A 57671-nucleotide genomic window follows, 5' to 3' on the forward strand; every position below is an offset into this window, starting at 1 on the left:
GAAAGTATAGAAACATGGCTTCAAGGTTTTAGTTTTTATTTGACAACAAAATTAAAAAGTGAATTGACCTTTGAACACAAAGCTGTACTAGCATATTTTTACAAATCCGAGTTGGTAAATCGACAAAGGTTATTCTCAATTTTATTAACAGAAAGCAACAATCACTTTACTGTTATTGAAGCTCTGAAAAAAGGGCAATTAATCATTGAACACGCAGTCAGCACCGAAGAAAATCCTGTTTATGTTCTTGACAGAACACTTTTAAAAACAGACTTTACTGACGAATTCATTCAGCTTTTAGGGAATGAATATATACATTACGATATAGTGGCAAAACATATTTTGAACCTTATTTATCTCTATACAAAATACAATCAAAAAGCACTAAAGGCAGCTGAAATTACTCCTGAAGCATATCGCCGTATGCATGGTAAAGAAATAGTGGGTAAAACATATGAAACTCTCGGTAGAAAAGTGAGAAACATTTGCAACAACCTAGAGAAACAGGGGATTTTGCTCAAGGGAAGTAAAAATGATTATGCTTTTAATTTTGACCTCATTTTAGAAAATAGACTGTTTTAGAATAAACATGACGACAAAATTATAAAATGAAATTTACTTTAATCATATCATTTTAAAAAGTTAGTTTTCAGTTCAAAATAATTTCAAAAAGACTTTACAGCAATGCAAGGTCTTTTTTTTGTTTTAAAACTCTTGAAACCCCAACCAATTCTACAACTTACGTGCGTAAGTACATTTAGTTTAAAAATAATAACACTTTACGGTTTCCCGTAAAATAGTTTCCACAACCCTCCTTATGTTTGTCACCTATTTAAGTAATTGGACTTGCTTGAACTATTTTGAACAACAACTTTTGTGGTGTTTCAACAAAATTGGATTCGAAATAAAGTATTACTTTATGATTTTCCATTGTTATAAATGGGGTTTTGGTTAACTATTTCGTAAAGTAAAAAAGAGACTATCGGGAACGGTAGTCTTTCTTGTTTGTGATGTATTCCTAACTCTAAATATAACAGGGAGCTATTTGTGTATTTCGTTACGCTCTTATTCCTATCATTGTTTTTTCTACTGGCGTAAAGGAGCTCCACTGCTAACTGGGCTAAACTCTAGTACTAAAAACACTTTTACGTACAGCAATACTAGCCTTTTCCTTTTTCAAAATCTTTCTCTAGCCAAAACTATTTGCTTTATAGTGATGATTTAACCAATCGATACAACAGCAACCTTGTGAAAAAAAGGTTCAATATCCTCATTATTTTGGGATTCTAAAAACTACAAATTAATTCTTATATTTGATAGCCAGTTAAGTACCGTTTTTCTAATATACGGTGTTTAAAACTGGAAATGACGAACCCCTTCATAAGCTAAAATTTAATAACCAATAACCAATCTAATAAAAACTATGAACCAAACTTATTTTAAAAAAATTCACTTGAGTATCGTTCTTGCATTTTTCATAACGCTTTCTACCGGATTAAGTTATGGGCAAAAAAAGAATGTAAAGAGTAAAACCACTTCAAATTTTGTCTCAGATAGTCTCTTCAACGCTCTTAAATGGAGAAATATAGGACCCTTTCGCTCGGGAAGATCACTTGCGGTAGCAGGACATGCCAACCATCCTTTGACCTATTATTTTGGTGCAACAGGAGGTGGCGTTTGGAAAACAATTGATGGAGGAAATGAATGGTTTCCTATTTCTGATAGTATTTTTAAATCATCGGCTGTAGGTGCAATTACAGTAGCTCCCTCTGATGCGAATGTGGTATATGTAGGAATGGGTGAAGCGGATATGCGTTCCAATATCTCTTTTGGTGACGGAATGTATAAATCTGTAAACGGCGGAAAAACGTGGTCTAAATCTGGCCTCGATAAAGCGGATGCAATCGCTAATATTGAAGTACATCCCGCTGATGCTAACATCGTTTTTGTTGCTGCTATGGGAAATCCTTTTAAATCTAATCCGGAACGCGGTGTTTACCGATCCAAAGACGGTGGCAATACATGGCAATTAGTTCTTTCTAAAGATGAAAAAACGGGCGCCATGTGTGTTCGTATCGATCCTAACAATCCTAGAATTGTTTATGCAACACTTTGGGAAGGATATCGTAACGGTCATTCTATGTCATCAGGAGGAAAAGGATCTGGAATGTATAAATCGATCGATGGCGGTGATACTTGGAAATCGCTTAACGAGAAACCAGGAATGCCAGTTGGAATCCTTGGAAAAATGGGAATCGCTGTGTCTCCAGTAAATTCGAATCGCTTGTATGCTTTGATCGAAAATACAAAAGGCGGACTGTATCGATCTGATGATGCCGGTGAGCACTGGGAATTGATTAATGAAGACAAAAATCTTTGGCAAAGACCATGGTATTACATGAATTTACAAACCGATCCTAAAAACGAAAATGGTTTAATCGTATTAAATGTAGATGCTTGGAAAACGAGTGATGGCGGAAAAAGCTTTAAAAAAATAAATGTAGGACATGGAGATACACATGATGTATGGATTAATCCTTTAAACCCAGAAAATTTTATCATAGGCGATGATGGCGGTGGCGAAGTGACCTTTAATGGTGGGGAAACCTTCACAGAACTAGACACGCCTACGAGTCAGTTTTATCATGTATCAGTAGACAATGAATTTCCGTATAATATTTATGGTGCTCAGCAGGACAATTCTTCCATTCGTATCGCTTCTCGATCTAGTGGCAATAGCATAGGTCCTGAATCTTGGTATGCCGTTGCAGGTGGCGAAGCTGGATATATCGAAGCCGACCCAACGAATGCTGACATTACATACGGTGGCGAGTACGATGGCCAATTGAGTTCTTACAACAAAAAAACAGGTCAAGGAAAAGATATCTCTACGTATCCAGAATCGAATATTGGGGCTCCTTCCAATGCCAAAAAATACCGTTTTCAATGGACGTATCCAATTGTTTTTTCGCCTCACAACCCAAAGAGAATGTATGTTACTTCTCAGGTAGTACACGTGACGGAAGATCAAGGTCATTCATTTGAAATTATGAGTCCTGATTTATCCCGAAATGATCCAAAAACTACAGGAGAAACGGGCGGACCAATTACTAAGGATCAAACAGGAGCAGAAGTATACGCTACGATATTCACCCTCTCAGAATCACCACTAGAAAAGGGAGTAATCTGGACAGGATCGGATGACGGTTTAGTACATATCACTAAAAACGATGGAGCAAAATGGGAGAATATCTCGTTACCAACAACAATACTGCCTGACTTTTCTTTGATTAGTATGATTCACACTTCAGAACATGAAAAAGGCAAAGCATATTTAACAGCCAATAAATACATGTACGGCGATCGTACACCGTATATGTTCAAAACGGTTGATTATGGAAAAAGTTGGACTAAAATAACCAATGGGATTCCAGCTGATGAATATTGCAGAATATTGCGCGAAGATCCAAACAAACCTGGATTATTGTTTGCTGGAACTGAGCGAGGCGTTTATGTCTCCTTCAACGATGGAGATTCTTGGCAAAAACTAAACTTGAATCTACCGTTAACTCCCATTAGAGATTTAAGAATTCAAAAAAGAGAAAAGGATTTAATTGTTGCTACGCATGGACGTGCTTTTTGGGTATTAGATGATATTACCCCACTTTATGAAATAAAAGACAAAATAGCAAAAGGTGACAAACACCTTTTTACACCGCGTCCTGCTTATAGAATGCAAGGCGGACAAAGCGATGATAAGAGTTCAGGAACTAATGCACCAAATGGAGTAATTGTTCGTTACTTTTTCAAGAAAAAACCTTCATCTGAGATAAAATTACAGTTTTTAACACCAAAAGGAGATACGATTATCACCTATTCCTCGTCAAAAAATCTAAAGGGCGAACCTATGAAAATTTCGAAAGAATTTTATCAAGATCCAAAAAAAGAGCAAGCCGGTTTCATCACCGCAAAAGCAGGTATGAATTCATTTGTATGGAATATGCGCTATCCTAATGCAACTGCAGTTGAGGGAACTAATGTAATGTGGGCAGGATCTGGTATTGGCGCAAAAGCAGTACCAGGGTCTTATATTGTTCGGTTAATTGAAGACAAAACTATTATTGCAGAAGCAGCTGTTGAAATCAAACTTGATCCGCGAGTGACTGCGAGTGATACTGATTTAAAAGAACAATTTGACTTGCACCAAAAAGTAAATAAAAAGGTCAATGAGGCTCATATTGCGATTAACCAACTGAGAAAAATCCGCACACAAATTAATGGATATATGGCTACTGTAAAAGACACTGTGGCGGTCAATCAAATGAAAAAAATGACGAAATCAACTCTAGAAAACTTGGATAAAATTGAGTCATCATTAATGCAGCCAAAAGCTAAAGCACCGCAAGATGTGTTAGCGTACCCAATTCAATTGAACGATAAAATGGCTGGATTAGGATCTAATGTTTCTTCATCGGAATCAAAACCAACCCGAAATGCTTATGTAGTTTATGAAGATTTAGCTATAAAAATAGATGCCGAAATCAAGAAAATAAAAGATATCGTGGATAACGATGTTAAGGAATTTAATGCTTTTGTAATGAAACAGCAAATTCCTGCCATTATTTTAGACAAGGAAATAAAATAATTAGATCGTATTAATCTTGTCAGATGGAGCGCAGTCGAGATTTAATTGTCAATCTGGATTGCATTCAAAAAGACAAGAATTACTTTATACAGCAATGCTGTAAAGTGGATTTGCAGAATAAAAAAAGGGTAGAAAATTTAGATTTTCTACCCTTTTTCTTAACCTATTTATTATGTTTTCTGCCTTTTGGAATATTAAATCAAACGACAATTTTGTTGGTAATTTTTAATACAGATGTGAATCATTCGCATTGAGAAGTGTCCATTTTTTTTCGCTATTGAGTTTAAAAGTTCCAATATGTTCCTTGTTCCATTCATTCGGCCCAATCAAAGAAAGAAAATTGATTCCTTCGGCGTCTCTGTACAAATGATAAATTTCGCCAATTACTGGTTCAAATGAAAATTTAGCACTATACACTAATTCGTTCCATTCAAACTCCTCCATCAACTTTTGGTACTGCAGTTTCAGCTCGTTAAACTTAATTCCTAATTCTTTGTTTACATTATCTATCCCTCTACTTTTCCACGATACCACATCATCAACCCGAATTACAGGCGCTCCTGCACTTGTAGCATAAGGCAAAACATTAGCATTATATCCCGCTTCAACTGAATAAACAACATTATCTGGTTTTTTATTTTCCATTTTATTCTATTTTAATTTCAGGCAAAAATTTACTTGTTTTAAAATTGCACCTTACCATTCGATTTTTAATAGTAGTCCTGAATGTAACTATTTTGGCTTGAGCCAAAACAAATACAAACATCCAATATTCGCACTAAATGTATTTTGTTTATAATTTTAACTGCAAAGTTAAACAAAAATATAAAATTATCTACAACTGTTCAATAGAAAAAGTGGTGTTGCACAGAAAACAAAACGAGTTGAATAATAAACGGTATAAATTAAGTTTTTGCATTTCACGAAAGTAATAATGACAGAAGAAACAACAAGTTGCGATAGCGATTTAAAATAGTTACTTTCTCTAAACAATTTTTAAATAAGTAATTAAAAAAGCATTTCATTGAAAGTAAAAAAGTACTCCTTCAAAAATGGACAATTGTAATCTTATAATATTTTAAGTTCCGTATTTAATGACTTACAATGAACTACTTACATTACAAATCAAGTCTCATCTTTCTCTTGAATAGTAATAAAAGCGTTGCTAAAATGTAAAATTTTGCTAACGACTTGTTTTTGTTTACTATTTACGTATATTTGTTAAACAAATCAAAAAAATATAACCATGAAAAAATTAATTAGTTTATTTACAGCATTATTTCTTTTGGTAAGTTTATCATCTTGTAACAAAGATGATGAATCAACTCCAGGACAGAGCATTACTACCTTTTCGGCTGAAATGTTAATGGGATCAAACGAGGTTCCAGCAAACAACTCTACTGCTATGGGCACCGCAATACTTAAATTTAACAATACTACAAAAGTATTTACAATCACAGTAACACACAACGTTGCATCTATCACATCAGGACACATCCATAAAGGAGCTGCCGGAACAAATGGAAGCGCAGTTTTTCCATTTACTGCTCTTGCATCGCCAATTAGTTATACGAGTACTGCTCTAACTCCAGAACAAGAGGCAGACTTAATGGCTAATCTTTATTATGTAAATCTGCACTCTTCTACATTTACTGCAGGTGAAATAAGAGGTCAATTAGTTAAGGGAACTACAACCACTCCCAATACTGGGGGAGGTTACTAAGTACATACTAGCTAAATGAAATTTATAAGTCTTACCTCTTTCCAAAGAACGTAAGACTTATTTTTGTTTGTGGCATAATGCTGAAACGTACGATCTAAGCGCACAACTTCTTAACTATCTGACAAACAACTGTAATTTCATATCGTTTACTTCTCGGCTATTAAATCAAATGTTCTAATTTAATAATTTAAGCCTAATGAAGGCTTTTAATTGGTATTTATCTCACCTTCTGGTGTCAGCGTTTCGGCAACTGTAGGAATAGAAAATCCCTTACTAACCGAAGCATAAAGATTCTTACCGTTATCTAATTTATAAGACAAGCCTAGTCTCGGAGACCACACTGATCCAAAAGTATAGGGCTCTTTATTGGCATGAGAACCATCAAAAACATTTGCCAAAGTATAAGATGTGGTATTTAACGCCAATCCAGTTTCGATATGTAATTTTTGATTAAGCCAAAACTCCATTTGAATAAAAAAGCTACTGTAGTTTCTGTTTTGTTGAAAGGCACTGAACGCATCGCCTTGAATACTGCCTTGACCGGGTTGCGATTGATATAAATTCCGATACAGCGTGTACTCGTATTTTTCGGTTAATACCTCCGTCCCCATACTCAATTCAAAGGGCAAAGCATAAATTGTATCCTTGTAATTCACATTCGAACGAAATCCCAGCGACCTTGTATTATCATCTAAAATATCAAAAGGCCTAGGTTCGTATGCATCTTTAAAATTTGAAAAAATGTTGGTTTGCACCGACCACTTTTTTGAAAATTGATGCTCGTAACCCAATCCCAAAAGAAATTTATCATAGGATTCAAAACCCTGAGCTGCAGCCCAAGTACCAGCTGCTTTTTCTGGATTGTTTTTTAAATCAGTTTCATTGATAGAACTTGGAATAAAAGCCTTTAATCGCGTAAAAGTTCCTAAAAAAGATAAATCCCCTTTGGTGCTTAATTTTTGTCTACCATGCAAATTGATTGTTTTCCTTTTGTACGAACTATTGGCTCTAAATCCCTCTGTTTCTAAATCCGTGTAACTAATGAACAAATTGGTTTTAGCATCACTATAACCTGATGAAAGTCGTTGTTGTATTAATCCAAAACTACCCGAAGTGAGTGTCGATTTACCAAAAGATTCTTTCACAAGTGTTTCCTTAGAAAATAACTGAATCACACCGCCTAATCCCGATCCGAAACTAGTAGAATTTGGACCTTTTATTATTTCGATTTTTTCAATAGAAGCCAAATCAAGATCATCAAGTGTGGTTTCTCCATCACCAGTAGTAAGCGGAATCCCATCAAAATAAGCTTTTATTTTGGTGGTGCCAAATTGTGCTCTAGAACCAATACCTCGAATCGTTATCCTGTTCGTGTTCAGCGCGCCTTGTTGCATAGTCACTCCAGGAATCCTATTCAGAACTGGCGTGAGTATAATGCCATCACTATTGTTGCTATCTGCAATACTAATTACGGAAACAGCTGCTGCAGTGTTCTGAACTGTATTTTTAATCGTCAAGCTGTTTAATGTAATCGCTGAAAGTGCAATAGTATCCTTTTTGGTTTGTCCAAAAACAATCGCTATACTAAAAAATAAATAGGATATGAAAAATGATTTTTTAAGCAATTGCCTTGTATTTAATGCATTAAATTGGATTATAAAGTTACTGTTTTGTTGGTATAAAGCCCAATACAAAATCAAAATAAGATAGAGCAGAAGCCATACCTCAAACATAAAACTACACAATTATCTGCACCAAAATTCGTTTTAATATTAGTTTTCAACTTAAAATCGATCTTTAGACACACAAAACCAGATTAGGTTAACTGTAAATTATATAAAAAATTAGGATGTCAAATCACAATAAAAATAGATACCTTACTTGCAAATAGGTTCCCATTTTAAAGAAAAAAAAACGCATAAATATGAAAAAATCATTCCTTTCGCTAGTAGCACTTTCGCTTTTACTTTTAATAATATCTTGCAATAAAGGAAAAGCTGGAGACAGTAAAACGGGCGCTGAAAAATCAGATACCGCTACAACTACTACGACCGAAAAATTAAAACCCCTAACAATTGATACTGTTGATTTTAATAAAAGAATGGTGGCGCTTAGCAATAATGACACCACGGGTAGATGGCCTGTAAAAGCACCTTATCCTTTGGCTGGAGCGTTGCTGCCTTACAACAGAATCATTGCTTATTACGGGAATTTATATTCTACAAGAATGGGTATTTTAGGAGAACTTCCTCGAAAAGAAATGCTAGCAAAATTACAAGGCGAAGTAGCTAGTTGGCAAGCAGCTGACTCAACAACTAAAGCAATTCCTGCGCTGCATTACATTGCAGTTACTGCACAAGGAGCTCCAGGAAAAAACAACATGCACCGCATGCGTATGCCACACAAACAAATTGACACCATTATCAGTTGGGCAAAACCGATCAATGCATTGGTTTTTTTAGACATCCAAGTGGGACACAGCAGTGTTAAAACAGAAGTAGCTGAACTGGAAAAATACCTTGCCATGCCAAACGTACATTTAGGAATTGACCCTGAATTTTCGATGAAAAATGGAGAGCGACCAGGATCTAAAATTGGACATTTTACAGCAGCTGATATCAATGATGCTATTACTATTTTGGCTGAAATAGTGCGTAAAAATAAATTAACTCCAAAAGTTTTAGTCGTACATCGTTTTACACAAGGAATGGTAAAAAACTATAAAGAAATTAAAACTGTTCCAGAAGTGCAAATTGTAATGGATATGGATGGTTTTGGAAGTAAAGTATTAAAAAAAGATTCTTATATGAGCTATATTTATAGAGAGCCCGTGCAATTTGCAGGTTTTAAATTGTTCTATAAAAATGACAACAAAAAAGACTGGAAAATGTATAGCCCAGAAGAACTGGTAAAATTTACTCCAAAACCAATTTACATTCAGTACCAATAATTTAGTTATGAGAAATATTTTTTACTGTTTTTTTACTGCTTTACTTTTAATGGTTAGCTGCCAAAAAGAAACCCGTAAAAAAACACCTGATGTTCCGGTTGCAGTTGCACCTGAAAAAAAAGTGACTTTAAAAAAAGTAGCTAATAATGCCGCAACTATTCTTTCTAAAAAAGAAGTGCCTATTTTATGCTATCATAACATCCGGGACTTCAAACCAAGTGCAAGTGGAGATGTAAAAGTTTATACCGTAAAACCACCTGCTTTTGCTGAACAAATGAAAGCCTTAGCCGATGCTGGTTATCAAACCATATTGCCCGAACAATTGTATAATTATTTGGTATTTGATGGTCTATTGCCGGCAAAACCAATCTTAATTACCTTTGATGATACTAGAGAAGAGCAGTTTAGTATTGGCGCCGCCGAAATGAAAAAATATGGTTTTAAAGGCGTATTTTTTGTCATGACCGTCTCCATTAACCGCCCCGGATACATGAGTAAAGAGCAAATAAAGAGCCTATCCGACAGTGGAAATGTTGTTGCCGCACACACTTGGGATCACCATATGGTTACAAAATATACTGGTGATGACTGGAACTTACAATTGGTAAAACCCAAAGCAAAACTAGAAGAAATCATTGGTAAACCGATTTCAGATTTTGCCTATCCATTCGGATTGTGGAATACCGCTGCGATACCTGAAATAAAAAAGAGTACCTATAAAATGGGGTATATCTTAGCTACCAAAAGGGATACAACAGATCCAATTTATACCATCAGACGCATTATCGTTTCTGGAACTTGGTCTACTGAGGGCATGATGAAATCTATCAATTCCTCATTCAATAAATCGGAGTAATACTTAAATTAAGTTCTCCTATTATACACTATCGACTAAACGTTTGCGCTGTTAAATTTAAAAAAAGACACAGATTAAATTGATTTTCATAGCTTTAACTCTAAGAATCATTTTTAATCTGTAGCTAAATAGAGGTGTTGTTAAGAGTTTTTATGTACAGATTATAGCATTTTTAATGGCTTACTTCTACTTCTTTTTTTGAAACTTTTCGAAAATAAATACTGGTTTATCATAATTAATTGGCACCTCAGTAGTAAAAAAAACTAGTCCCAATACACTACTCTGCACTCCTGAACCTAATAGTAATTTGTCTTCTTTCATTAACAGAGCAATTGGCTTACTTAAACCTAGACCTCCGTACGATTTGTAATAATAAGCACCCAACAAAGTATCGCCAACTATTTTACCTCGTACATATCCTGAGTCTTTCATGGTTTTATGTCCATAAAATATTTCATATTTTCCCATAAAATAATTATCTCCTGTTGTGAGTGATAAGTAGGCTGTATCTCGTCCATTAATTGCTCTAAATGCATGTTGTTTTTCTTCCACTTTTCTCTTGTTACAACCAATCATAAAGGTAATTAGCAGAAACATAATTAAGAGATTCCTTAACTTCACAATATTTTTTTTGGGGATTTTTATATTGAGAATATCCATTTAATTTTTCATGTTAAGATTTCTTATTTGATCGAGTCTATTTACCAATAACTTTTGGTTTTTGAAAACATATCTGTTTAAGTATTCGTCAAACGATTGTCCTAAACGCACAAACTATTTTAAAATATCTAACTCCTAGAAATAAATATCATTTTATACAGATCGTGTTTACTATTATAATCAATTTAAAAAAAAGCACTATTACATTCCTAAGAATACGATAGTGCTTTTTTTTACGGAAATAAAACTATTACCTAGGTGACAACCAACCTTCTGGATTGATTAAAGTTGAATTTTGAGAAATCATAAATTTCAAAATCGTTTTTCCGGAGTCTCCATTGGTTCTTACTTTACCAATACTTTGTTTGATACTGACCTTATCCCCTTTACTTACGGATACTGAACTTAAATTTTGATATACCGTAAAATAATCTCCGTGCAGTATGGTAACCGCCTTATTTACAGGTGATACAATAATAACGCTAGTTACTTCTCCACCAAAAACAGCTCTTGCAATCGCTCCTTTGTCTGTGGTAATTTCGACACCACTATTATGAATTGTAATGGTGTTAAAGAGTGGATGGGTTTGATTTCCATACCCTAAGGAAATAAATCCTTTTTCAACAGGATAAGGTAATCTACCTCTATTGGCTTTAAAATTATCTGCAATGATTTTAGCCTCTGGTGTTAATTCAATTTTAGTAGACGAAACTGCCGCTTTTGAAACGGGTGCATTTGGATTAGCTTTCGCTTTTTCTAACGCCGCTTTTCTATTGGCCGCTGCAATCGCTTCCCGAATCAACTTGTTAATTTGCCTATCAATTGTTCGGTATTCTTGTTGTCTTTTTCTAATTTCTTGGGCAATCTTATTTTTATCTTTTTTAATAGTATTAACCAATTTCAACTGCTCTCTTTTTTCCTTTTCTAATGACAAACGTTCCTTTTCGTTTTCAGCAATTAGTTTTTGTTTGGCTGTTTTTTGTACGTTTAACTTTTGATTAAAATCCGCAAGCTTATCTGATTTGACTTTTATTTCCTCGCCTTGCATCTTTCGATATCCTGTATATTGCTTCATGTATTGTGCCCTTTTGTAGGCCTGCAAAAAATTTTCAGAGGACAATAAAAACATAGCTCTACTTTCTGCAGAGCGACTTTTATAGGATTTAACAATCATTTCTGAGTAATCTTCCTTCAGTTCAGCCAACTCTTTCTTGAGCTTGTTAATCTGAACCTGGTTGATATACATATCATTTTTAAGCAATTTAGTTTGCTTCTCTGTGGTGGTGATTAATTTCTCTTTCAGCTTAATTTTAGTGCTTTGAATAACAACTACATTGACAGCCGATTTTTCTTTTTTCTTTACCGATTGTAGTAACTTTTCATTTTCTCGAATTTCTTTTTGAATCTGAGCTTTGCGTTCTTCTAATTTTTCTTGTTGTGATTCTTGGCTCCATACTAATGAAGTCATACAAATAAAAATTAGGCTAAGGAGAAATTTTGGCATGTTAAAAAAATATTTTTGCTAATTTACTTAATTAAAATTCTTTTGTACCCATTTGGGACACTATAAGGAAAAGAAAGTTCTTCATTGAACGAAACCGAGTTGTATTCCAAATTAATTTCGGTATTTCCTTTTTTCTGGAACGTATTGATTAAAACATTTGTTGGTAATATCGCCTCTTTATAAACCTTATTATCCGGATAAGCCACTTTGATCATTCGCTCTTCTGTAGTTTGTGTAATTTCTTGTTTTTCGACTAAAAAAGTATCGGAATCCAAAAAAAATGATTTTTTTGTACTACCATTTGAAAAATCATCCAATCGATAGGTTTTCTCCAATACTGATTCAGAATATTTTCCTTTTGTCAAATCATCAATAGCTTTGCCTAAAAGCATATTTTGGATTTTATTATAATCCAAATCCGTTCCCAGCCACTGGCTCAAACTACTGAAATCCCCTTCAAAATAACTACCATTTATTTTTTCATAATAATTAACAGACTGGGGTGTAATCAATGCTTTTGCCATCGTGATTCCGAGAAAGCGAATGCTTATCAAAATTTGTTCGTCTTTCTTGATCCTAATTTCTGCTGTTACATTCTGAGTTTGCTTGTTATCAGAATAGCGAGCACTAGACTTAATATATAATGTAGAAAACTGATTTTTATTGTTGTAATAATTTTCTATTATTTTTTTTGCTGACATTCCATTTGATGCTGCAACAGGCTCGTTACTTGCTGCTACCGCCAATGCTTTTGACTTACACGACAGTACAAAAACAGAAAGTACAAGTACTAATGCTATTTTTTTCATTACTTTTTTTCTTTTAATAATTGATTGGCCTTGGTAAAAAACAAGTCTTTTTTCTTGAAATCTCCCAATCCGTTGTAGGTTTCTCCTAATTGAATATTGAAATTAATTTCTAATTCCTTATTCTCTACTACATAATCTATGCCCATTTCTAAGAGGTCTTTGGCTTTTTTAAATTGCTTTAACTGATTGTTTGCTAATCCTGCATAGTAATAAAACTGAGCTTGGGTTGGGAAACTTTCTACTAAAAGCGTTGCGTTTGTAGCAACACTATCAAATTGTTTCAATTCTGTTTGCGCTTGCAGCAAAAGTAAATTGGTTTCAATATCTTCCGAAGATCCCGTTTTCAGAGCTAGATTATAATATTTAATTGCTTTTTCCCATTGTTTTTTGACCTGAAAAAACTTTCCTATTTCTTTTGCAACTGCTACCGATTTATCAGTATCAAAATAGCTAACCGCTTTCTCTAAATCAGCAGCGTATTGTGGATTTTTCTCCGCAAAAAGTAGAAACTCGTTTAAAATTCGGTGCTTAATTTTCGAATCAATTTTGGCACTAGCCAAAACAATATTCATCGCGTTTATTGTTTTTGGACCATCATTAGCATCCAAATATTTTTTGAATAAAGTTACCTGCGCCCATTCTGAATTTGGGATAGCCTTTTCTAATTTTTGAACAATTTCAAATGCTTTTTTCTCTTCATCATTTTTAGAATACAAAAATATCAAGCTGATATAATTAGACTCTTCTTGCGGATATTTTTCAATCAACTGTTCTAGATTGGTAATTTCAGCATTTTGAAATTTTCCTTCAGACAGAATCTGGCTTCTGTATAATTCTCTGCGATCTGTTTTTCCAGCAGTTTCATTGAGTTCTTGAATTAAAGCCAACGCTTTATCGAACTGGTTGGTTGCCATGTAAAGCGAGGTCAAATCCTCTTTATAATTGGGGTCGAATTCAATCAATTTGTTAATGACTGTAATTCCTTGAGTAAAATTTTTAGTTTCGTAGCTCACATCATACATTCCAACCCAAAACCATTTGTTTTTTGGATCTATTTGAGTCGCTTTTTCAAAAGAAGAGTAGGCGCTTTTATATTCTTTTAACGCCAAGTAATTTTTTCCTAATTCGTAATATACAGAAGCGTCATCAGGCTTGAATTTATTGGCTTTTTCTAGCGCCTCTATTGCTTTGTCATAATTTTCAATTCCCTTTTGCATTAAGGATTCGAAAAAAAGTTCTTGAAACTGATCTGCATCCAGCTTAATGTCTTCTGGTTCTGTTTGTGACCATAGCAAAGCCGAATTGCATTGCAAAGCGAGCAGTAGTCCTATAAAAAGTCTTTTTTTCATTATTCCTTTTGTTCTCCTTTCGGATGAGGATTATTCTAAAACAGAGTAATCTCCAATACTGATACTGGTAAAATTGCCATCAAAATTAGCGTGATTTCCGATCATGGCATTATCGAGATTTGCATTTTTTATGTGCGTATGCGTTTGTATCAAACTGTTTTGTATGGTACTATTTACAACGTGACAACTGTTTCCTAAAGAAACATTTGGACCAACAATGGCATTGATTAAAATAACATCTTTACCAATATAACAAGGCGGAATAATGGTTGAATTTTCTAATTTTACGGTATCATCTACCAAATGTATGCCGTCCTTGTGCAAGAAACCTAGCATTCGTGAATTGGTCTCTACGGTTACATTTTTATTTCCACAATCCATCCATTCGTCTACTTTTCCTGGGACAAATTTCATGCCTTTAGCCATCATTTGCTTAATACCATCATTGATTTGGTATTCGCCTCCATGGATAATATTGTTGTCTAGTACTAACTGCAATTCGTTTTTTAGTACTGCCACATCTTTAAAATAATAAATCCCAATGACAGCCAAATCTGAAACAAATGTTTCTGGTTTCTCAACCAATTCTACTATTTCATTTGCTTCATTTAGTTTCACGACACCAAAAGCTTCTGGTTGATCTACTTGTTTGACCCAAATCACACTGTCGGCATTTTTATCTAAATCGAAATCAGCACGAATCAACGTATCTGCATACGCAATTACTGCAGGTCCGCTCAATGAATCTTTGGCACACATAATGGCGTGGCCGGTTCCTAGCGCTTCGTTTTGGTAGTATATCGTGCCTCTTGCGCCTAATTTGTGAGCGATAGCTATTAATTCCTCCTCTACTTTACTACCAAAAGTTTCATGAATTATGAATGCTACTTCCTCAATTTCTTGATTCAATACACCAGCAATATCCTCAACTAGGCGGTGTACAATTGGTTTTCCAGCAATAGGAATTAACGGTTTAGGAATGGTTAATGTATGCGGGCGAAGGCGAGATCCGCGTCCAGCCATAGGAACAATTATTTTCATGTTTTTTTATTGAAAGATTAAACGATTGAAAAATTTAAAGAGTATCGCAAATCTTTACATTTTTCAATCTTTAAATTATTAAATCTATTTTACTCCTGTACTTCCAAAACCACCTTCACCTCTGGAAGTTTCAGTTAATTCCTGAACTTCTATCCATTGTGCGCGTTCGTGTTTAGCGATGATGAGTTGTGCTATGCGTTCTCCGTTTTCGATTACAAACGGCTGGTTCGATAAATTTACTAAAATTACTCCTATTTCACCACGATAATCGGCATCAATAGTTCCCGGAGAATTGAGCACTGTAATTCCATTTTTTGCAGCTAGTCCGCTTCGGGGTCTTACTTGCGCTTCATAACCAATAGGCAACTCTAAGAATAAGCCTGTTTTTACAATAGTTCTTTCTAACGATTTTAATGTTATTGGTTCAGTAATATTGGCACGTAAATCCATTCCTGCTGATGCTATGGTTTCATAGTTTGGCAAGGGATGTTGTGATTTGTTGATAATGTTTATTGTCATTTTTATTTTTTATTTTGGAACAAGTATCAGCTTGTCTATTTACACTAGTTATGTATTTGATTCTGGGTTCTAGCCGTGATGGAAGTGAAAAGCCTTTTTTATGAAATTGTATTTTTTCATGATTTGAAAGAGCGACCGCAGGAAGCTCCTTTTAAATCGTAGAAAAAAGCAATTTCAGGAAAAAGCTTGCAACGTACAGCGCGATTGGCTCCTTAAAATTATTTTACTTTGTTTTTCTTTTGATGATTTTAAGTACCATTTCTTTTTCGTTATAATAGATGAAATATAGAAATATTCCAGATAATAGAATTCGTATTGTATAACTTTCTCTTACATAAGGAATATAAAATGAGATTGCTGAAAACAATATTGTAACTCCTAAATAAGTCATTATTTTATTGATATCGTATGGAATTGGATATTTCTTTTGTCCCATTTTATAGGAAATAATCATCATGCTTCCGTAAGCAGTGATAGTTGCAATGGCTGAACCATAATAACTAATTTTCGGAATTAAAAAGTAATTTAAAATTAATGTAACTGCAGCCCCAATTATAGAAATGTACGCTCCAATTTTAGTCTTATCAATCAATTTATACCACACCGATAAATTAGTATAAATTCCTAAGAAAAAGTTAGCAATAACAATTAACGGCACCACTTTTATAGCATCCCAATAACTTGGATTTGGCACCAATGGTTGTTTTAATAAATCGAGAAAAGCAATAACAAAAAAACAAATGAATGATCCAAAAATTACGAAATACTTAGTAATTGTTGCATACGTTTGTTGCGCATTTTCATTGCTTGCATGGCTAAAGAAAAAAGGTTCAATTCCTAAAGTATATGCTGTTCTAAACAAAACCATGAACATCCCAATTTTATAACATGCCGCATAAGCACCAATATCTTCTTTAGAAACATCAAGCCATTCTAATAAAATTTTATCAAAATGTTCATTGATTGCAAAGGCAATTCCAGCAACAAGAATTGGAAATCCGTAACGCATCATTTTTTTCCAAAGGATGAAATCAAAACTCCATTTTACTCTGAAATAAATTGGCGAAAGCACTAAAAAGGTTACTAAACTCGCTATTAAACTAGAAACAAAAATATATCCAACCTCAAAATTCACCAAATATATTGTACTAAAAAAACTTGATGGATTTGATTTTGCAAGTTTTGGCAATAAATAAAGGAAAAACACATTCAATCCAAGGTTAATCAAGACGTTTCCTATTTTTATTATAGCATAGCTCATAGGTCTTTTTTCCGCACGAAGCTTAGAAAAAGGCACAATTACCAAAGCATCTAATGTTAATATCCAAATTGTGTATGTTACATATTGAACGTCAATATTTGACCAATCTGAAAGTGTTTTTCTATTGATTAATGCAATTCCCAAAAATGCAATAGATGTCCAAAAAAGTGAAATTGTAGTCGTAGAAACAACACTCTTTTTATTATCCTCACTATTGTAAAATCTAAAAAAAGCAGTCTCCATTCCGTAAGATAAAATTACGTTGAAGAATACCAGCCAAGCAAAAACTATGGAAACATCTGCAAATTCCTGTTTAGGTAATTTATTAACATAGAATGGGTTAAGTAAAAAGCTAATCATACGTGGTAAAACCGTCGCTAAACCATAGATTACCGTTTGCTTAAAAAGATTTTTGTATAAACTCAAAATGATTTTTTTATGGTGTAAAAATAAGGCTTCAGATACAGATTTTCACTAATTAACACGAATTTAATACCTAACAAAATTTCATAAATTATATTATTTAATTTCAAAAGCTACTTGGTTTTGAGTTTCATTTGGTTCTGGGATATCTTGTTCTGCGAGTGTTTTTAATGTTTTTTTAGAAAGTTTTTTTATTTTGATAATTCGGTTGGCATGATTTTGAACACATTTTTCAAAAAGATTTCTTACTACACGAGCGTTACCAAAGCTATCGTCTTTCTTTTCGTGAAGCAATTCAAAAGTATCATTTAATTTTTCTTTTGCATCATCAGTAATTACAAAATCCGATTTCTTTGCAATTGATTCGAAAATCTGTAATAGTTCGAAAGGTGAAAAATGATTAAATTCAAAAAAGCGATTAAATCGTGAACGCAAACCTGGGTTAGATTCTACAAAAATCTTCATCGGTTCAGTGTAACCTGCAACGACCAAAGCCAAATCATCACGATGATCCTCCATACGTTTGATTAAAGTATTTACTGCTTCTGCTCCATAATCGTTACCAAGAGAATTTTGAGTTAAGGCATAAGCTTCGTCAATAAACAAAACGCCACCAAGACTTTCTTCTACAATTATATCAACTTTCAGAGCAGTTTGACCTACAAATCCGGCAATCATTCCTTCTCTGTCGGTTTCGATTAATTGTCCCTTAGAAAGAAATCCTAAATGCTTAAAAATTCTACTTAACAATCGTGCAACCGACGTTTTTCCAGTTCCTGGTGGACCAAGGAATACCGTATGTAATGTAATTTCAGTGTTTTTTAATCCTTCGGAAGTTCGTTTCTTTTGGATTTCTAACAAGTTTATTAATTCAGAGACGTCTTTTTTTACGTTTTCCAAACCTATTAATTCGTTCAATTCTGCAAGAACTTTTTCTAAAGAATCGTCTTTTAGAAGTTGATTTTTATCTGAATAGGATTTTAAAAATTCTTTTGCAACAGCATTCTTTTCAAATGATTTATCAAATGAAAACTGTATAAATTTATAAAAATGCAACAGTACATTTTCTAATTGTGCGTTTTTATTTTCGGATAAAACGCTGATAAAATCACTTGAATTTACATTAGAAATTGTGTTTTCAACTTTCAGTTTTTCTAGAAAGTTTTTAAAATTTGGCGAAGCGACCAATTTATCAAATTCATTTAAATTTTTGACATCAGCAAAATGATTGTTGCGTAAAGCATCATAATAATACGCCAATGTAAATTGCGATATCTTGGTTTCTTTTTCGCCCAATTTTCTATAAACTGAAATACAATCAGAAAGAAAAAAATGTTCTGCTTTGAATAGTAATCTATTTGCAGCATTTGATTTTACGAGCTCATTTATTTTTTGAATAAACGAATCATCGGCATTTAAAACTTTACAGATAGCCAAGATTGACAGCGTTTCTTGCTCTAATTGTTGGAAAAAAGTTGTGGTAAAACCCATGTTTTAAATATGTTAAAGCCTGAAAAGGTCAAAAAAATTCCTTACGAGATTTAGAATTTTATTAAATATTGCAAATTACGAATTCATCATTTGAAGAGTAATTTCTTTAAGTAACTTATCGTGATCATCGCATTTTCCCTTCCAGCAAATTCCCATTTCACGTAAGTCGTATTTGGCAACAATACTTCCATAGGTTTGCTTTTTTCCACCAACTGTTGGATAACCAATTACGTAAATTGATTGTGCTAATTCAATAGCCAATTCAATATCGTGTGTAGAAAAAATAACAGTGTTATGATCGTGGGTTGAACTTAAAAGTTCGAATGATTTTTTTACTTCTTCAATATTTCCAATATCTAAACCTGAAAAAGGCTCGTCTAAAACTATTAATTTGTCTGATGAGAAAAGCTGTTCAATAATGGCTGTACGTTGTCGTTGTCCGCCAGAAAGTTCGTTTGGATATTTGTCTTTACACGTTTCTAATCCCCATTCTTTGATGTATTTATTGATCTTAGTTTCTTGTTCTTGTAAAGATAAAGTAGTTTTTCTTAAAGCGAATTTCAAGGTTTGAAGCACCGTTTTATGCCGAAATAATGTATATTTTTGATCTACAAAGCCAATGTCGCCTTCTCTCACAGGCTTGGCAGCATTTAGTTCACTACTTTCAAAATCTTTAATTAAAATCTTACCCGAGTTTGGATGAACCAATCCAGTTAATGCTTTAAAAAATGTGGATTTTCCGCGTCCAGATCTGCCAACAACAGCAATAACTTGTCCGGTGTTGTCATGTTTTGGTCTAACCACGTTTTTTTCAATTAAACTAACATCTTTTATAATTGTTACGCCATCGTAAGCTACGCTAAGATTTTCAACGTACAAAAGTGTTTCTCTAAATTCGAATTCCATAGCGTTATATTTTTGAATATCTGAATACTGATTTTCTTAAAAAATTGATGAACCAATCTAATCCTAATCCTATCAAAAGAATGATGATCTGCAAGGCAATAATTCGACCGTGATTCATGAATTTATCAGAATTTTTAATTAAAAATCCCAAACCTCCAGAAGCAACTACAATTGATTCTACCGTTACTAGCATCATCCAAGTTATGGCTAAATTTTGACGAATTACATCAATTACATAATCAATTCTTCCTAAAACTATTACTTGCCAAAGTACTTCCCAACGACTGCATTTTAGGGTTTTGGCATGGTCAAATTCTTCTTGGGAAATGTCTTTTATTACAGCGATTAAAGATGTAGTTAAGAATGTTGTTAAGAAAATTACCAATATCCAAACTTGCATATTTCTTGCATCATGCACCATTAATGTAATGTAGAATGATAATCCAGTGAAAGGCAAAAATCTAAATTTAGTTACAAATTCTGCTACAGGTTTCATCAACGGAATTGGCCAAGAATAAGCAAATGACAAAGCAATTATTGTTGCTATAATAATAGACAGAAAACAAAGTTTTAGCGATTGAAAAATATGAACTACCAATCCTTCTTTGTACAATTCTGAAAAACCAATTAGCACTTGGCTTGGCGTTGGAAACAAGTGTTTGGTTCCGGCAGAACCTATAAACCAAATTGCAAATAATAATACAACCCAAGAAACTAAGATGATAGTTCGTTGCATTTTGGTTGTATTTTCAAAAGGTATAAAATATTTTAACATCAAAAAAAGAGTTAAATAAAGCTACTTAAAATTATAAGCAGCTTTTAGTTATTGAATAAAAATTATTTTAAGAACGTAACTACAACTCGTCTGTTTTTAGCTTTTCCGCTAGCAGAATTATTGTCAGAGACTGGTTCGTTTTGACCTTTTCCATCAATTAATTGGAAACGATTGGAAGGAATTCCTTTTTGTGTTAAATAATCCACAACCGCTTGTGCTCTATTTTTTGACAATGACACATTAGAATCTGGATTACCAACATTATCGGTATGACCCACAATTGTCAGTTTAGAATTTTCTGCCTGAATTAGCAAGTTGTAAATTCTCTCTAAATCTCTAGATGAATTACTTAAAACTTCGGCACTTCCTGAACTAAAATTAATTTGCCATTCGCCAGAAGCCATAACTTCAGTAGCTTTTGCAGAATAATCCGATTTATCAGCAGCAGAAGATTCGATGTCGTTTATGTTTTTTAAATAAAATAGATTTACTGCTTCATCATAAGAAGAAACTTTTCCAACATTTTCGTTAAATCCAAAAGGATTTAGTTCTGTTAAATACGTTCCAACTTGATTGTAAACCGCTTTATATCTGTTAACTCCGTCAGACAATCCGAAATATTGCATAGCATCGGCATAATTAAATACTTTTGATCCACCCATATTGTAAGTCAAACCATTTTTAGTTCCTTGTTGTCCTTTGAACATTTTGTACCAATATTCTGGAGTTTCAATTTTGTATGTTTCAGCCACCGCTTCGGAAGCTCTAACTTTCCAATCTTCATAATTTTTCATTTGATTAGAAGCCATCAAAGTAGACTTGAAAACATTAGAAAACACTTCTGGATTTTTAGCCGCCCATTCTTTTACACCAATAATTACGCAAGGCATTTGGTTGTTAAATTCTTTAGTAGAAACGATATCTACAAAACCGTTCAATTTATCAAAAACAGTTTTGTCTCCTGGAGTCCAAGTTGCGCAACCATCGATTTTTCTGTTAACTGATTTTCCAGTTAATTTTCCGTTAGTAACTTCTTTTAAAGAAACGGTGAAACCTGCAGTTTGCGATTTGATTAATTCTTCAGCCGATTTCATGTAATCATCATTTTCTGATGGATAAATATTAACGGCATCAGCATCATAAGTTGTTGGATCTGGGTTTACTTTTAAACCGTTTGCAAAACAATAGTTTACTGTTGTAACCCAGTCACCATCACCAAGAACTGCTGAAATCACAGCTCCTTTCATCGATTTTGGATCTGATTTCCAATTTGGTGGTCCAATTAATTTATCTTCACCATAACTCATACCAATTGCTCCAAAAACTTGTAGGTGGTATTTGTCCTTTCCGTATTTTTCGTCCAATGATTTTTGAACAGAACTAATATAAAATGGTGCACCGTCACCCATAATCATTACAGCAGCAGCACTTTTATCTGAAGTTGGAAAAGCAGTACCACCATCAAACTCTTCAATAAATTTCATTTGCATATTGCGTAATTCCGACAACCAGTCTTGTCGAATAATTTCTAGATTTACACCGTTTTTTTCCATCAACGAACCTTTAGTTGTTTTTGGTCCACCATTGGCAACGATAATTCCAGATTCGGCATTCCAAGCATAACCAGCGATTCTTAATACCGGTTTATCAGAAATTTCAGAAGAAATTTCTTTAGATGGCAATGCTATTTTTGCAGCGTTAGTAACGTTATTTACATCACTTGTGTTTAATTCTATTCCGTTTAATTGTTTAGAAACTGCGGTTTTTAAACCTGGTGAAATAAAATAAACTGCTGTTAATATTGCTCCAACTCCACCAAGAACAATTAAAAGTTCAGAAAAGGTGGTTAACTTAGTTGTTCGTAAAATTTTTCCCATTTGTATTTAAAAATTTGATTTGTTTTTGTTTTCAGTTAAAAAATATCTCCAAAACCACCACTGTTCACTTTGTCTTCTTTAGTGATTTTATAATTTGGACTTGTATATTTAGTAGAATCCGGAATAGTATTGTCACCAGTTTTAATTTGATCTGCCAATGAATCTAATCTAGAATACAGCTCGTCATTATCTACAGAATATTTAGAGGTTAACGCATCAATATCAATTAGGTTTTCTGATGTTCTAGCAATATCCAAAGCAATTGTTGATGTAACAACTTCTAGTGCATATTCTAATTCCCAATCTTTAGTGAACATCATTGCACTTTTGGCACTTTCTGTAGCTTCTTTAGCATTTTTAGCAAATTCGAATTCCTTTTTTAACATCACAACAGTTGCATCAAAATCGGCAATTTTAATATCAATTGCAGTTCCGGCAAGAGTTAATTTTCTGTCCATTTTACCAAGAACATTTGCTCTAACGCCATATTTTTGGATGAAACTTTTACTTTGCTCATATTGGTTTGAAATTCGTTGCGAATCGGATAGTTTTCTAGCTAACTCACTTTGTAAAGCAACGTAATCGTCTGTATCTTTTGCCGAAGCACCATTAATTCGAACCATTTCATCCATTGCAGATTTAAGTTTCTCTGATTGACGTTGCAAACTCAAAACTTCTTCTTGAAATGATTTGGCTTCTTTTTCAGATTTTGTAGCTTCAATTTCCATTTCGTTTTTCAAACCTTTAAGCTTGGCTTTAGTATTTTTAAAAACTTCACGGTTTTTAACCATTTTCTGCTTTTGCTCTTCCAATTCATTAAACGGGTTACTTTGAATTAATGCTTTGTGCATATTTTTGGTCATAAAACGCAAACCTTTCATGATAACTGGAAACATCATCACTAAAAAAATTAGGAAAACTCCGGTTGCCGAAAGCGCGATGGCTTGACCAAGCATTGTGAATAATGGTGGAATAATGTATGTCCAGGTTAGGTAACCACCAACTCCTAAAAGTCCGAGAGCGAGAATCCAAAATATAGATTTTTCGCCTTTTTTTAATGTGTTTGAACTTAATGCAATTTCACCTTTAGATTCGTCGAAGTGTTTAAGGATTGGAAGTTCTAAAAGCGTCGTTTTTTCTTGTGCAAATTTATCCATTGATTTTATAAGTATTGATTGATACCGGTTACAACTGTATTAATTGATTCTAATATTTTATTTTTGGCTAAATCATTAGCTTCAATTTTTAAAGTAATTTCACTGAATTGTTCTTTATTTTTAAAATCTACTTTTTCTAAATCTGATTTTGCATTTTGCAAATCATTTTGAAGTTGTGCAATTCTAGTTTCTATATCAGAAATTGTTTTGGTTAAATTACTTTTTTCAGATGAAATGGCACTTTCTAAATCACGTTTTCTTGACGTTCCTGTTGCATCATATTTAGCATATACCTTTTCGATTTCGTCGGTATAATACTTGCTTTTTTCTAAAAGAAACGATTTTGACAATTGCGGATTAATGGTTTTTCCCATAGTGAAAGCCATTTGATAGCTCTGCGGATTGGTTGCTCCAACAGAAATTACCGACTTGTACATTTCATAAAAGTCAAATCCAGTTTGATTTAATGATTCAAAACCCTTTTCATAAACTCCAAAAATTTCATTTAAGAAAGGGTTGTTGGTTGCGCTTTCGGTTGGTTGAAATGTGTTTGGACTTTCTGGAAATTTATTTACATCGGAAATTGGTGTATTTACTGTTTCTTTTTTTGAAGTATTCTCTGATTCTTCATTTACGAAAAGACTTTTCCAATTAAAATTTTCTTTTGCCATTTGGTAAGGTTTATTTTATATATGTGACGTTAAAGTTATACGAATGTAACATTAAAAAGTTACTAATTTTTGAATAAAAAAATATTTGTAAGGCAAATATTAAAATCAAGATATTCCCTCTTCGTTTAATATTTTTAAGAAATGAAAACCTTTTGGCACGTATCCTTGATTGTAATAAAAACGGTGTGCAGTATAATTTCCTGTAAAAGCGTCTAAAACAATCATGGTACAACCGAGTTCTTTGGCTTTGGCATCAACATAATCCGTTAGCATTTTGCCAATTCCTTTTTTACGATGTTCTGGGTGTACAATAAAATTATCAATTTCTAAATACTTGCCAGACCAGAGTTTTGTTCCAGACCACAATCCGGAGAGTCCAACACATACATCACCTTCAAAAACAGCAATTTGCTTGTAGTTGTTTGGGATCATATCATCAAGGTAGGTATTGTATTTCTCTAAACTGAAATTGGTATACAAATATTGCATTACTGGGTATTGCGCCAGCATTTCTTGTTTAGTCGTAAGTTCTTTGAGTTGTAGTTCCATATTAGATTTTAATGGTGTAAAATTAGAAAAAAAGGAATGAGATTGCCAGTTATGATGGGGTGAATTTTTCAGAAATCTAATCGGAATTTTTGAAGTAAAAAAGTAATATATATGGTGTAACATATAAAATCACAGCTTATAGCTTAAATTCATAGCTAAAATAATATTTGTTAAATATTTACTTCCAAATATTTAAAAATAAATATTCGTGGAATTCACGGAATTCCGACAACAAGTATTTGCATACACCACTATATAAAACTAGATTTACATAAATTAATTTATGAGAAAATTGGCATCTTTTTTGAACGTAAGAAAAACAATCTCACCGTTTATGAAAAAATTATTAATCTAGTGGACTTGCTGTTGTCAACTGTTGGGTTTACACAAAATGAAAGCATAAACAAAATAACTACTTTAAGAGTTAAAATTTAAACGAAAATCGGATTGTGTCCTTGAAACCAACTCAAAGAAAATACTTAAACAAAAATAAAGATACCCTTAACTAACAATAACCTTATGAAATTTTCAATTAAAATTTTAATCCCATTTTTCTTTATACTGTTTTTGTCTTGCGAAAAAGATGAAGAAACTAATAAGGTGGTAGAACAATCTATTGATCTTCAAATTGAGAATGAAAAATTCAAAATCGTAAATGAATCATTTGTCGTCAATGAAAATTGTAACACTATTTTCGTTTCACTCATTTATGATAAGGGAAAAAACGAACCTCATTTTATTTTTGAATTGTCGATAACAAAAAAAGGGATCCTTAGAAAAGTAAGTTATACTAGATTTGGCGAAAGTACTAGTCCATTTGGCACTCCCGATTTTAACCTTAAAGGATTATTTACTGTTGACAACTTTGTTTACGACGAGTCAAGCAAAAATCTCAGTTTTAATTTTTCTGGAGAATTAGTAAAAGTTGAGACAAATACTCCCTTGTTAGACGTTCCTCAAAAAAGAAAAGAAATTAATGGAAAAATCATGTCTAAGAAAGTAAAGGCAACAACATGTACCAGTTTTATTAGTAATTTACATTTTGAAACAAATAATCTAACTTTTGCTACTAACTTCAACGCTGGATCACATAATCCTAATTTACCAGCAAACCAGTATAATTTTTGGTTTTTTTCAGATAACGGATACCGAGTCATTATTAAATCAAAAGTAGATTTATGGAATATGGATAAAGGAACGTATACTTTTGACCAAAATACGTTAGAGAATAGAATTGATTTCGAGCAATACATTGGGATTTTTAGAGCTACTCAGTTATTAGGGATTCGTCCCCAAGATTGGAAAAAATTTCAAACATCGGGGAGTTATACCATTAAAGAACACGTTATTATTAACGGTGTAAAAGTTACTAGAGGTGAATTGGACTTGCAGGTTTATGATAATGGACAACTCTTGCATGCTGTTACTAAAGGAACTTTTGAAGTAACTGGATTCTAGCAACATTCTTCGTCTTAAAAACTTAACAAGGGTTTGACTTTATAGTTTAGCCCTTTTGTTTTTCTATAGTTTCTAAAGTTTCCATCAACTTTCAAAAAGGTATTATGGTTTCTTTTTACTAACTTTTTCAGCCAGTTGCATTGCGTTATAAGCATTTAATACTTTCCCCGATTTAGAGAGTTCAGAAAACTTAGCTTTTTTGCCTTCACCGCCAGGAATTAAAACCTCAATGTCGTAAGCCGTTCCTGATTCTAGAATAATTTGTTTCACTTCCTTAGCCGTAAGTTTAGGAAAATACGACCAAATTAAAGCCGCTGTTCCAGAAACCATAGGTGTTGCTAGTGAAGTTCCTGAATCATACGCATAGCTATTTCCAGCTGTAGTAGTATAAATTTTATCCCCAGGAGCAAATAAATCCACATTTTTTTTGCCGTAATTAGAAAAGGATGCTACTAAAGTACTGTCTAATTTTGAGGTAGTAGCTCCTACATTGATAAAGTTCTCTACAACTTCATCTGCAATTTGATAATCAACATCATTCGGATAATATGGATTTTTGTCCACATTAAAACTATTGTTTCCTGCGCTATGCACCAGTAATACATTATGTTGTTCAGCATATTTAAAAGCTTCCTTCACCCATTCTTTATTCAACGAGAATTCTTTACCAAAGGACATATTAATTACTTTTGCACCGTTGTCAACCGCATAACGAATTGCCATTGCAATATCTTTATCGTGTTCATCTCCCGATGGAGAAATACTCAAAGGCATTATTTTAACATTACTTGTTATTCCTTTAACTCCAATTCCGTTGTATCGGTTGGCTGCTATTATACCTGAAACTTTGGTGCTATGATTATCAATTGTTATACCTGATAAATTAGAACTAACATTGTTAGTACCATATAATGTGTCAAAAACGTGATCATTCAAATCAAAAAAGTACCTTTCATTGTATGATACATTTAAATTTCTATTAACAATAGAATCTATTTCTTCTTCGTTGCGCTTTATATCATCTATATTGAATTGTTTTTGCTCATAAGAAGCCATTACAATTTCAATCAATGCTCCTAAATCTTTGTCATTATCATCCCGTCTCTGCATGTAAGACTTATCATTAATTTTACGCTTTTTGTACATACTATCCAATTGTTGATAGGCGTAATTCTCTTTTGGAAAGTACTTTTTAAGACTATCTTTAGCGATTGGAAACTTTATAACATCTGCCTTTAATGATTTTAACCAGTTCTGGTAATACCTTTTTTCTTGATCTAGTTTTTTATTTGCTCTAATGTATTCTTCATAACTATTTAAATCTTTACTCGATACTTCTAATTTTTTGATTCTTTTGAATTGTTTTTCATACTCTCTTACTATGCGAACAAATTCAAAATTAGACCATACAGTACTACCTCTTTTTGTCCCTATAAAATTCCAACCATTTACATCATCAATAAATCCATTGCCATCATCGTCTATGCCGTTATTTGCAATTTCATTTGTGTTGATCCACATTTGATTTTGTAAATCTTCGTGTTTTAAATCAATTTTAGTATCAATAACTGCAACAATCATTTCATTAGTTTTTGGTATTCTTTTATTTTGTTTATACCATTTGTCTAAGGAAATACCTGGTAGGCCGTCTTGCAAGTAATCTTTCTGAAACCAATTATTTAATGAACTATCCTGCTTTATGGTGAATAAATTACTGCTTGTCGTGTTCTCTTGAGAAAAACAGCTTACAATATTTGCAATAATAACAAAACAAGTAAAATAATAAAGCGGCAATAATTTCATAATTAAGGTAATTTTAATGGTTCAAATGTATTAAAGTTGAACGATTCCTGTAAATAGAAATATAAAGTTGTTACTGGAATTCCGCAAATTACGATACCTAAAATTCTATTTACTTATTTTAAGACTGTTAACTAGCTCTAGTTTTACTCAACTCTTTGATAAAAAAGCTAGGCTTGATTTTATACTTTTTATAAAAAGCAGCCGAAAAGGCTTCTGCCGAATTAAAACCAAACTCACTTGCTAAGGAAGCTATGGTATAATTTTGCAAAACAGGTTGTGCTTGCAATTGCAAAACTGCTTCATTTACACGAAGCTCATTGATGTATTGTACAAACGTTTTTCCTTTTTGTTCATTAATAACTTTAGACAAATATTTAGTATTGGTGTTTAGTTGCAAAGCCAGTTTCTGAATAGAAATTGTGTTTTCTATAAAGCCTTTATCGTTTTCAAACACTGTTAATTTTTCCAGTAATTCAATTACAATTTCATTTGATAAGCTCTGTTGTACTTGGCTTTCTTTAGCATCAACTGTGGTTTGATGTGTTTTTAAAATAGTACTATTTTCTTCAATAGATATGGTTGGTTTCAGAATTGCTTCAAATCGATTTTGGTGTTGTTTTTTTAAGTAAAATTGGTAACCAATCAGACCAGCAACGCCCACAACTAAAACTACAATCCATATATAAGAAGCAGACTGCTTTTTTTCCATTGATTTTATTAAGGCTTCTTTCTCTGCAAATAAGTGCGGGGTATCATACTCATCACGCAAAACTTTACTCAGGTGTTTGTAATTTTTTTGCAGCACACTATCAATTTCCATGTAGGTTGTTAAGTATTTCAACTGCTTTTCTTTGTCTCCGATTTGTTTGTAGTACTCAATTAAATAGGAATAGCCTCCTACAAATTCTGGTGTGATTTTTTTTCTAATACGGTACATAGAATCCACTTTAATAAAATTTTGCACTGCACGTGATTTATAATCTAATCCTGCATACGATCTGCCCAGATAAAAATAAGATGCTAAAACATTTCCTGTATTTTTTACTTTAATTAAATCAGGTAATGCTTTATTGATACTATCTAGAGCAGCTCTAAAATTTCTTTTATCTACTTGATTGGCTCCTTCATTCAAAATAAACATCAGCTGAAATTCTTTATTTTTAGTGATCGTAGCTTCTTTGTAACCTAACTTATTATAAAAAGTAGTAGAATCTGAATGCTTTAAAGCCTTGTGGCAATCTGCTAATCCAAATATGGTATTTTGGTAATAATAAGAGTAGTAATCCCCTCGATAGTCTTTCGTTTTGTAATATTTATAGTTTTCATGGTACAATTGTAAGGCTTCCTCTACCTCTCCCATTTCCTCTGATTTTGTAGTTCCAATATAGTCACGAACCATATAATAATAATCAATATTAGTTTTCAAAGCCACTTTTTCAGCCAAGTTAAAATTAACTAGTGCTTCATCGAACTTTCTTTGCTTGACTAATAAATCTGCTTTTTCACAATAAGCTGCAGCAGGAAAAAATTTATTCGGTTCTATTTTTGAATATTTTATTACACTATCAAAATATTGAATGGCTTTGAGCGGTTGATCTTGATGATAAAGAATGGCGTATAAATAATAGCCTCTAGCTTTTCGAATTGCTTTGTTCTCTTTTGCAGCTTTAGTAATATAGACCTTAGCCCATGCTAATTGTTTTTTAACACTTCCTTCGTCTTTAAAATTATTATTATCAATAGTGTCGTACGACAATGAAGACTTATCATACACCGTTTGCGACCATAAAAAGAAAGGAAACAGCGCCGTAAGGACTATTTTTAAAAACTGCTGGTTCGTCATTGTTATTTGGTTTTATACAAAAGTACATTATGCAAATTAAAGTGCAGTAAAAAACTACATTTATAAGTTATTTGTATTGTATTGATTTTTAATATTTTAAAAATACTTGTTATCGGAATTCCGTGAATTCCGATAACAAGTATTTGCACAACGTCTACCACTATCCTAGTTTTGACATCAGAAAAGAAAAGCAATAAAAATAAAAACGATAGTCAAATAATATAAGCTTTATCAAAAAAAGGGAATAATTCAGCTGGTACGTAACCCTTAAAAAAAATACAGAGCATGGAGTTTATAAAGCTACAATATCCATTAAAAAATGAGCATAAAAGTTCTCGAGAAACTTTTTTAAAAACAGGATTTTAAAAAAATTAAAAATCAATTTACAACCATTTTTAGATCAACTAAATAGTGCAAAAGTAAAAACTATAAAAGAACCGACTTTCACAGCATTTTTAATGCTTATTACTGTGGCGGCTGCGATAATTTCTGCTTGGGCCAATTTTATGGCTGGACTAATGAGAGCAATACCTAACAATCACTAACAAATGAAGCTTCCCACAAACTTTTATTTATTCTTTGGAATTTTCTTTACCTTAAACTTCATTTATTCCTTAATTGAAATCAGAGACACCTACGAATTATTCTCTTTTCCAGTAAGTATTTGGGTATACAGAGGCTATAGATTGTTTATTGCTGTAGTGTTTATAAAGCTATTTTTTAAAATGAGAGCCATCGATGTGACAAAACTAAATCAATAAATATAAGTTCTGACTTCAAGAACCTAAAACCTACAAAATTTGTTTGAAAAGTATATTTTTTCAGTTACTACTAGTATACTGAAGTTTAAAAGCCACATCTAATGAAATACTTCATTACTCAAACGTTACAAAATACAATTCTCATTGTGTACATTTTAATGATACGAAATTTTTTTAAAGATGAAAAAAACAACGACATCTACAAACTATTGGACTTAGAATGCATCTTTCTAATCCTCTTTTTTTCAGTAGCACTAGCAAGCTATGAAACATACAAAAAGAAGCGACCAGCTTCAAAAAAGGAGCTGAATCGCAAAACTTCATTTTAAGTCTATCCTAAATGAACCATACAGACTTTGTAGTTAACTTAAATTATTTGCATTAAAATTCATACAGAAATAATTCATTTTACATATCTCACTAATCATAATAAAATGTCGTATTACTAATAATTAAAATACAGTAATAACAGAAAATAAAATCAAATTAAAATGTTTACACTGATACTTAAAATAATCACACAATACTTGGAAATAATAGTGAATTTTATTGCAGATGCTTTAGGCTGACGATAAATTTAGCTTAGTATTTACAAAACATTTAATAGTGATTTCAGTATAAAAATATGAACAAATACATGTACTTTTCGGTATGCTTTGCATTATTCTCTGCACTATCTTACGCCCAAAAAAAAGGTAAAATAGCATTACCTGAAATAGAAAAAGCAGTAAATACATGTCCCTGGAAAAAAAGCAAAACAAAACAAATATCTTGGTTAGAGGCAATAGATAAAAAACAAATTGACTCTATAATGGGAACGTACCAGATCAAAACAAGCACAAAAAAACCAATTAAAAAAAAATAGGAGTTACGAACATAAAAAAAGAGCCAACAGGTGTTGGCTCTTAGAATATATTTTGAATAAATACTATATTACCCGTTCAAAGCCTCAGCACCACCAACAATCTCTAAGATTTCGTTCGTAATCGAAGCTTGACGTGCTTTATTGTACGTTAATTTCAATTGATTTCTTAATTCTGTTGCGTTATCTGTTGCTTTATGCATAGCAGTCATACGAGCGCCGTGCTCTGATGCAAATGAATCACGAATACCTTTATACAGTTGTGTTTTTAATGATTTTGGAATCAAAGTCAACACGATTTCTTCTTTTGAAGGTTCAAAAATATAATCTCCTGTTGAAGCAGGTAAATCAGATTTTATAGGTGCCAATGGTAAAAATTGCTCCGTTTGAACGATTTGCGTTGCAGCATTTTTAAACTGGTTGTAGATCAACTCAATTTTATCATAGTCACCAGAAACGAATTTCTCCGTTAACAAATCAGCAATTTTCGCTACATTGTCAAAAGTAAGATCATCAAAAACAGTACTATGATTTGCAACTACAGACAGCGTTTTGCTTAAAACATCATTTCCTTTTTTACCTATGGCAAAAACATCTACTTGTTTTCCTGCATAAAACTCGGCACGGTTTTTAGCTTCTTTTATGGCATTTGTATTAAAAGCTCCAGCTAAACCTCTATTAGATGTTACTACAACTAATAATACCTTTTTAATGTCACGTTGTGTGGTATATTCTCCACCTGCATCACCTTCAAGGGTAGCAGAAAGATTTTGCAATAATTCCGTTAATTTTTCGGCATAAGGGCGCATTGCTGTGATCGCATCTTGTGCTTTCTTTAGCTTTGCTGCAGAAACCATTTTCATTGCCGATGTAATTTGCATCGTAGATGAAACGGAAGTAATTCTATTACGGATTTCCTTTAAATTTGCCATTTTATTCCCCTCCCCAACCCTCCCCGGAGGGGAGGGAGACCAAACGAGGGCACTTGTCTTATATTAATATTTATTTTTTACTACCTTATACACCTCCCCTTTGGGGAGGCCGGGTGGGGATTAGTTATATTTTGCTGATAATTCTTTTGCAACAGTTTCAATTACATCTGTAATTTCGTCTGTTAATTTTCCTGCTTTCAACGCATCAAGAGTAGCTCTGTGTTTGTTGTTCAAGAATTCTAAGAAATCTTTCTCAAATTCTCTAACTTTATTCACAGGAACATTTCTCAATAAGTTTTTAGAACCAGCATAGATAATTGCTACTTGATCTTCAACAGTATACGGATCATTCAAACCTTGTTTCAAGATCTCAACGTTTCTTTTTCCTTTTTCAATTACGTTTAAAGTAACGGCATCTAAATCTGAACCAAATTTAGCAAACGCTTCCAATTCACGGAATTGTGCTTGATCCAATTTCAAAGTACCTGCTACTTTTTTCATTGATTTAATTTGTGCATTTCCTCCAACACGAGATACCGAAATACCCACGTTAATCGCTGGACGAACCCCAGAGTTAAACAAATCTCCATCCAAGAAAATTTGACCATCTGTAATCGAAATTACGTTTGTTGGGATGTATGCAGAAACGTCACCAGCTTGAGTTTCAATAATTGGTAAAGCAGTCAATGAACCACCACCTTTTACAATAGATTTCAATGAATCTGGTAAATCGTTCATGTCTTTAGCAATTCCATCATCTGCAATTACTTTACAAGCACGCTCTAATAATCTACTGTGTAGGTAGAAAACGTCTCCAGGATATGCTTCACGTCCCGGTGGTCTTCTTAATAAAAGAGAAACTTCACGGTAAGCAACAGCTTGTTTAGATAAATCATCATAAACAATTAAAGCTGGACGACCTGAATCTCTAAAATATTCACCAATTGCAGCACCTGCGAAAGGAGCGTATACTTGCATTGGAGCTGGATCAGAAGCATTAGCAGCAACAATAATGGTGTATGCCATTGCTCCTTTTTCTTCTAACATTTTAGCAATTCCTGCTACAGTTGACGCTTTTTGTCCAATTGCAACATATATACAGAAAACTGGTTTCCCAGCATCATAAAATTCTTTTTGATTTAAGATAGTATCGATACAAACAGTTGATTTACCTGTTTGACGGTCACCAATAACTAGCTCACGTTGTCCACGACCTACTGGAATCATAGCATCTACTGCTTTAATACCTGTTTGTAATGGCTCAGTAACTGGTTGACGGAAGATAACTCCAGGAGCTTTTCTTTCTAAAGGCATCTCGTATAAATCACCACCAATTGGTCCTTTTCCATCAATTGGAAAACCAAGAGTATTTACTACACGACCTACCATTTGTTCTCCTACTTTAAGAGAAGCAATACGTTGTGTTCTTTTTGCAGTTGAACCTTCTTTGATTCCTGTAGATGGTCCTAAAAGTACCACACCAACATTATCTTCTTCAAGATTCAAAACAATAGCTTCTAAACCATTGTCAAACTCCACTAACTCTCCATATTGAACGTTAGAAAGCCCGTAAATACGAGCAATACCATCTCCAACTTGAAGTACGGTTCCTACTTCCTCTAGTGTAGCACCAGATTCAAAACCTTCTACTTGCTTTCTTAATATTGCTGAAATTTCAGCAGGTTTAATTTCCGCCATCTTATTTTATGATTTAAACACTTAAATGTGCAATAAACTAATTACTTAACTCTCTTTTTAATACTTGTAATCTGTTGGCTACTGAAGCATTGTATTGCTTGTCTCCTATTCTTAGGATAAATCCACCTATGATGGAAGCATCTACTATATTTTCTATTGTGATTTTTTTATCCGAAAGGGTTGCAATTTTAGCCAAAACTTGTGCTTCTAATGCTGCATCCATAGGGATTGCTGTAGTAACTTGAGCTACTTCAACACCATTCATAATGTCAGATAATTTACTGTACTCTACCGCAATTGCTTCTAGAATTTCGAATCTTTTGTTTTCGAATAACAAATGAAACAATCCTTGCGTTACGCCATTGATACCTGCAAAAACTTCTAACAGTGCTTGCTCTTTTACTTCGACTTTAGTAGTTGGATTTTGAATAAAAGTACTCAATTCCAAATTACCATTTATTGTTGAAGCTATAGTTTTCATATCGTTATTTACAACTTCGGCAACACCTTTTGAGTTTGCTAAGTCTAGAATTGCTTTTGCATAACGAATTGCTGCTCTTATACTTGCCATAATTGTTAGTTTAACTTTACGTCACCTAACATTTTCTCAACTAATTTAGTTTGAGCTTCTTTGTTAGATAATTCGTCTTTCAATATTTTTTCTGCGATGCTCAATGATAAAGTTGAAACTTGTAATTTCAATTCTGCCATAGCTGCATTTTTTTCGCTTTCAATCGCTGCTTTTGCTTGCTCAATCATTTTCAATCCTTGAGCTTGCGCTTCATTTTTAGCATCAGCAACCATTTTCTCTTTCATTTCACGAGCATCTTTAAGCATGTTGTCACGCTCTAATCTTGCTTCTTGCAAAATACGTTGGTTGTCAGCTTGAAGATTTTGCATTTCATTTCTAGCATTTTCAGCAGAAAGTAATGCATTTTTGATTCCTTCTTCTCTATCATTTACTGCGTCAAGAATTGGTTTCCAAGCGAATTTTTTCAATAAAAAGATCAATCCAACAAATATTGCTATTTGCCAAATAAACAAACCAAACGAAAAATCATTTATTAACTTATCCATTATATCGAATTATAAATTTTAAAGTATGAATTGCTTTTTATCGCAATTTGTAATGTTTTAATTTTAAAAACACTAGTTACAACCAACCGTTGTTAACTAGTGTTTTTTTAAGTTTTTAATTAAGATGCGAATAACGCAGCAAAACCAATCCCTTCAATAAGTGCAGCTGCAATAAGCATAGCTGTTTGGATTTTTCCAGAAGCTTCTGGCTGACGAGCAATAGCGTCCATTGCTGAACCACCAATTCTACCAATACCTAAACCTGCTCCGATAACAATCAATCCTGCTCCTACAATAGTTGGAATTTCCATAATATATATATTAAAAATTAAACATTTGTTTTTGGCTTTATGCTTTAGGCGGTAGGCTTTATGCTTTGCAGCTTATTGCCTGTAGCTTATTGCTTAAAGCAATTTAATGGTGAGCTTCGTCGTGATGATGCTCTTCGTTTCCTGCTCCAAAATAAAGTGCAGATAACATTGTGAAAATATACGCTTGTAAAAAAGCAACTAATATTTCAAGGATAGAAAGTGCAAATGCCAATCCGAATGACAAAGTACTTCCAATCCAACTTTTGAAGATAAACATTAAACCAATGATACTCATCAATACAACGTGTCCTGCTAAAATGTTAGCGTACAAACGTATCATTAATGAAAACGGTTTGATGATTGTTCCCAGTAATTCAATTGGAGCCAAAATAAATTTCATTGGTGTTGGCACTCCTGGCATCCAGAAAATGTGTCCCCAGTAATTTTTGTTAGCCGTAAAAGTTGTGATTAAATACGTTAACAAAGCTAATGATGCTGTTATAGCAATATTCCCTGTTACGTTAAATCCTAGTGGAGTTAATCCTAATATATTTAAAAAGAAAATAAAGAAAAATATAGTCAATAAATAACTCATGTATTTTTTATACCCTTTTTCTCCAATATTTGGAATTGCAATTTCATCTCTAACATATAAAACTAATGGCTCAAAGAAACGTCCAGCTCCAGAAGCTATACCTCCATTTTTAGCATACGATTTTGCTAAACCTGTAAATAATAGAAACATTAAGATTGCTATTCCTAAAATACCGATTACACTTTTTGTTATTGATAAGTCTAATGGTGTTGGATTTGTTGGGTGACCGTGTTCTTCTGTTAAAGCTCCAGAAGCATCTGTTTTGTATATTTTCTCGTGGTGTAATACGTAGAAGTTACCATTGTGCTCTGCAACTTCTTCACCATGATGAAATTTTGAAGATGAAAATACCTGTATACCATTATCCCAAAGAATAATTGGTAATGAAAAACCATAATGCGCGCCAGTCTCTTCATTCGCCGAAACTGTAAAATCATGCGCATCTAAAAGGTGATGATTAATAAATTCCTTAATTTTAGATTTTACATCTGTTGGTTCAGCATGAGCTCCTTCTGCTGCCTCATGGGCAACTTCTGTTTTTACTTTTACAGTATCCTGTTCTGGATTTGCAAAACTAATTAAAGGAAGACACGCTACTAAAGTCGCTAATATAAATCTAAGTGGTTTGTTTGAAATCACCATAACAGTTAATTATCTTAATTTATTACGTTTCTGAAATTTGGTGCAAATGTACATCTTTTATTAATATTCAAAAGAATATAAAAATTTATTTTTGGCAGATTTACACCTTGAATTCGATATTTATTGCTTTTCGTTTAGTATCCGTATCGTTAAAACGGTTTCAATTGCTAAAAAGAGAATAAACATCATAAAAAAATTCTTTTTCTCTATTGCATTGTTTTCAGTGGCAATCTGCAATATAGGCTTTAAAATCAGATAACAAACAATCATTTTAATGCTTGTACTCAAAAGAAATGACATCCCCACATTATCAAAACTGCGCTCCTTGACTTTTAGTAGCACCACAAATACTATAATCGACAAAACTAGAAATACTAGATAAAGTATCTCTATCGAATAATAAAAAGTAGCATCATTAATACCTAGTAGATAAAAGGAAATGCGGTGCAGCACATAAGCCAATCCTACAAGTGTAAATAATGACAAAAGCGGTTTGTAATTTTTTATATTCATTTTTATATTTTTTGCCGTAACGGCATAACGGCGCAACATCATTTCTACTACTAAAGCATCGCAACGTTTGCAGCTGTTATTTTGATGTTTATTAAAAGAAATTACTGCGTTTTATTCATTTCATTTACCTGACGAATCACATTGTACAAAGCCAAGGCCACGCCTACTAAAACTAAAATTTTATTGTAATATACTATTGGATGGGGATGATTTTCATCTAACCAATTTCCGAGATAGGAAAAGGCAAAGATAATGGCTCCCATCTGAATCGGAATATTAATCAGCGCTAGCCATTTATTCGCTCTTTTTTTCGGGTTGTTGTCCATCGTTTGGGATGCTGTTTTTTATATTATTCATGGTACACGAAGCACTAAAATCGGCTCCTGGCTCCACTGAAAGTTTACCTACCTTAACGGATCCTTGAATGCTGGCTTTTGATTTTATACTGAGTAACTCAGCAACCTCAATTGTTCCTTCAAATTTGCCTTCAATATCAGCGTTCTTGCATACAATATCACCCACAACACTGCCGGCTGGACCAATTACAATTTTTCCGACTGACTGAAAATTACCAATTAATTTTCCGTCTAATCTAAAATCAGCTTGTGAAATAATATCGCCTTTTATAGTAGTTCCTTCGACAATTCTATTGGTTTTTCCCAACAAATCTGTGTAGGGTTTTTGCTTTTTATCAAACATATTTATTGGTTTTTTGAGGCTAAATAAAGATCTAAGTTTTTCTTGATCTGAATGACTTTGTAGTTCTCACCAGATATCACAATTGCAGGATCACTTAGTTTGTATTTTGCATTGTCTTTTAATACAAATACAATATCCTTAGCATAAACCTCTGATTTTATTCCGTGAATAGTAATGAAATTTTCTTTATCGGAATAAATATCATAAGAATAGGATAGTATTTGAAGGTCTTGTGCTGCAATAAACAGTTTGATTTTTTCCTCTATTGCTTTTGTGTTTTTATCGTCTTTTGCTCCTACTTTGTATAAAATTTTCCACTTACTGGAGTCTGTTGTACTCAATTCCATTTTTTCTAAAAATGGAATTTGATTCATTACGATTTCTTGTGCATTTTTCCCTTCTTCACTGTTGGGATACGTATCAGCTACGAGTTGCAATGCGTTTTTATAAGCGGATAATCCTTTCAATTTACCGAGAGTGTTTGCTTTAAGCAATTCGAATTTAGACACAATTTCCTCTCCTGAAAACTGACTAATCAACGCATCTGAATTTTCTAAAACAGTAACAAATTGCTCTTGCTCGTATAATTTATACCATTTGGTGTAGGTACTTTCGGGTGTTTCAGTAAGACTAGCAGCATTTGCGGTAGTATTGTTCATGATTTGTGCATAACGCGATTCAGGATATTCTGCCGATATTCTTTTTTTCATCGCTTCGGCTTTGGTTGCATCTGTAATTTGATATAATTTATACAAATTGTACAACGCTGGCAGCACTAGTTTTTCCTCTGGTTTGTTGTTTAATAATTGTTCTAGTTTGGCAATAGCCAAGTCATTTTCCTTGAACTTTTCTTTATAAATAATCCCTAATTGGTAATATGCAAAATTGCGTTCTTTGGCTATAATGTCAAGTTCAGCTTGTGCAACCGGAAGTTGTTTTAAATAAAAATCGGTGGTGTATTGTTCTACAAATTTTTCAGTTTTTGTAGCGTCTACAAGCGTCTCTCCTCCATCGGCTAGCGAATCTGAAGCTACTGGACTTAGAGCGCTAGTTGGGATTCTCCAGTTACCTTTTGGCGATCTGTCACCCCATATTTTTTTGAATTCTAATTTTCCGAAAGCTACGGTGGTTGGATTATAAAAATAAAAAACACTACCTGCTTGTTGCGAGGAAACATTCGGGATAGCCGGCGGCATCAACGCAGCTATTTTGGCAGGTTTTCCTGGCTGCTGATTAGAAGCTGGATCAATAGAACTGATCGAACTGTTTCTTTCTATGTTTTCTTGTTTTTGTTTTTGCTTTTCCTCAAGAACTCTCTTGATTTCATCTGCGGCCTTTAATTTGACAATGTAGTTTTCAAAAAAGATACTCTTTTCACTATCAGTCATTGCAACTACGCTCAAAATACTGTCATTGCGTTTCGCAAGAGCCTCATACAAAATCACTTCATCGAGATTGTTTCTAATTTTTTGAATTTTATTATGCTCTCTCGATTTGTTGTCTAACCTTACTAATGTGCTGTCATAATATTTTGCAGCAGCAGGATAGGCTGCATTTCTAAAGGACATATTTCCTAAATTTCGATAATTTGAAACGATCAAATAGGAATCTTTTGAATTTGTTTTTAAGGACAAATTATAAAAATCTACTGCTTTTTTTGAATCGTTTTTTTGATCATAAAAAACGGCCATTTGATGAAAAATTAAATCTTTATACGGGCGGTTTTCTCTGTCTTTTATTAATTTATCAAATGTTTTTGTGAAAGAATTGAAATCACCGTTTTGATAATCAAACAATTCTGCTTTTTTAGCATGTGCTTGAATGACAAATTTTCGATCCGCTTTTCGGTTCATATTAATCACGGATTGATAGGCAGTCACAGCGCTATCTTTATAGCCTAATTGTTGATACAATTGTCCCAAAATGAAACGATATCTCGCTCTTTCTTGATTGATCTTTGTGAAATCTATGGCCAATTTTAGTTTAGCAACCGCACTGTCTTTTTCTTCTAAGTTTAAAAAAGACTCAGATAATAGTGCATTCGCATTTGCAAAAACCTGATTTTTTACCTCGTGATCTTCTAATAGTTTACTAATGTTTTTTATCACCAAAGCATCGTTACCCAAACGCATGTTTGTTTTTTCGCGCCAAATTTTGGCTTCGTAAATTTTACTGCTGTTGGGGTATTTGTACAAAATGTAGTTGAAGGCATCGAGTGCAGGGATAAATCGCTGATCGTAATACCGAGATTTACCTAACATGAGATAGGCCTCGTCTATTTGAAAGTTTTTCTCCCTTCCGCTAATATTCATACTATGTTTTTGAATGGCTTTTGTAGCTTTGGCTTCGGCCAATTCAAAATTGGTATTTTTAGACTTTGTTGTAGTGGTGAAGTCCTCTACGATTTCCATTTTTTCTATTGGCAGTCGTTTCCAGAAATTGTCATCAGAATTAGCTTTTATTTCCTTAACGCCTTTGTCTAAACCTACTTGTCCGTTGTATAGTATGTTGTATTTTGTACTCAAAGCATGGGAATTCCGAGCCAAAAAAGTATCTTTCTTAGTAGAACAGGCTACTAAAAAAATGAAAAAAAGGAAGAAAAATAATGATTTAAGTAGGTTGACTTTCAATGGAAAACGTTTTTATCAATTAACTTTTAAATACGGTTTTTAGTATATTGACTGGTAAAAATACGTTTCTTTTTGGTATCGTGAAAATTATCGAGGTTTATTTGAGTCTTTCGAGTGCATGAGGGATGGAAGCGGCATCCTTTATTTTCTTTCTTTAAGAAAATAAAGATACAGGGTACAGCCCGACCCGAAGTTGCGAGGAGGAACGACGAAGCAATGACGCATGGTCATGCCCAAGGTAAACTTTGACAGAGTTATAGATAGCTTTATGTTTTAAATCTTAAAAATAAACCGCTAATTTGCTACTTAAACATTTAAATGAATAAATGAAATTAGCGCATTAGCGGTAAACTTTTTTATAGGATTGCTAGGTTGAATTTAAACTGCAAAAAACAATTCTAGTTCTTTTAAGGTTTCTGGTGAAGTTTGAATATCCTTGACCACTTCGCCTTTGTGCATGGCCACAATCCTGTCGCTTACCTCAACGGTGTGCTGCAAATCGTGGCTAGAAACGAGCACGGTAACCTCTGGATTATCGGCTAGGTCCTTAATGATTTTTTTTAATCTAAACTGTGTGGTTGGGTCTAAATTGGCAAACGGTTCGTCTAGAATAATGACTTCTGGATTCCCAATTAAAGTTGCGATGATGCCCACTTTTTTCTGGTTTCCTTTGGATAAATCACGTAAATATTTTTTGTTTTTCAGGATTTCGCCGTTAAAAAACTCTTCGTGCGTGGCCAATAAGGCATCTACATCGGCTTTGTTTTGTCCGCGTAAATCGCCTATGAAATAAAAATATTCTTCGGGCGTCAAATACCCAATCAGGAAACTTTCGTCTAGGAACGATGCAGTGAAGGGTTTCCATGCTTCGCTGGTATTTACTTGTACGCCGTTGTTGAAAATGTTTCCAGTTGATGGCTGGATTAAATCCAGTAAAAGGCTGAAAAAAGTGGTTTTCCCTGCTCCGTTATTGCCTACTAAACCAAAGCTTTCGCCTTTTTTTATTTCTAAAGTATCTATTTTTAATACGGTTGTTCCGTTGTATGTTTTCGAAAGGTTGTTTACTTGTATCATTTTTTGAAGTTTAATCGTTTAACTGGTTATTTGGTTAACGTGATTGCTAATTATCCTTTTTGTTTGTAAGCCGCAATGGTCGCGTATTTCTCTGATTTATAGATTTTTTCAATCAAGGAAAATGCTTTTTCTTTGAAGGCGAATCCAATTACTCCTATCCCTGCTACTAGCGCTAAGCCTATGTTTGGGCTTCCAAATTTTGAACCCAACCAATACAGTAAAACTGGTAATCCTAATTGCGGTATAGAAATGAGCATTGTTTTTACATTGAATGCTTTTTTGTCCCCAAAAGCTCCTTTTCCGGAACTCAAATCGATGGGTGTTTTTGTGTACGCGCCACCCAATAAAACCAAATGCGAATTGACTCCAATATTATAAATGGCACCCACAATAATGGTCAAATACACCTGTACCCCAAAGTAAAGATAGAAGGAAGCAATGGTTGTAGTAACAATTGTAGCGATAACCATGAGCCACCATTTTGAACTCAAATAACCTTTGTACGGAATATTTTGTGTCATCATGAGTTGGTAATACGAGCTATCCCAACTGGGTACAAATTGTCCGAAAGTGATTAAGAATCCACCGGAAACAAAGATTCCGGCAAAAATATGCATCGTAGGATTGTTGTACACTTCAATTGAATTGGTAAAGAAAAGAAAACCATAGAAGAGGAACATCACGCTCAATCCTACTGTGGTTTTTGATCGTTTGTTTCGTTTGATTAATTTAATGTCGTTTTTCAAGAAGGTTCCTATGGTTCCAAATTGGTTCAACCACGTTAAATCCTCTGTTTTAGCAACGTCATGTTTACTGGACAATCCCGCATCCAGATATAAATTCTTTTTGAAATACTGAAAAGTAACAACATACAAACCAACAAGTGCCATAACTGGTATTGCAAAAGCCCAATACGTATTGAAAATAGCATTGAAAAATGGCGCAGTATAATCGGTAATATTAAAAAATCCGTAATAGTGTAAGCCAGCTAAAACAGCTGCTATTGCTAGGAAAATACCAAATAAATTGTCTTTGTTACTTAAAATAATATTAATGAAGTTGTTGATGTACAACAGTGAATACAAGGCTACAAACCAAAGCACAACAGCTACGGCATCATACCCTTCGATCAGCAGCACAACACAAAATGGAATTAGAAAAAAACCATGAACGAGATTAAAGAAAGATAAAATGGTTTTTCCCAAAGAGAAATGTACAATTGTCGATTTTTTAATTGGGAAAACCAACATGGGACGAATGTTCAGGACCGGAATTTTTTGCATTAGCAATCGGATGATTAAATCGATTAGTACGTAATAAATCATAAATTTATTTACTGTAGCAATTGGGTCGAAATTCTCTTTTTTCAGAATGTAAAAAGTTAAAACTCCTAATGCTAAGAAAATCAGAATAAAATAAATGGCAACAAAACCGATCAGGATTTTTAAAGCTAAATTAGTAGCAAATGATGCCGATCTAATAAATGCTTTCCATTCGAGATAGAGGAATTTTTGAATCATAATATGGTTATTTGGTTTGCTAGTAAGTAACTCAAAGTGGGAAAACGTTACACGTTTTCTAATTTATATTCGGGATAGGTAGCTTCTAGGTATTGTGTGGCTTTGGAAGGGATTATTTTGAAAATGATGAAAAGAAATATGCTAAATGATACTAAAAAGAAGCTCAGCCCCATTATGACGTAATCATTAATAAGATATTCTTCGGGATGATTAAAGATATGTATCATCGTATTGAACGGGAAAGTAATAATTGCCGAAATACTTCCGTAATTGTGGATAACCTCCTCAAATAACCAAAGTTTCTCTCCGCTTTGTTTTCTGTTTTTGGTGGTTTTGTGATTTTTGTACAATTCATAAAACATAGTGATGAACAATAAAAGGTATGTTCCCATGAAAATATATTCCCTATAAACACTAAACTTTAAAACAATAAATAAAGCTAAAGTCATGGCTGTTGTCAGTACAATTTTAGGGATACTGAAAAAATCTTTGAAATACTGCCAAACAATTTTGTAGTACTTTTTGTTTAGCACCGCTCGTCGTTTATAAAGGACGTCCATAAAACCAAAAACTCCAAACTTTTTGAATTCGATTTGCAAAGCTTCGTCAAAAGTAAGTTTTGGACTCAGTTCTATTTGCGCTTCAATGGCATTCGCAAGATGATCTACAAGCTCTGATTGCAAGTCGTAATATTCTACATAGTGCTGGCGGGTAAAAAGGTAGAGTTGGTCTATTTGTTGGGTGGTTAGTTTCATATTCTATTTTGCTATTCTTGAAAGTTATTTGTCATTTACGATTTTCCTGCTTTTTTTTCTCTTTTTTGTCATGCTGAGGAACGAAGCATCTCTATATTGCTACGTAAACAAGTCATTCAAAAAATTCAACTCCGGATTAATTGATTTTATTGGTGTAATTTTCTTGTCTTTTTTCCATCCTTTAATCTCCTTTTCTTTGGCAATTGCTAATTGTATCCACGTAAATTTTTCGAAATACAACAAAAAATGAACGTTATATTTGGCTGTAAACGAACTCGGATTCAAGGATTCAATGTACTGCTGTAGTCGAATATTTAAATTATTTGTAACTCCGGTGTACAAAACGGTTTTCGCCTTATTGGTTAAAATGTAAACATAGTAAGTATGAAAACCTTCTTGATATTCAATCATGTCTTTTAGATTTAAAATGAAGTTCCAGTTTGTATAGATGCTTCGTTCCTCAGCATTATGAGTAATTTCAATAGCTAAATTCTTTACGAGTCTTTTATATGCGTTGGCTAAATGAATTGTGAGCAACTTGTAGAGATGCTTCGTTCCTCAGCATGAAAAATTTGTGGGTTGATAATCTGAGTTAGGTGGTTAGTTTCATAAAATTAATTCAGTTGGTATTGTTTTTTAATTTTCGCTACAATTTTAGTGTTAATATGTAAACCCGTGATACTAAATAAAATACCTAAAACCCAAAAACAAATATATGGTATCACTAATAGATGATTCTGTTGGATTTCCTCCTTGAAATTATTGGAGAAGTCAATTCCACATTGAGGAAAAATTATCACACTAACATAAAAATTCTGACTGTTAATTGCTAAAAAACGTTTGCCATTTATTTTTTGGTTTTTTATCCAACTGTACATAAATGGAATCGATAACGCTAGAAGCAACAGATTTAAACGAAAAATAAATTCATGCGGTTCTTCGAAGTAAAAAGATACTTGATAAGCTAGAAATCCCAACAGAATGCTTCCAAAAATTTTAGGGAACTTCAAATACTCAGTTATCATTTTTCGTTGAATTCGATTGTATTCTTTTCGAAGAATCGCAATTCTTTCTTTTTCTATGGCTTTAAAACCATTCCGTCCAAAACGATTCTCAGCATACTGTTTCACTTGATGAAAGGTCAATTCTGGATCTTTCTCCCAAATTTCTTCCATACTATTTACCATGTGATCCGTAAGCTCCACTTGCAATTCATACCATTTAATATCAAAGGAGTTGACATAATTGGCGACGTATTCTATTTGTTCGACAGTTAATTTCATCTTCAAAAAATTAAAATTCTAAACTAGGTTTTGGGTTCACTAAACTCTGCATGTTTCTGATGAAATCTTCTAACTCTGAGAGTCGGTTTACGGTTTCAGTGGTTCCTTTCTCCGTGAGTTTGTAGTATTTACGCATGCGGTTGTCTACTTTCTCCATTTCTACATCCAGAATTCCTTCGGCCTCGAGTTTGTGAAGCGCAGGATACAAAGCGCCTTCGGTAATGTTAAGCTCGCCTAGCGTTATGGCTTTTACTTTCTGAGTGATTTCATAACCGTACATCTTGCCGTTTTCCTCCAGCAATTTCATGATTATGGTGTTCAAACTCCCCTTGTATAATTGTGAATTTTTCATTGCAGTACTATTTTGAGAAACAAATATACATAAGATTCTTATACATAACACTTCTAGGTATGTAAATTTTTCAAACGCTTTAATTTAAGAAACCTATTGACTTTAGTATATTTGCAAAAAAAATAATCCCATGTCATCCTTTTTAAAACTTATCATAAAAGAAGTAAAACCCGAAACCAAAGACGCGGTTTCTATACTTTTTAATGTTCCTCAAGAACTAAAAGCAAACTATGCTTTTATTGCTGGACAATACTTGAACTTAAAATTAACTCTCGACGGTCAAGAAATTCGCCGTGCCTATTCTATTTGCTCTTCACCGGATAGTGGCGAATTGCGAATAGCTGTAAAAGCAGTTCCTAGCGGTGCTTTTTCTCAGTTTGCAAAAACAAAACTTAAAGCGGGAGATGTACTTGAAGTAGGAACGCCAGAGGGAAAATTTACCTTTGAACCTCAGGCTGAACGCCAAAAAAACTATGCGGCATTTGCAGCTGGAAGCGGAATTACACCCGTGATGTCTATCCTAAAATCCGTACTGAAAAACGAACCAAAGAGTTCTTTTGTATTGGTTTACGGAAACAAAACACCCGAAGAAACCATCTTTCACCAAGAATTACACGATTTGCAACTACAATATGTAGGACGCCTATTTGTACATTATGTTTTCAGTCAAGCCAAAGTAGAGCCTGCTTTGTTTGGTCGCATCGAAAAATCGACCGTGAATTTTGTTTTAAATAACAAACACAAAGAGCTTGACTTTGATAAGTTCTATTTGTGTGGACCCGAAGAAATGATCAATATTGTTTCTGGAGTTTTGAAGGAACATAATGTAAAAGAATCTAATATTAAATTCGAATTATTTGCTTCTTCAACCAAAGAAAACGCAATCGAAAAATCGTTAGGAGGCCATTCAAAAATCACCATCATGGTAGATGACGAGGAAACAACTTTTGAAATGTCACAAAAACAAACTGTTCTTGATGCCGCTTTAAAACAAGGTATTGATGCGCCGTATTCCTGCCAAGGCGGAATTTGCAGCAGCTGCCTAGCACGTGTTACTTCTGGAACAGCTGAGATGTCTAAAAATTCTATCCTTACTGATAAAGAAATTGCCGATGGTTTGATTCTGACTTGTCAAGCGCATCCAACATCAGAAAGCATTTATGTAGATTATGATGATGTTTAAACGATAAATATCTAAAACTAAAAAATTCCAAATCCCAGCCTTAAAGGTTGGAATTTGGAATTTTTTAATATTTATAAAATCCAGTCAAAACATTACAAAAAAGCATTCCAAAAAAACAGGTTTTTTTGTCTTTTATTCTCTTCCTTGTCTTCCCCGTACGTATACCAATCTTTTGTTTTTTCTTCAATAAAAGTTTTTAGGCCCATTAAATCGTACGTTTTTTTGGCAATTGTCGGTTTTATTGCCGCAGTATCACTGATTTTTAAATCTATTTTAGTCGCCATAAACGAAGTATACAGTCTTGGAATCGAAAGTCCTAAAATCATGCCCGGTAAGCCATTTATAGAGCATGGACCGCCAGAGATAATAATGTCATCCGTATAAAAAGCAAATACATAGACGTCATCATATATTTTTCCTACAGCTTTTCGGCAATTGTAGCCCGCTATTTCTCTGTGTTCATTGGTTATTTTCCACTGTATATTTGGTATGCTATCTTCCACTACAAAATTAGTTCCTACAATTTGTTTTTGCATGTTCATTTTGTTTGTAGTAAAATCAAAATACCAAGCGTCTTCTTCGTCTGCCTCTTTTTGTTGTTTTGGTATTCTGGTTTTTGGACTCCATCTATCAAATTTGTAAATGCTTTTATTGTTTTCAAAGCTATAGGTGTAATAGGATATTTTCAAGTCAGACATGTTGTCTTTTATCATCTCATCCCAACTGTCATTACTCATCGTTTTTTTTAGATTAGTACTAACTTCGTATTCAATTACTGCCTTGTTTACAAATTGTTGCGCAAAACTGCTGGTAGCGCACAATGCTATGGCGAAATAAAAATATAGTGTTTTCATGAGTCTTATTGTTTTTGTATGTTAAATCAAATTGGTTTATAGAGTGCTCTTAAAAGTAGAACCTACTTATTTTTTTTCGACACCATTTTTATTTTTAAAATTCCATGTAAAACCAATCATAGCGTAACGTTTGAGTCGATCATTACGCTCTTCGCCAATAGTATTTTCATATATAAACCTATTGATTCCTATGTTTTGATTCAAAATGTCACGCACCATCACATAAGCTGTAAATTCATCATTTTTAAAAGTACGTTGTAACCTTGCGTTCCACAACTGATTGGTGAGCTGATCCTGAAAATCAACTGTTTTTTGACGAACATACAAATTATAATCTGTCGAAATTTTCCATTTTTCTCTAAAATAAACTCCAATGTCTAATCCCAAATTATTGGTGTTAAAAGATTTAACTTCATTATTTTGAGAGGTACTGTTGCGACTATTAGAAAAGGTGTTGTTCAAGTTGATATCATATTTTTTTTCTTTAGACTTACTTAAATACACCGAAAAATTAGAATTCAAATTGTTCGAATTGTTGATTTGTCCATTGATACTATTTACTGATCTGTTGAAATTTGCCGATGGACTAACGTTAACATACATGTCTAATTTCTTCAATTTAATGCCATAACCCATATACAAATTAGCTGAAAAATTTCCATTTGTATTTATTGGAGTGGTTACTGTTTTTGCACTTTCTGGGTCAATATCCCTATTGAAAGATATCAAATTAGAAGTCGTTCTAAAAGATATGCTTTGGTAAAAATTAGTTTCAGTCAAAATACTATAACTATTGTTTGAGATATTAAAACTATTTGTAAAAGACTGTTTTAGATCTGGATTTCCAACTACTTGATTGAAAAAATCCTGATTGTTTCGCAACGGTTGTAACTGATCTATGGTGGGCTGTTTAGTAGCTCCTTGATAATTGAATCGTAAATTACTATTACTTTTATACTTGTACGAAAAATTTGCCGATGGAAAGAAATTAGTAAAACTCCTTTTGTACTCCTTGCTTTGCGTTAGATCTTGTAAATTAAACGAGGTAAAACCAAATCCACTACCAAAACTGTAATTAATTTTTTTGGCATTGTAACTCAATTTAATCACTGGTTTGTGCGTTGTAATGTTTTGTTTGAACTGGTTAGAAAGAGAATCGACTACCATATCATATCGGCCGCTACTATCTGAGAAATCATACGTAATAAAGTTACTATTACCACTATTGTTATTAATTTGATAGGACAGTTGCAAAGCCATTTTTTTACCCAAAGGTTCGGTATAAGCAGTGTTTACCGTAAAATTTTGAGTGTTTTTTTCACCTACTTTATTTTGATCTACTTCATTTCTAAAGGCAAAAAGACCACCTTCATAACTTTCGTTAGCTGATTTCAAGAAATTATTGGCATTCGTATTAAGCGTATTCCAGCTACTGTTTATAGATAATGTTCTGCGGGGTTTAACAAATTTATGTTTAAACAAAACGCTGGCCGAAAGCGCTGCTTTATCTGAATTAGTAGTAAACAAACGCTCTTGTTTGTTTCGCAACAAGCCATCACTGCCAATGGTACTGCCCGTAGTAAACTCATCACTGTCAGCAGTGTAAAAATTTGTTTTGGTAGTTATTTTTAGAGTGTTTACAGTGTCAATTTTCACATCATAAACGGAATTCAGTTTAAAATTATCTCTATTAACCTGGCTTACAGTAGCACTGTTTTGATTCAATTGTGTATCCCCTACTTGCGTTTGCGTACTTCTGCTGCTGTTGTTTTGATAGTTTTGTCTGTTGTATTTAGGAGACAAGTTCAAAGTATGCTTGTCGTTCCATTTATTACTATACTGCACGCCTGCATTGGTATTTTTTATAAATCCATTTTGTGTGTCTACATTTGGCTCTTCGTCATTATTCCCACCAGTCCATTCGTAATTTACATTTCCATCATCATCCATGCTCATACTCACATTACCATCACCACCACCAAACTTATCATTGTCTTGCCAGCTCAATCCATCTTGCCCGGTATTTCCATTTAATAAAAATACAGACAGTTTTCTTTTTCCTTTAAAACTACTGAGTAAAACATTACTATTGTATCGCGGATCCGATTCTGCAGTTGGCTGACTGGCGCCATCAATTTTACCAAAATAACCTTTCTTTTTATCTTCTTTTAGACGCAGATTGATTGTTTTTTTTGTTTCACCATCGTCAATTCCAGTGAACTCAACTTGGTCGCTTTTTTTATTAAAAACTTGTACTTCTTTGATGGCATCGGCACGTAAATTTTTTACTGCCATCCCGGGATCATCACCAAAAAATTCTTCACCATCAACCAATACCTTCGTTACGGTTTCACCCATGGCTTTGATTGTACCATTTTTATCAACCTGAATTCCAGGAAGTTTTTTCAACAATTCCTCTACGTTAGCGTTAGCATCTACTTGAAAATCACTAGCTCTGTAACTTGTGGTGTCTCCTTTTATTTTGATAGAACCCGTTTTTATCACGACCTCTCGCAACAACTCCATTTTGCTCAACAAGTTGATATTTCCTAAATTTCTATCAGCATCAGTTACAGTTATATCTTCTAAATAATCTGCATATTGATTGTGGGATGTCATAAAAATATAACTGCCTGGCTTTATGTTTTTCAACAAAAATTTCCCGTCTTTATCCGAACGTGTAAACTGGTATAATACAGAATCTACGGGTGTTAGTAAAGCCACAACGGAATTATAAATTGGCGTTTTTTCACTTCCGGCGGTTAAAATTCCTGAGAGATTATTCTTTTGTGAAAAAGCAGAAAAAGAAAATAAGAACAAAAATGCAAATGATACTGTAATTTTTGACATAGAGAGTTGCTCGATTTGGTTATGCAGCTGGTTAAACATTAATTCTAAAAATAAACAGCTAATTCAAAGTCAAGAATTACATACTGTTGCATTTATTAAAATGAAATATAAAACCGTCAAAAATAGTATTATTCTCACTATACCCTAATGTCCAATTGTTATTAATGTGTTAAAGTTAGCATTTTCGTACCAATACGCATGGGCTCAATAACGTATTCTAAACACAATTAGTTGATTTAAATCACAATAGCATTTACTATCGCCTCAACGGGAATCGTTACCATAGCCTCTTGATAACCTGCCACTTTTTTATTCCCATATACCGAAGTGGGTATTTTTGGAAATTGATTTATATCAGAAACCAACGCATTTTCCATTGGTTGATTAAAGGGTTAAAACGCAGCATACGGATGTCTTACTCCCCAAAGCGTGATGACTTTTACACCAAGCATGGCCGCAATATGTGCGTTCCCGGAATCCATTGAAAGCATCACATCTAGATTACTGACGAGCTGTAATTCTTGTTGCAATTGGAGTTTTCCCGCCATATAAATGATGTTTTTTCTATTAGAAGCAAGCACATCCAACATCAGAAAGCATTTATGTAGATTATGATGATGTGTAAGAACAGTTTATAAGACAATTAAAACTTCTCTGAAAAGGGAGGTTTTTTTACCTTAGTGAAGTTGGGGTTTTTAGTATATTAGTACAATAATGGTATATTAAAAATCTAAGCTTTAAAAATCCTGAAAGGTAAGATCGTATATTTATTACCTTGATTATCTTACATTAAAAACATGAAAATTAATACTATTGAAATTGAACAACTGGTTACTAAAAATTTAATACTTAAACCTTTTACAATTCCATTTTGTCAAAACATTTTAAACAATGATTTTAGTGATTTAGAGAAATGGAACTATCAAAAAGGGAAAAGTTGGCCAGACATGGATGTTTTAGAGACGTTACCTAGAATTATTAATAATTTAACCAAAGTAGGTTATCCAACAGGTTTTGAATCTTGGATGATAATCAAAAAAGACACAAAGGAAATAATTGGAGATTTAGGATTTAAAGGATTTAACGATAAAGACGAAAATATTGATATTGGATATGGCATCATCAAGGAAGAAAGACGAAAAGGTTTTGCAGAAGAAGCAGTACGAGAAATAATAAAATGGGCTTTCTCCAACGAAAAAATAAAAGAAATTACAGCAAATTGTTTGTTTTCAAATAGTAGTTCAATAAATCTTCTAAAAAAATTTAATTTTACCAAGATATCCGTTGAAAATGAGATGATATATTGGAATTTGGTCAACAAAGATTATAAAAAATCAAACTAAAAGTACTTCAGACGACAGTTTTACTTTGTTTTATTTTAGGCTTACTTTAAAGTTATCGTATCCTTAAATATCGAATAACCGACAAAATTTAGCATCAACTTTTACTAAGTCGCTAAAAACTTAGAAAAATAAATTTAAAATCGAAACAGTTCAAATTTCAATAATTTTTTTAAAAAAATATTGAAAAAAATTAATTCAGATTAAAACATTGATACATACAGTTCATAAAACTTAAATATCTTAATGGTTCAAACAGTATTTGTTTTAAATTTTTGAACCATTAAGAAAATTCCCTTTAATTAAATCTAAGAGATTCTTAATGGTTCCAATAAGCATGTAGTCTTAGCTGAATTGAATTTTTTATATTATTGATTTTGCTAAGAACTCTTTACTTTATTTTGTCGTTTTTTTGATGTACTAATTTGCGACTCTTTAAAATATTTCGATGGTACAATCAACATTCCAAAAACTTCCCCATGTTCTTTTCCTAAATGCTTGTGGTGAATTTTATGTGCTTTTCGTAATGCTAATAAATAAAAATTATTGCTGTTTCTAAACCATTTAAAGCGTTGGTGTATAAAAACGTCGTGCATCAAAAAATAAAAAAGACCATAAACAGCAATGCCAATCCCTATACAAACTACAAAATAATATGCGTTCATAAGTCCCAACATTATACATAACCAACTTGGAATAGCAAAAATTAGAAAAAAAATGTCGTTTTTTTCAAAAAAACCAGGTTCATGTTGATGGTGATCTTTATGAAAGTACCACATTATACCATGCATAATAAATTTGTGCGTAAACCACGCCATAAATTCCATAAAAAAGAAAGTGGCAATAACTGTCAAAAAATAAAAAACTATTTCCATATCATAAAATTGAAGATTCCAAAAAACATAAACTGTAAAATTAATAAATAAGGCGCTAAATTATTTTTCGATTCGCCTTTATAATAGGCAATTGCATAACAAAAAATAAAAGAAATAATAAACCATGCTATATAGTTTTTGATAGGAACTATGGTTTCATTCCAGCTCCAGAAATTATATTGTATGGCCACTGGTTCTATTAAAATATCTAGAAGTACTAACAAACATGCTGATGCAAAAGCTATTCCTAGATTACTTTTTATTTTATTTTGAATACTGTAAACAACTGAACAAGTGAGTAATATCCAATTGACGCCAATAATAAGCGGTGTTTCAAGAAATTTCCATCCTAAAGTTGTTTTGTATACATAGTTGCCAAAAATGAGTCCGGTATTTACCCCTATTGCTTCTATAAAAAATCCAGCAATTGCAATAATCAAAAAAACTATAGCCTGTTTATTAGTTCCGTTTTGATGATTTAAAAATAGTAACGCAACATTAATCACTAAATTTAGTGGTGTCAATGATAGAAAATCTATTGTTTGATTATTGGTTAATATTCCTATTACACCCGAAATATAAAATGCGATCAATATAATAATCGATACTTTAAGTTTTAATGAGGCATAATTATTAAACATGATTGGTGGCGATTTTGGCACTCATTAAACAAAGCGGAATTCCGCCTCCAGGGTGAACACTTCCACCTACAAAATATAATCCTTTGATTTTATTTTTAAAATTTGGATGTCTTAAAAACGCTGCAAATTTAGAGTTACTCGATGTGCCGTACAGAGAACCCTGGAAGGAAGATGTATTGGCTTCAATAGATCGTGGATCTAGAATTTGTTCGTTCTCTATCAGGTCTTCTAATTTAATATTAAGTTGTTTATTAATTTTTGAAATAAGGTTTTGTTTTGTTTTGCTAACTAGTTCATCCCAGTTTTGTCCATTATTAGCTGGAGCGTTTACCATTACAAACCAATTTTCTGAACCAATTGGGGCATCGTCTTTTGCTAATTTGGACGAAATATTAATATATACCGTTGAATCAGCAAATATTGTTTTTTTATCAAAAATACATTCAAATTCTTCTTTGTAATTATCTGAAAAAAATATGTTGTGTAAATCTAATTCTGGGAATTGTTTTTTTATACCCCAATAAAAAATGATAGCTGAACTTGAACGCTCTTGTGATAAAGTTTTTTTTGGTGCTTTTATTTTTGGTAATAATTTATTGTACGTAAAATAGACGTCCATATTGCTAAATACCAAATTAGCATCTATAGTTTTATTGTTTACTTTGACTCCCGTAACTTTTTTTTGTAAAGTATCAACAAGTATTTCTTCAACTGGACTGTTGTAAACAAAATTAACTCCAATATCTTCTGCTAGTTTAACTAAAGATGTGGTAATACTGTTCATACCTTCTGTTGGAAAAAAGGTTCCGACATTATATTCGTAATGAGGGATAATCCCCATAATCCCTGGAGTTTTATATGGATTTGAACCATTATATGTTGCATATCTGTCAAAAAGCTGAACTAATTTTGGATGTTTTAAATCTTTTAAATTAGCTTGATGCAACGATTTGTTTATGTCTAATCTATTGATTTTAAAAATTGCTTTTAGTGTTTTTAGATTAAGAAAGTTCTTTATTTGGTGCAAACTTTGCTCCAAAAATAAGTCTCCTATTGTTTCATTTATAAACCGTGCTTTAGTTAATTTTTTTTTTATAACTACTGGTGAAACATTAAAGGTATCGCTTACTTTTTTAGAAAACTTTTCAATATCACTGTCAGCTTCTAGCCTGGTTCCATCATCCCAAAAATAATTACATGAATTACCGTGCTTGATATATTTAAAGTAATTTCTAGGATCTTTTCCAGCTAATTGAAATAATTCATCAACAAAATTTGGCATTGTAAATAGTGACGGTCCTGCATCAAAACGATAATTTCCTAAATTAAATGTAGAAAGTTTACCACCTGGATAGTGATTTTTTTCATAAACCGTAACGTTAAAGCCCTTTTGTTGCAAACGAATAGCGCTTGCAATTCCAGCAATTCCAGAACCAACAACTATGGCATTTAAATTATTGCTTATTGATTTCACTTATTGTTTAATTTAATTACAAATATATTAAACAAATTTAGAATTATGTGCCATACACCCTATTTTTATAATATACTTTTAATTGCTAAATTTTATAATTTTTTCAAAAAAAGTGATGTTTTCTGCCGCTGCTTGTTTTCAATACTGTTTATTTTTTTTAACTTTAATTCAAACAGATATCATCGATTCCTATTACTAATTTAGTAAAATTCAGCAGCATCTTTGCCATCCCATTTCCCTTCAAATTTATAAGGCACAAATCGAGCAAACATTTCTTCTTTATACCAATTCAGTTTTCTAGTAAGCATAACAACTTCTCGATGTTTTGGATTTTTATAGGCATAATCAAGCATTTCTTTTTGTGTTTTCCAAATGCTGATGGTTGCCTGCTGTATCAATGGCCATTCACCTACGCCAATTGATAAAACCAGTCCATCATAACTTTCTAAACTTTGACTTACTGATCCTACTTTGCTCCAAAAAGACCACAGTTTTCGTAATCTTATACTAGCTCTCGTCAATACTATTATGGGTTTATCTGGATCTAAATTTACATTTTTCTGAAAAGGTTGTATTCCGTCCCACAAACCATGGGCTTCTGCAGAATTAAGGTAAACTGTAAACTGTTCGTTGCTTCGTTTTTTGTACGCTAAAAAGAAAGGGTGTTGCTTAAAAAAGTTTTCTGCGCTACTCTCCGAGTCCCAAATACAAAAAAGTACATAAGTCCCAAAATTAGGAACTGCGCTAAAACCATTTTTTGCACCTGAGCCCAATAATTTATAAAAAGTGAGACCTGTAACGTTTTTTAACTTATTATGTCCAAGTTGCATTTGTGTAAAAGCCCACCATTTATTCGAAAATGTATCCACCTTAAAAAAGGTACTTGTAGTTATTTGACTCACGAAATGAAATATTAATTGAATTTTATTTTTTTGAAAACATTACTTTTTTTCAAGAATTATAATTTGTATTCCCATTGGAATAACTTTTTCGAATAGAAAAAAAGGAAAACTGATAATTTTTAAAAATACTAAGTGCCAAAATCTACCTTCCATTGAACTAGACCAATCTATATTGTTTTTCTCCATTTTTCCAAGCCACCATAGTGTGAACGCATCTAAAGTGCCATATCTTGTATGTTTAACAATAGACCATTTATCTGGTGTGAAAAGTTGGCGAAACCCTTCTTTTGAAAAAAGTGTTAGATGTCTGGGACTATGCCAGCCCTGCCAAAACTGCTTTTGTCTTTTAGCTAAAATAGTATTATAATCGGGTACTTCTATTATTAATCTGCCTCGTGGATTTAGGCAACAAAATAATATTTCAATGGTTTCTTGTAAATTATAATCATGTTCTAGATAGTGCCAAAGCGTAATAACATCAAATTTCTGGTTTGGATTAAAATTAGCTATTGAACTTTTAAAAAGACTTAAATTTTCAAAATTATTATCTTTCCATCCATTATCAGAAAAATCTATTCCAGTACAATCAGCATGTAACTTTTTTTGGATGGCATTTAAAAAACTTGGATTGCCACAACCCACATCCAGAATAGAAAATGATTTTTTATTTTTTGTGTTATTTGCAACAACTTTTACTCTTTTTAAATCTAAATTTTGTTGACTTTTTGTAACAAATAACTTGTATTTCCCCCAAGCTGCAGCACCTTTGTAAGGAAGATAATTATTTGTATAATAGTTATTTAAATGACTTTCTTGGACGGGGTTTGATAAGAAAACACTTTGGCACAACACGCATTTTTTAAATTCATAGCGCTCATTATTTAGTTCATGCATTAATGCATTAGTCGTTATATAACTTACATTGTTTTTACTGCTACAAACGGGACAATTAACTATTTTAATTTCATTCATTAATCAACAGGATATTTTTTTTGTTGGGGATACAAAAAGCAAAAAAACAACAACTTCAAGCTGCATTTTATTTTTATTGAACACAAAGCTACGTTTTATAAATTCCTTACTGCAATTTGGCGTTCCCTTTTTTAAATAATTACAAATCAAATTATTAATACTCCGAAAAAAATATAAAATAGAAAACCCCCTCTGGTCTAGTTGTTTATTCTCGATTTAATATTATTGTTCAGTACCCATCTCTTGAATTTTTAGATTAGTTCAATTGTAATGGTTTTTGTTTGATGTATTTATTTGTGTATTTTTATGTTGCCCCAAAAAACAGAACCAGTTTTAAGACTAATATAAATAGGAATAAAAATCTTATAGTACCATTAATAGGTCAAGAGCAAAAAGAACCTTCGGAAAAAATATGCATTAGTTCAATCTGATCTTTTTGGATATAAAAACAATCATCAGATTTTTTTTAGAATTATTTAGGTCAGACAAATAGAACTAATAAGAATACATTTCGAAAAAATGGGTTTGAAATTAAAGCATTAAATTTAAATCCAGAGTGCCAAACAGGATTGCTTCTTTCCTCGCAAAGATTACAAAATACGACGG

At 32.9% G+C, this 57671-nt stretch carries 52 protein-coding genes and 1 pseudogene (2 of these 53 cut by a window edge); 10 read left to right on the forward strand and 43 right to left on the reverse strand.

The window, feature by feature from the left end; genetic code table 11:
* Together ACNQGB_RS03175 and ACNQGB_RS03180 are read left to right on the forward strand one after the other, a co-directional pair.
* Positions 1 to 582, forward strand: the final stretch of a protein-coding gene (locus ACNQGB_RS03175) for an RNA-binding domain-containing protein (RefSeq protein WP_417945615.1). 1266 nt of this gene lie to the left of the window's left edge; the window shows 582 of its 1848 coding nt (coding positions 1267-1848); its start codon lies off the left edge, out of view; the stop codon is at positions 580 to 582.
* Positions 583 to 1423: 841 nt separating this feature from the next.
* Positions 1424 to 4645 carry a WD40/YVTN/BNR-like repeat-containing protein gene (locus ACNQGB_RS03180; RefSeq protein WP_417945614.1) on the forward strand — a complete coding sequence of 1074 codons (3222 nt, stop codon included), beginning with the start codon at positions 1424 to 1426 and terminating at the stop codon, positions 4643 to 4645.
* Between the two features lie 225 nt (positions 4646 to 4870).
* Here ACNQGB_RS03180 and ACNQGB_RS03185 read toward each other — a convergent pair whose 3' ends face one another.
* A complete protein-coding gene (locus ACNQGB_RS03185; RefSeq protein ID WP_417945613.1) occupies positions 4871 to 5290 on the reverse strand; it encodes a DUF2452 domain-containing protein in 420 nt (139 codons plus the stop codon).
* Between the two features lie 601 nt (positions 5291 to 5891).
* On the opposite strand from ACNQGB_RS03185, the gene ACNQGB_RS03190 reads away from it, so the two are divergent.
* Positions 5892 to 6368 (forward strand): CHRD domain-containing protein, encoded by a 477-nt coding sequence (locus ACNQGB_RS03190; protein ID WP_417945612.1) that lies wholly within the window; start codon positions 5892 to 5894, stop codon positions 6366 to 6368.
* Positions 6369 to 6574: 206 nt separating this feature from the next.
* Here the strand turns inward: ACNQGB_RS03190 and ACNQGB_RS03195 are convergent, their stop codons facing one another.
* Positions 6575 to 7993: a TonB-dependent receptor domain-containing protein gene (locus ACNQGB_RS03195; protein WP_417945610.1), complete on the reverse strand. Its 1419-nt coding sequence runs from the start codon at positions 7991 to 7993 to the stop codon at positions 6575 to 6577.
* 299 nt (positions 7994 to 8292) lie between these two features.
* Between ACNQGB_RS03195 and ACNQGB_RS03200 the strand changes: the two genes are divergently transcribed.
* Both ACNQGB_RS03200 and ACNQGB_RS03205 read left to right on the forward strand, forming a co-directional pair.
* A complete protein-coding gene (locus ACNQGB_RS03200; RefSeq protein WP_417945608.1) occupies positions 8293 to 9318 on the forward strand; it encodes a hypothetical protein in 1026 nt (341 codons plus the stop codon).
* A gap of 7 nt (positions 9319 to 9325) precedes the next feature.
* The gene (locus ACNQGB_RS03205; RefSeq protein WP_417945606.1) at positions 9326 to 10174 is read left to right on the forward strand and encodes a polysaccharide deacetylase family protein; all 849 of its coding nucleotides are present in this window, start codon (positions 9326 to 9328) and stop codon (positions 10172 to 10174) included.
* 186 nt (positions 10175 to 10360) lie between these two features.
* On the opposite strand, the gene ACNQGB_RS03210 is transcribed toward ACNQGB_RS03205, so the two are convergent.
* From ACNQGB_RS03210 to ACNQGB_RS03275, 14 genes are all read right to left on the reverse strand, one after another.
* Positions 10361 to 10726: a hypothetical protein gene (locus tag ACNQGB_RS03210; RefSeq protein ID WP_472777064.1), complete on the reverse strand. Its 366-nt coding sequence runs from the start codon at positions 10724 to 10726 to the stop codon at positions 10361 to 10363.
* Positions 10727 to 11084: 358 nt separating this feature from the next.
* The gene (locus ACNQGB_RS03215) at positions 11085 to 12302 is read right to left on the reverse strand and encodes a murein hydrolase activator EnvC family protein (protein WP_417945603.1); all 1218 of its coding nucleotides are present in this window, start codon (positions 12300 to 12302) and stop codon (positions 11085 to 11087) included.
* Positions 12303 to 12361: 59 nt separating this feature from the next.
* The gene (lolB1, locus tag ACNQGB_RS03220) at positions 12362 to 13147 is read right to left on the reverse strand and encodes a lipoprotein insertase outer membrane protein LolB1 (protein ID WP_417945601.1); all 786 of its coding nucleotides are present in this window, start codon (positions 13145 to 13147) and stop codon (positions 12362 to 12364) included.
* Positions 13147 to 14496 carry a tetratricopeptide repeat protein gene (locus ACNQGB_RS03225; RefSeq protein WP_417945599.1) on the reverse strand — a complete coding sequence of 450 codons (1350 nt, stop codon included), beginning with the start codon at positions 14494 to 14496 and terminating at the stop codon, positions 13147 to 13149. Before ACNQGB_RS03225 ends, lolB1 begins: the two co-directional genes overlap by 1 nt.
* A gap of 30 nt (positions 14497 to 14526) precedes the next feature.
* Positions 14527 to 15537: a sugar phosphate nucleotidyltransferase gene (locus tag ACNQGB_RS03230; protein ID WP_417945597.1), complete on the reverse strand. Its 1011-nt coding sequence runs from the start codon at positions 15535 to 15537 to the stop codon at positions 14527 to 14529.
* Positions 15538 to 15621: 84 nt separating this feature from the next.
* Positions 15622 to 16056: a dUTP diphosphatase gene (gene dut / locus ACNQGB_RS03235; RefSeq protein ID WP_417945595.1), complete on the reverse strand. Its 435-nt coding sequence runs from the start codon at positions 16054 to 16056 to the stop codon at positions 15622 to 15624.
* Between the two features lie 223 nt (positions 16057 to 16279).
* Complete coding sequence (locus ACNQGB_RS03240; protein WP_417945593.1) at positions 16280 to 17743, reverse strand: lipopolysaccharide biosynthesis protein; 1464 nt, start codon at positions 17741 to 17743, stop codon at positions 16280 to 16282.
* A gap of 93 nt (positions 17744 to 17836) precedes the next feature.
* Positions 17837 to 19231 (reverse strand): AAA family ATPase, encoded by a 1395-nt coding sequence (locus ACNQGB_RS03245; protein ID WP_417945591.1) that lies wholly within the window; start codon positions 19229 to 19231, stop codon positions 17837 to 17839.
* 75 nt (positions 19232 to 19306) lie between these two features.
* Positions 19307 to 20137 carry an ATP-binding cassette domain-containing protein gene (locus tag ACNQGB_RS03250; protein ID WP_417945589.1) on the reverse strand — a complete coding sequence of 277 codons (831 nt, stop codon included), beginning with the start codon at positions 20135 to 20137 and terminating at the stop codon, positions 19307 to 19309.
* 4 nt (positions 20138 to 20141) lie between these two features.
* Positions 20142 to 20912: an ABC transporter permease gene (locus ACNQGB_RS03255; protein WP_417945587.1), complete on the reverse strand. Its 771-nt coding sequence runs from the start codon at positions 20910 to 20912 to the stop codon at positions 20142 to 20144.
* Positions 20913 to 20974: 62 nt separating this feature from the next.
* The gene (locus ACNQGB_RS03260; RefSeq protein ID WP_417945585.1) at positions 20975 to 22789 is read right to left on the reverse strand and encodes an OmpA family protein; all 1815 of its coding nucleotides are present in this window, start codon (positions 22787 to 22789) and stop codon (positions 20975 to 20977) included.
* Positions 22790 to 22824: 35 nt separating this feature from the next.
* On the reverse strand, positions 22825 to 23946 hold the full coding sequence (locus ACNQGB_RS03265; protein WP_417945583.1) for a hypothetical protein: 1122 nt from the start codon (positions 23944 to 23946) through the stop codon (positions 22825 to 22827).
* Positions 23947 to 23951: 5 nt separating this feature from the next.
* Positions 23952 to 24617, reverse strand: coding sequence for a hypothetical protein (locus tag ACNQGB_RS03270; RefSeq protein ID WP_417945581.1), 666 nt, complete (start codon positions 24615 to 24617; stop codon positions 23952 to 23954).
* A 105-nt stretch (positions 24618 to 24722) separates the two neighbouring features.
* Complete coding sequence (locus ACNQGB_RS03275) at positions 24723 to 25166, reverse strand: GNAT family N-acetyltransferase (RefSeq protein WP_417945579.1); 444 nt, start codon at positions 25164 to 25166, stop codon at positions 24723 to 24725.
* 519 nt (positions 25167 to 25685) lie between these two features.
* Here ACNQGB_RS03275 and ACNQGB_RS03280 point away from each other — a divergent pair.
* The gene (locus tag ACNQGB_RS03280; RefSeq protein WP_417945577.1) at positions 25686 to 26624 is read left to right on the forward strand and encodes a hypothetical protein; all 939 of its coding nucleotides are present in this window, start codon (positions 25686 to 25688) and stop codon (positions 26622 to 26624) included.
* A 102-nt stretch (positions 26625 to 26726) separates the two neighbouring features.
* Here the strand turns inward: ACNQGB_RS03280 and ACNQGB_RS03285 are convergent, their stop codons facing one another.
* Together ACNQGB_RS03285 and ACNQGB_RS03290 are read right to left on the reverse strand one after the other, a co-directional pair.
* Positions 26727 to 28427 carry a S8 family peptidase gene (locus ACNQGB_RS03285; protein ID WP_417945575.1) on the reverse strand — a complete coding sequence of 567 codons (1701 nt, stop codon included), beginning with the start codon at positions 28425 to 28427 and terminating at the stop codon, positions 26727 to 26729.
* Positions 28428 to 28554: 127 nt separating this feature from the next.
* Complete coding sequence (locus ACNQGB_RS03290; protein WP_417945573.1) at positions 28555 to 30270, reverse strand: helix-turn-helix domain-containing protein; 1716 nt, start codon at positions 30268 to 30270, stop codon at positions 28555 to 28557.
* A gap of 548 nt (positions 30271 to 30818) precedes the next feature.
* Here ACNQGB_RS03290 and ACNQGB_RS03295 point away from each other — a divergent pair.
* A complete protein-coding gene (locus ACNQGB_RS03295; protein WP_417945571.1) occupies positions 30819 to 31031 on the forward strand; it encodes a hypothetical protein in 213 nt (70 codons plus the stop codon).
* Positions 31032 to 31656: 625 nt separating this feature from the next.
* The gene (locus ACNQGB_RS03300) at positions 31657 to 31896 is read left to right on the forward strand and encodes a hypothetical protein (protein ID WP_417945569.1); all 240 of its coding nucleotides are present in this window, start codon (positions 31657 to 31659) and stop codon (positions 31894 to 31896) included.
* Positions 31897 to 31964: 68 nt separating this feature from the next.
* Here ACNQGB_RS03300 and atpG read toward each other — a convergent pair whose 3' ends face one another.
* From atpG to ACNQGB_RS03380, 16 genes are all read right to left on the reverse strand, one after another.
* Positions 31965 to 32825: an ATP synthase F1 subunit gamma gene (atpG, locus tag ACNQGB_RS03305; RefSeq protein ID WP_417945567.1), complete on the reverse strand. Its 861-nt coding sequence runs from the start codon at positions 32823 to 32825 to the stop codon at positions 31965 to 31967.
* Between the two features lie 120 nt (positions 32826 to 32945).
* A complete protein-coding gene (gene atpA / locus ACNQGB_RS03310) occupies positions 32946 to 34523 on the reverse strand; it encodes a F0F1 ATP synthase subunit alpha (RefSeq protein ID WP_114753732.1) in 1578 nt (525 codons plus the stop codon).
* A 37-nt stretch (positions 34524 to 34560) separates the two neighbouring features.
* Positions 34561 to 35094 carry an ATP synthase F1 subunit delta gene (gene atpH / locus ACNQGB_RS03315; RefSeq protein WP_417945565.1) on the reverse strand — a complete coding sequence of 178 codons (534 nt, stop codon included), beginning with the start codon at positions 35092 to 35094 and terminating at the stop codon, positions 34561 to 34563.
* Between the two features lie 5 nt (positions 35095 to 35099).
* Positions 35100 to 35600, reverse strand: a complete 501-nt coding sequence (locus ACNQGB_RS03320) for a F0F1 ATP synthase subunit B (protein ID WP_417945563.1) — start codon at positions 35598 to 35600, stop codon at positions 35100 to 35102.
* Positions 35601 to 35719: 119 nt separating this feature from the next.
* Positions 35720 to 35911, reverse strand: a complete 192-nt coding sequence (atpE, locus tag ACNQGB_RS03325) for an ATP synthase F0 subunit C (RefSeq protein ID WP_073353856.1) — start codon at positions 35909 to 35911, stop codon at positions 35720 to 35722.
* A gap of 103 nt (positions 35912 to 36014) precedes the next feature.
* Entirely contained in the window at positions 36015 to 37148 is a 1134-nt protein-coding gene (atpB, locus tag ACNQGB_RS03330) for a F0F1 ATP synthase subunit A (protein ID WP_417945561.1), read from the reverse strand.
* A 120-nt stretch (positions 37149 to 37268) separates the two neighbouring features.
* Positions 37269 to 37661: a hypothetical protein gene (locus tag ACNQGB_RS03335; RefSeq protein ID WP_417945559.1), complete on the reverse strand. Its 393-nt coding sequence runs from the start codon at positions 37659 to 37661 to the stop codon at positions 37269 to 37271.
* A 101-nt stretch (positions 37662 to 37762) separates the two neighbouring features.
* Positions 37763 to 37987, reverse strand: coding sequence for an AtpZ/AtpI family protein (locus ACNQGB_RS03340; protein WP_417945557.1), 225 nt, complete (start codon positions 37985 to 37987; stop codon positions 37763 to 37765).
* Entirely contained in the window at positions 37956 to 38360 is a 405-nt protein-coding gene (locus ACNQGB_RS03345) for a bactofilin family protein (RefSeq protein ID WP_472777065.1), read from the reverse strand. The genes ACNQGB_RS03340 and ACNQGB_RS03345 overlap by 32 nt, the downstream gene beginning before the upstream one ends.
* A gap of 2 nt (positions 38361 to 38362) precedes the next feature.
* Positions 38363 to 40990, reverse strand: coding sequence for a type IX secretion system periplasmic lipoprotein PorW/SprE (gene porW, locus ACNQGB_RS03350; RefSeq protein ID WP_472777066.1), 2628 nt, complete (start codon positions 40988 to 40990; stop codon positions 38363 to 38365).
* 378 nt (positions 40991 to 41368) lie between these two features.
* The gene (locus ACNQGB_RS03355; protein ID WP_417945549.1) at positions 41369 to 42064 is read right to left on the reverse strand and encodes an ABC transporter ATP-binding protein; all 696 of its coding nucleotides are present in this window, start codon (positions 42062 to 42064) and stop codon (positions 41369 to 41371) included.
* Between the two features lie 50 nt (positions 42065 to 42114).
* A complete protein-coding gene (locus ACNQGB_RS03360; protein ID WP_417945547.1) occupies positions 42115 to 43584 on the reverse strand; it encodes a DUF5687 family protein in 1470 nt (489 codons plus the stop codon).
* A gap of 47 nt (positions 43585 to 43631) precedes the next feature.
* Positions 43632 to 44339 (reverse strand): hypothetical protein, encoded by a 708-nt coding sequence (locus ACNQGB_RS03365; RefSeq protein WP_417945545.1) that lies wholly within the window; start codon positions 44337 to 44339, stop codon positions 43632 to 43634.
* A 99-nt stretch (positions 44340 to 44438) separates the two neighbouring features.
* Positions 44439 to 44750: a GIY-YIG nuclease family protein gene (locus tag ACNQGB_RS03370; protein WP_417945553.1), complete on the reverse strand. Its 312-nt coding sequence runs from the start codon at positions 44748 to 44750 to the stop codon at positions 44439 to 44441.
* A 203-nt stretch (positions 44751 to 44953) separates the two neighbouring features.
* Entirely contained in the window at positions 44954 to 45622 is a 669-nt protein-coding gene (locus ACNQGB_RS03375) for a hypothetical protein (protein ID WP_417945543.1), read from the reverse strand.
* A 10-nt stretch (positions 45623 to 45632) separates the two neighbouring features.
* On the reverse strand, positions 45633 to 45974 hold the full coding sequence (locus tag ACNQGB_RS03380) for a PadR family transcriptional regulator (RefSeq protein WP_417945541.1): 342 nt from the start codon (positions 45972 to 45974) through the stop codon (positions 45633 to 45635).
* 130 nt (positions 45975 to 46104) lie between these two features.
* On the opposite strand from ACNQGB_RS03380, the gene ACNQGB_RS03385 reads away from it, so the two are divergent.
* Positions 46105 to 47157, forward strand: a complete 1053-nt coding sequence (locus ACNQGB_RS03385; RefSeq protein WP_417945538.1) for a 2Fe-2S iron-sulfur cluster-binding protein — start codon at positions 46105 to 46107, stop codon at positions 47155 to 47157.
* Between the two features lie 92 nt (positions 47158 to 47249).
* Here ACNQGB_RS03385 and ACNQGB_RS03390 read toward each other — a convergent pair whose 3' ends face one another.
* The 3 genes and pseudogenes from ACNQGB_RS03390 to ACNQGB_RS03400 all read right to left on the reverse strand — a co-directional run.
* Entirely contained in the window at positions 47250 to 48011 is a 762-nt protein-coding gene (locus ACNQGB_RS03390) for a GLPGLI family protein (RefSeq protein WP_417945536.1), read from the reverse strand.
* 66 nt (positions 48012 to 48077) lie between these two features.
* Entirely contained in the window at positions 48078 to 50861 is a 2784-nt protein-coding gene (locus ACNQGB_RS03395) for an outer membrane beta-barrel protein (protein WP_417945534.1), read from the reverse strand.
* 236 nt (positions 50862 to 51097) lie between these two features.
* A pseudogene (locus tag ACNQGB_RS03400) lies at positions 51098 to 51451 on the reverse strand (glycosyltransferase family 9 protein); the annotation flags it as partial.
* Positions 51452 to 51658: 207 nt separating this feature from the next.
* Between ACNQGB_RS03400 and ACNQGB_RS03405 the strand changes: the two are divergent.
* The gene (locus ACNQGB_RS03405; protein ID WP_417945532.1) at positions 51659 to 52204 is read left to right on the forward strand and encodes a GNAT family N-acetyltransferase; all 546 of its coding nucleotides are present in this window, start codon (positions 51659 to 51661) and stop codon (positions 52202 to 52204) included.
* 377 nt (positions 52205 to 52581) lie between these two features.
* Here ACNQGB_RS03405 and ACNQGB_RS03410 read toward each other — a convergent pair whose 3' ends face one another.
* The 6 genes from ACNQGB_RS03410 to ACNQGB_RS03435 form a co-directional block, all read right to left on the reverse strand.
* On the reverse strand, positions 52582 to 53076 hold the full coding sequence (locus tag ACNQGB_RS03410) for a sterol desaturase family protein (protein WP_417945530.1): 495 nt from the start codon (positions 53074 to 53076) through the stop codon (positions 52582 to 52584).
* Positions 53067 to 53717, reverse strand: coding sequence for a carotenoid biosynthesis protein (locus ACNQGB_RS03415; RefSeq protein ID WP_417945528.1), 651 nt, complete (start codon positions 53715 to 53717; stop codon positions 53067 to 53069). Before ACNQGB_RS03415 ends, ACNQGB_RS03410 begins: the two co-directional genes overlap by 10 nt.
* Positions 53710 to 55191, reverse strand: a complete 1482-nt coding sequence (crtD, locus tag ACNQGB_RS03420; RefSeq protein ID WP_417945526.1) for a 1-hydroxycarotenoid 3,4-desaturase CrtD — start codon at positions 55189 to 55191, stop codon at positions 53710 to 53712. Before crtD ends, ACNQGB_RS03415 begins: the two co-directional genes overlap by 8 nt.
* A gap of 200 nt (positions 55192 to 55391) precedes the next feature.
* Positions 55392 to 56093, reverse strand: a complete 702-nt coding sequence (locus ACNQGB_RS03425; protein WP_417945524.1) for a DUF3291 domain-containing protein — start codon at positions 56091 to 56093, stop codon at positions 55392 to 55394.
* 39 nt (positions 56094 to 56132) lie between these two features.
* On the reverse strand, positions 56133 to 57065 hold the full coding sequence (locus ACNQGB_RS03430) for a class I SAM-dependent methyltransferase (RefSeq protein ID WP_417945522.1): 933 nt from the start codon (positions 57063 to 57065) through the stop codon (positions 56133 to 56135).
* 590 nt (positions 57066 to 57655) lie between these two features.
* Positions 57656 to 57671 carry the final stretch of a glycosyltransferase family 9 protein gene (locus ACNQGB_RS03435; protein ID WP_417945520.1) on the reverse strand. It continues 983 nt past the right edge of the window, so only the last 16 of its 999 coding nucleotides appear in the window; the start codon falls outside the window, past its right edge — the gene reads right to left on this strand; it ends in the stop codon at positions 57656 to 57658.

It is taken from the genome of Flavobacterium frigidum, assembly GCF_048286795.2.

Bases quoted from the DNA above. Each gene is read 5' to 3' on its own strand.
- ACNQGB_RS03390 (WP_417945536.1), bottom strand. From the start codon at position 48,011: ATGAAAACACTATATTTTTATTTCGCCATAGCATTGTGCGCTACCAGC.
- ACNQGB_RS03295 (WP_417945571.1), top strand. From the start codon at position 30,819: ATGAAGCTTCCCACAAACTTTTATTTATTCTTTGGAATTTTCTTTACC.
- ACNQGB_RS03380 (WP_417945541.1), bottom strand. From the start codon at position 45,974: ATGAAAAATTCACAATTATACAAGGGGAGTTTGAACACCATAATCATG.
- ACNQGB_RS03290 (WP_417945573.1), bottom strand. From the start codon at position 30,270: ATGACGAACCAGCAGTTTTTAAAAATAGTCCTTACGGCGCTGTTTCCT.
- ACNQGB_RS03410 (WP_417945530.1), bottom strand. From the start codon at position 53,076: ATGGAAATAGTTTTTTATTTTTTGACAGTTATTGCCACTTTCTTTTTT.
- ACNQGB_RS03280 (WP_417945577.1), top strand. From the start codon at position 25,686: ATGAAATTTTCAATTAAAATTTTAATCCCATTTTTCTTTATACTGTTT.
- ACNQGB_RS03270 (WP_417945581.1), bottom strand. From the start codon at position 24,617: ATGGCAAAAGAAAATTTTAATTGGAAAAGTCTTTTCGTAAATGAAGAA.
- ACNQGB_RS03185 (WP_417945613.1), bottom strand. From the start codon at position 5,290: ATGGAAAATAAAAAACCAGATAATGTTGTTTATTCAGTTGAAGCGGGA.
- ACNQGB_RS03250 (WP_417945589.1), bottom strand. From the start codon at position 20,137: ATGGAATTCGAATTTAGAGAAACACTTTTGTACGTTGAAAATCTTAGC.
- ACNQGB_RS03360 (WP_417945547.1), bottom strand. From the start codon at position 43,584: ATGATTCAAAAATTCCTCTATCTCGAATGGAAAGCATTTATTAGATCG.
- atpB (WP_417945561.1), bottom strand. From the start codon at position 37,148: ATGGTGATTTCAAACAAACCACTTAGATTTATATTAGCGACTTTAGTA.
- ACNQGB_RS03340 (WP_417945557.1), bottom strand. From the start codon at position 37,987: ATGGACAACAACCCGAAAAAAAGAGCGAATAAATGGCTAGCGCTGATT.
- ACNQGB_RS03215 (WP_417945603.1), bottom strand. From the start codon at position 12,302: ATGACTTCATTAGTATGGAGCCAAGAATCACAACAAGAAAAATTAGAA.
- ACNQGB_RS03355 (WP_417945549.1), bottom strand. From the start codon at position 42,064: ATGATACAAGTAAACAACCTTTCGAAAACATACAACGGAACAACCGTA.
- atpE (WP_073353856.1), bottom strand. From the start codon at position 35,911: ATGGAAATTCCAACTATTGTAGGAGCAGGATTGATTGTTATCGGAGCA.
- ACNQGB_RS03225 (WP_417945599.1), bottom strand. From the start codon at position 14,496: ATGAAAAAAAGACTTTTTATAGGACTACTGCTCGCTTTGCAATGCAAT.
- atpG (WP_417945567.1), bottom strand. From the start codon at position 32,825: ATGGCAAATTTAAAGGAAATCCGTAATAGAATTACTTCCGTTTCATCT.
- ACNQGB_RS03300 (WP_417945569.1), top strand. From the start codon at position 31,657: ATGAACAAATACATGTACTTTTCGGTATGCTTTGCATTATTCTCTGCA.
- ACNQGB_RS03375 (WP_417945543.1), bottom strand. From the start codon at position 45,622: ATGAAATTAACTGTCGAACAAATAGAATACGTCGCCAATTATGTCAAC.
- ACNQGB_RS03200 (WP_417945608.1), top strand. From the start codon at position 8,293: ATGAAAAAATCATTCCTTTCGCTAGTAGCACTTTCGCTTTTACTTTTA.
- ACNQGB_RS03205 (WP_417945606.1), top strand. From the start codon at position 9,326: ATGAGAAATATTTTTTACTGTTTTTTTACTGCTTTACTTTTAATGGTT.
- ACNQGB_RS03415 (WP_417945528.1), bottom strand. From the start codon at position 53,717: ATGTTTAATAATTATGCCTCATTAAAACTTAAAGTATCGATTATTATA.
- ACNQGB_RS03345 (WP_472777065.1), bottom strand. From the start codon at position 38,360: ATGTTTGATAAAAAGCAAAAACCCTACACAGATTTGTTGGGAAAAACC.
- ACNQGB_RS03405 (WP_417945532.1), top strand. From the start codon at position 51,659: ATGAAAATTAATACTATTGAAATTGAACAACTGGTTACTAAAAATTTA.
- ACNQGB_RS03335 (WP_417945559.1), bottom strand. From the start codon at position 37,661: ATGAATATAAAAAATTACAAACCGCTTTTGTCATTATTTACACTTGTA.
- ACNQGB_RS03255 (WP_417945587.1), bottom strand. From the start codon at position 20,912: ATGTTAAAATATTTTATACCTTTTGAAAATACAACCAAAATGCAACGA.
- ACNQGB_RS03365 (WP_417945545.1), bottom strand. From the start codon at position 44,339: ATGAAACTAACCACCCAACAAATAGACCAACTCTACCTTTTTACCCGC.
- ACNQGB_RS03430 (WP_417945522.1), bottom strand. From the start codon at position 57,065: ATGAATGAAATTAAAATAGTTAATTGTCCCGTTTGTAGCAGTAAAAAC.
- ACNQGB_RS03320 (WP_417945563.1), bottom strand. From the start codon at position 35,600: ATGGATAAGTTAATAAATGATTTTTCGTTTGGTTTGTTTATTTGGCAA.
- atpA (WP_114753732.1), bottom strand. From the start codon at position 34,523: ATGGCGGAAATTAAACCTGCTGAAATTTCAGCAATATTAAGAAAGCAA.
- ACNQGB_RS03285 (WP_417945575.1), bottom strand. From the start codon at position 28,427: ATGAAATTATTGCCGCTTTATTATTTTACTTGTTTTGTTATTATTGCA.
- ACNQGB_RS03190 (WP_417945612.1), top strand. From the start codon at position 5,892: ATGAAAAAATTAATTAGTTTATTTACAGCATTATTTCTTTTGGTAAGT.
- atpH (WP_417945565.1), bottom strand. From the start codon at position 35,094: ATGGCAAGTATAAGAGCAGCAATTCGTTATGCAAAAGCAATTCTAGAC.
- ACNQGB_RS03385 (WP_417945538.1), top strand. From the start codon at position 46,105: ATGTCATCCTTTTTAAAACTTATCATAAAAGAAGTAAAACCCGAAACC.
- ACNQGB_RS03395 (WP_417945534.1), bottom strand. From the start codon at position 50,861: ATGTCAAAAATTACAGTATCATTTGCATTTTTGTTCTTATTTTCTTTT.
- ACNQGB_RS03245 (WP_417945591.1), bottom strand. From the start codon at position 19,231: ATGGGTTTTACCACAACTTTTTTCCAACAATTAGAGCAAGAAACGCTG.
- dut (WP_417945595.1), bottom strand. From the start codon at position 16,056: ATGACAATAAACATTATCAACAAATCACAACATCCCTTGCCAAACTAT.
- ACNQGB_RS03230 (WP_417945597.1), bottom strand. From the start codon at position 15,537: ATGAAAATAATTGTTCCTATGGCTGGACGCGGATCTCGCCTTCGCCCG.
- ACNQGB_RS03260 (WP_417945585.1), bottom strand. From the start codon at position 22,789: ATGGGAAAAATTTTACGAACAACTAAGTTAACCACCTTTTCTGAACTT.
- ACNQGB_RS03265 (WP_417945583.1), bottom strand. From the start codon at position 23,946: ATGGATAAATTTGCACAAGAAAAAACGACGCTTTTAGAACTTCCAATC.
- ACNQGB_RS03370 (WP_417945553.1), bottom strand. From the start codon at position 44,750: ATGATTGAATATCAAGAAGGTTTTCATACTTACTATGTTTACATTTTA.
- ACNQGB_RS03275 (WP_417945579.1), bottom strand. From the start codon at position 25,166: ATGGAACTACAACTCAAAGAACTTACGACTAAACAAGAAATGCTGGCG.
- ACNQGB_RS03180 (WP_417945614.1), top strand. From the start codon at position 1,424: ATGAACCAAACTTATTTTAAAAAAATTCACTTGAGTATCGTTCTTGCA.
- lolB1 (WP_417945601.1), bottom strand. From the start codon at position 13,147: ATGAAAAAAATAGCATTAGTACTTGTACTTTCTGTTTTTGTACTGTCG.